At 66.0% G+C, this 55,770-nt stretch carries 51 protein-coding genes, 2 pseudogenes and 1 riboswitch; of the genes and pseudogenes, 31 read left to right on the forward strand and 22 right to left on the reverse strand.

Annotated elements, in window-relative coordinates:
* Nucleotides 1-205, reverse strand: a pseudogene (locus DQ353_RS04430) (formaldehyde dehydrogenase, glutathione-independent); the annotation flags it as partial.
* 274 nt (nucleotides 206-479) lie between these two features.
* On the opposite strand from DQ353_RS04430, the gene DQ353_RS04435 reads away from it, so the two are divergent.
* A complete protein-coding gene (locus tag DQ353_RS04435; protein WP_113761595.1) occupies nucleotides 480-1,469 on the forward strand; it encodes a ribonuclease HI family protein in 990 nt (329 codons plus the stop codon).
* Between the two features lie 53 nt (nucleotides 1,470-1,522).
* Nucleotides 1,523-2,680 carry a serine hydrolase domain-containing protein gene (locus tag DQ353_RS04440; RefSeq protein ID WP_113761596.1) on the forward strand — a complete coding sequence of 386 codons (1,158 nt, stop codon included), beginning with the start codon at nucleotides 1,523-1,525 and terminating at the stop codon, nucleotides 2,678-2,680.
* Here DQ353_RS04440 and DQ353_RS04445 read toward each other — a convergent pair.
* Nucleotides 2,677-2,949 carry a hypothetical protein gene (locus tag DQ353_RS04445; RefSeq protein ID WP_113761597.1) on the reverse strand — a complete coding sequence of 91 codons (273 nt, stop codon included), beginning with the start codon at nucleotides 2,947-2,949 and terminating at the stop codon, nucleotides 2,677-2,679. The genes DQ353_RS04440 and DQ353_RS04445 overlap by 4 nt on opposite strands.
* A 150-nt stretch (nucleotides 2,950-3,099) precedes the next feature.
* Between DQ353_RS04445 and DQ353_RS04450 the strand changes: the two genes are divergently transcribed.
* From DQ353_RS04450 to DQ353_RS04495, 10 genes and pseudogenes are all read left to right on the forward strand, one after another.
* Complete coding sequence (locus DQ353_RS04450) at nucleotides 3,100-3,876, forward strand: SGNH/GDSL hydrolase family protein (RefSeq protein WP_113761598.1); 777 nt, start codon at nucleotides 3,100-3,102, stop codon at nucleotides 3,874-3,876.
* A 26-nt stretch (nucleotides 3,877-3,902) separates the two neighbouring features.
* Nucleotides 3,903-4,115: pseudogene (locus tag DQ353_RS04455) on the forward strand (VIT1/CCC1 transporter family protein); the annotation flags it as partial.
* Between the two features lie 308 nt (nucleotides 4,116-4,423).
* Nucleotides 4,424-4,524, forward strand: a riboswitch (glycine riboswitch).
* 180 nt (nucleotides 4,525-4,704) lie between these two features.
* Nucleotides 4,705-7,542: an aminomethyl-transferring glycine dehydrogenase gene (gene gcvP, locus DQ353_RS04460; protein WP_113761599.1), complete on the forward strand. Its 2,838-nt coding sequence runs from the start codon at nucleotides 4,705-4,707 to the stop codon at nucleotides 7,540-7,542.
* 40 nt (nucleotides 7,543-7,582) lie between these two features.
* On the forward strand, nucleotides 7,583-8,695 hold the full coding sequence (gene gcvT / locus DQ353_RS04465) for a glycine cleavage system aminomethyltransferase GcvT (RefSeq protein WP_113761600.1): 1,113 nt from the start codon (nucleotides 7,583-7,585) through the stop codon (nucleotides 8,693-8,695).
* An 89-nt stretch (nucleotides 8,696-8,784) separates the two neighbouring features.
* Entirely contained in the window at nucleotides 8,785-9,165 is a 381-nt protein-coding gene (gcvH, locus tag DQ353_RS04470) for a glycine cleavage system protein GcvH (RefSeq protein ID WP_113761601.1), read from the forward strand.
* Nucleotides 9,162-10,481 carry a serine hydroxymethyltransferase gene (gene glyA, locus DQ353_RS04475; protein ID WP_113761602.1) on the forward strand — a complete coding sequence of 440 codons (1,320 nt, stop codon included), beginning with the start codon at nucleotides 9,162-9,164 and terminating at the stop codon, nucleotides 10,479-10,481. Before gcvH ends, glyA begins: the two co-directional genes overlap by 4 nt.
* Nucleotides 10,482-10,624: 143 nt before the next feature.
* Entirely contained in the window at nucleotides 10,625-12,040 is a 1,416-nt protein-coding gene (locus DQ353_RS04480) for an L-serine ammonia-lyase (protein ID WP_113761603.1), read from the forward strand.
* Between the two features lie 123 nt (nucleotides 12,041-12,163).
* Nucleotides 12,164-12,685: a GNAT family N-acetyltransferase gene (locus tag DQ353_RS04485; protein ID WP_113761604.1), complete on the forward strand. Its 522-nt coding sequence runs from the start codon at nucleotides 12,164-12,166 to the stop codon at nucleotides 12,683-12,685.
* Between the two features lie 493 nt (nucleotides 12,686-13,178).
* The gene (gene mgtE / locus DQ353_RS04490; protein ID WP_113761605.1) at nucleotides 13,179-14,537 is read left to right on the forward strand and encodes a magnesium transporter; all 1,359 of its coding nucleotides are present in this window, start codon (nucleotides 13,179-13,181) and stop codon (nucleotides 14,535-14,537) included.
* 197 nt (nucleotides 14,538-14,734) lie between these two features.
* On the forward strand, nucleotides 14,735-15,880 hold the full coding sequence (locus DQ353_RS04495) for a baeRF2 domain-containing protein (protein WP_113761606.1): 1,146 nt from the start codon (nucleotides 14,735-14,737) through the stop codon (nucleotides 15,878-15,880).
* A 93-nt stretch (nucleotides 15,881-15,973) separates the two neighbouring features.
* On the opposite strand, the gene DQ353_RS04500 is transcribed toward DQ353_RS04495, so the two are convergent.
* The 3 genes from DQ353_RS04500 to DQ353_RS22145 form a co-directional block, all read right to left on the reverse strand.
* Nucleotides 15,974-16,981, reverse strand: coding sequence for a metal ABC transporter solute-binding protein, Zn/Mn family (locus DQ353_RS04500; RefSeq protein WP_113761607.1), 1,008 nt, complete (start codon nucleotides 16,979-16,981; stop codon nucleotides 15,974-15,976).
* A gap of 79 nt (nucleotides 16,982-17,060) precedes the next feature.
* Complete coding sequence (locus tag DQ353_RS04505) at nucleotides 17,061-18,392, reverse strand: YibE/F family protein (RefSeq protein WP_113761608.1); 1,332 nt, start codon at nucleotides 18,390-18,392, stop codon at nucleotides 17,061-17,063.
* A gap of 74 nt (nucleotides 18,393-18,466) precedes the next feature.
* A complete protein-coding gene (locus DQ353_RS22145; protein WP_286166603.1) occupies nucleotides 18,467-18,829 on the reverse strand; it encodes a hypothetical protein in 363 nt (120 codons plus the stop codon).
* Between DQ353_RS22145 and DQ353_RS22525 the strand changes: the two genes are divergently transcribed.
* On the forward strand, nucleotides 18,716-19,198 hold the full coding sequence (locus DQ353_RS22525; RefSeq protein WP_353616662.1) for a class I SAM-dependent methyltransferase: 483 nt from the start codon (nucleotides 18,716-18,718) through the stop codon (nucleotides 19,196-19,198). The two genes, DQ353_RS22145 and DQ353_RS22525, sit on opposite strands and share 114 nt — an antisense overlap.
* On the opposite strand, the gene DQ353_RS04515 is transcribed toward DQ353_RS22525, so the two are convergent.
* The 5 genes from DQ353_RS04515 to DQ353_RS04535 all read right to left on the reverse strand — a co-directional run bounded on the left by DQ353_RS04515 (nucleotide 19,104) and on the right by DQ353_RS04535 (nucleotide 24,653).
* Nucleotides 19,104-19,520: a hypothetical protein gene (locus DQ353_RS04515; protein WP_113761610.1), complete on the reverse strand. Its 417-nt coding sequence runs from the start codon at nucleotides 19,518-19,520 to the stop codon at nucleotides 19,104-19,106. The two genes, DQ353_RS22525 and DQ353_RS04515, sit on opposite strands and share 95 nt — an antisense overlap.
* Nucleotides 19,521-19,560: 40 nt before the next feature.
* Nucleotides 19,561-21,045, reverse strand: coding sequence for a gamma-aminobutyraldehyde dehydrogenase (locus DQ353_RS04520; RefSeq protein WP_113761611.1), 1,485 nt, complete (start codon nucleotides 21,043-21,045; stop codon nucleotides 19,561-19,563).
* The gene (locus DQ353_RS04525) at nucleotides 21,042-21,440 is read right to left on the reverse strand and encodes a cupin domain-containing protein (protein WP_220093969.1); all 399 of its coding nucleotides are present in this window, start codon (nucleotides 21,438-21,440) and stop codon (nucleotides 21,042-21,044) included. Before DQ353_RS04525 ends, DQ353_RS04520 begins: the two co-directional genes overlap by 4 nt.
* A complete protein-coding gene (locus tag DQ353_RS04530; RefSeq protein ID WP_113761612.1) occupies nucleotides 21,437-22,903 on the reverse strand; it encodes an NAD(P)/FAD-dependent oxidoreductase in 1,467 nt (488 codons plus the stop codon). Before DQ353_RS04530 ends, DQ353_RS04525 begins: the two co-directional genes overlap by 4 nt.
* Nucleotides 22,904-22,985: 82 nt before the next feature.
* On the reverse strand, nucleotides 22,986-24,653 hold the full coding sequence (locus tag DQ353_RS04535) for an amidohydrolase (protein WP_113761613.1): 1,668 nt from the start codon (nucleotides 24,651-24,653) through the stop codon (nucleotides 22,986-22,988).
* Nucleotides 24,654-24,792: 139 nt separating this feature from the next.
* Here DQ353_RS04535 and DQ353_RS04540 point away from each other — a divergent pair, with 139 nt between their 5' ends.
* Nucleotides 24,793-25,479 carry a TetR/AcrR family transcriptional regulator C-terminal domain-containing protein gene (locus tag DQ353_RS04540; protein WP_113761614.1) on the forward strand — a complete coding sequence of 229 codons (687 nt, stop codon included), beginning with the start codon at nucleotides 24,793-24,795 and terminating at the stop codon, nucleotides 25,477-25,479.
* A 74-nt stretch (nucleotides 25,480-25,553) separates the two neighbouring features.
* Here the strand turns inward: DQ353_RS04540 and DQ353_RS04545 are convergent, their stop codons facing one another.
* Together DQ353_RS04545 and DQ353_RS04550 are read right to left on the reverse strand one after the other, a co-directional pair.
* Nucleotides 25,554-26,045: a hypothetical protein gene (locus DQ353_RS04545; RefSeq protein ID WP_146755198.1), complete on the reverse strand. Its 492-nt coding sequence runs from the start codon at nucleotides 26,043-26,045 to the stop codon at nucleotides 25,554-25,556.
* A gap of 10 nt (nucleotides 26,046-26,055) precedes the next feature.
* Complete coding sequence (locus DQ353_RS04550; protein ID WP_113761616.1) at nucleotides 26,056-27,972, reverse strand: primary-amine oxidase; 1,917 nt, start codon at nucleotides 27,970-27,972, stop codon at nucleotides 26,056-26,058.
* Between the two features lie 174 nt (nucleotides 27,973-28,146).
* Here DQ353_RS04550 and DQ353_RS04555 point away from each other — a divergent pair, with 174 nt between their 5' ends.
* The 4 genes from DQ353_RS04555 (at nucleotide 28,147) to DQ353_RS04570 (ending at nucleotide 32,971) form a co-directional block, all read left to right on the forward strand.
* A complete protein-coding gene (locus DQ353_RS04555; RefSeq protein ID WP_113761617.1) occupies nucleotides 28,147-28,740 on the forward strand; it encodes a TetR/AcrR family transcriptional regulator in 594 nt (197 codons plus the stop codon).
* A gap of 152 nt (nucleotides 28,741-28,892) precedes the next feature.
* Nucleotides 28,893-29,822 carry an AraC-like ligand-binding domain-containing protein gene (locus tag DQ353_RS04560; protein ID WP_113761819.1) on the forward strand — a complete coding sequence of 310 codons (930 nt, stop codon included), beginning with the start codon at nucleotides 28,893-28,895 and terminating at the stop codon, nucleotides 29,820-29,822.
* A 134-nt stretch (nucleotides 29,823-29,956) separates the two neighbouring features.
* The gene (locus DQ353_RS04565) at nucleotides 29,957-31,459 is read left to right on the forward strand and encodes an APC family permease (protein WP_113761618.1); all 1,503 of its coding nucleotides are present in this window, start codon (nucleotides 29,957-29,959) and stop codon (nucleotides 31,457-31,459) included.
* A 75-nt stretch (nucleotides 31,460-31,534) separates the two neighbouring features.
* A complete protein-coding gene (locus tag DQ353_RS04570; protein WP_113761619.1) occupies nucleotides 31,535-32,971 on the forward strand; it encodes an aldehyde dehydrogenase family protein in 1,437 nt (478 codons plus the stop codon).
* Nucleotides 32,972-33,082: 111 nt separating this feature from the next.
* Here DQ353_RS04570 and DQ353_RS04575 read toward each other — a convergent pair whose 3' ends face one another.
* From DQ353_RS04575 to DQ353_RS04595, 5 genes are all read right to left on the reverse strand, one after another.
* A complete protein-coding gene (locus DQ353_RS04575; RefSeq protein WP_113761620.1) occupies nucleotides 33,083-33,676 on the reverse strand; it encodes a hypothetical protein in 594 nt (197 codons plus the stop codon).
* A gap of 123 nt (nucleotides 33,677-33,799) precedes the next feature.
* On the reverse strand, nucleotides 33,800-34,276 hold the full coding sequence (locus DQ353_RS04580) for a hypothetical protein (protein ID WP_146755199.1): 477 nt from the start codon (nucleotides 34,274-34,276) through the stop codon (nucleotides 33,800-33,802).
* A 97-nt stretch (nucleotides 34,277-34,373) separates the two neighbouring features.
* A complete protein-coding gene (locus DQ353_RS04585; protein ID WP_146755200.1) occupies nucleotides 34,374-34,790 on the reverse strand; it encodes a hypothetical protein in 417 nt (138 codons plus the stop codon).
* A gap of 164 nt (nucleotides 34,791-34,954) precedes the next feature.
* On the reverse strand, nucleotides 34,955-36,325 hold the full coding sequence (locus tag DQ353_RS04590) for an aspartate aminotransferase family protein (RefSeq protein WP_113761623.1): 1,371 nt from the start codon (nucleotides 36,323-36,325) through the stop codon (nucleotides 34,955-34,957).
* Nucleotides 36,326-36,360: 35 nt separating this feature from the next.
* Nucleotides 36,361-37,854, reverse strand: a complete 1,494-nt coding sequence (locus DQ353_RS04595; RefSeq protein ID WP_113761624.1) for a CoA-acylating methylmalonate-semialdehyde dehydrogenase — start codon at nucleotides 37,852-37,854, stop codon at nucleotides 36,361-36,363.
* Nucleotides 37,855-37,969: 115 nt separating this feature from the next.
* On the opposite strand from DQ353_RS04595, the gene DQ353_RS04600 reads away from it, so the two are divergent.
* Entirely contained in the window at nucleotides 37,970-39,619 is a 1,650-nt protein-coding gene (locus tag DQ353_RS04600; RefSeq protein ID WP_113761625.1) for a PucR family transcriptional regulator, read from the forward strand.
* 208 nt (nucleotides 39,620-39,827) lie between these two features.
* Here the strand turns inward: DQ353_RS04600 and DQ353_RS04605 are convergent, their stop codons facing one another.
* The 3 genes from DQ353_RS04605 to DQ353_RS04615 all read right to left on the reverse strand — a co-directional run bounded on the left by DQ353_RS04605 (nucleotide 39,828) and on the right by DQ353_RS04615 (nucleotide 44,169).
* Nucleotides 39,828-41,114 (reverse strand): dicarboxylate/amino acid:cation symporter, encoded by a 1,287-nt coding sequence (locus DQ353_RS04605; protein WP_113761626.1) that lies wholly within the window; start codon nucleotides 41,112-41,114, stop codon nucleotides 39,828-39,830.
* A 237-nt stretch (nucleotides 41,115-41,351) separates the two neighbouring features.
* The gene (locus DQ353_RS04610) at nucleotides 41,352-43,301 is read right to left on the reverse strand and encodes an acyl-CoA dehydrogenase family protein (RefSeq protein ID WP_113761627.1); all 1,950 of its coding nucleotides are present in this window, start codon (nucleotides 43,299-43,301) and stop codon (nucleotides 41,352-41,354) included.
* A gap of 196 nt (nucleotides 43,302-43,497) precedes the next feature.
* Nucleotides 43,498-44,169, reverse strand: a complete 672-nt coding sequence (locus tag DQ353_RS04615; protein WP_113761628.1) for a helix-turn-helix transcriptional regulator — start codon at nucleotides 44,167-44,169, stop codon at nucleotides 43,498-43,500.
* Between the two features lie 96 nt (nucleotides 44,170-44,265).
* On the opposite strand from DQ353_RS04615, the gene DQ353_RS04620 reads away from it, so the two are divergent.
* From DQ353_RS04620 to DQ353_RS04635, 3 genes are all read left to right on the forward strand, one after another.
* Nucleotides 44,266-44,673, forward strand: a complete 408-nt coding sequence (locus tag DQ353_RS04620; RefSeq protein WP_113761629.1) for a DoxX family membrane protein — start codon at nucleotides 44,266-44,268, stop codon at nucleotides 44,671-44,673.
* Nucleotides 44,674-44,940: 267 nt separating this feature from the next.
* The gene (locus tag DQ353_RS04625; protein ID WP_113761630.1) at nucleotides 44,941-45,225 is read left to right on the forward strand and encodes a cupin domain-containing protein; all 285 of its coding nucleotides are present in this window, start codon (nucleotides 44,941-44,943) and stop codon (nucleotides 45,223-45,225) included.
* Nucleotides 45,226-45,434: 209 nt separating this feature from the next.
* Nucleotides 45,435-46,328: an MFS transporter gene (locus tag DQ353_RS04635; protein ID WP_286166605.1), complete on the forward strand. Its 894-nt coding sequence runs from the start codon at nucleotides 45,435-45,437 to the stop codon at nucleotides 46,326-46,328.
* 110 nt (nucleotides 46,329-46,438) lie between these two features.
* Here the strand turns inward: DQ353_RS04635 and DQ353_RS04640 are convergent, their stop codons facing one another.
* Together DQ353_RS04640 and DQ353_RS04645 are read right to left on the reverse strand one after the other, a co-directional pair.
* On the reverse strand, nucleotides 46,439-47,854 hold the full coding sequence (locus DQ353_RS04640) for an aspartate aminotransferase family protein (protein WP_113761632.1): 1,416 nt from the start codon (nucleotides 47,852-47,854) through the stop codon (nucleotides 46,439-46,441).
* Entirely contained in the window at nucleotides 47,851-48,288 is a 438-nt protein-coding gene (locus DQ353_RS04645; RefSeq protein WP_071213195.1) for an Lrp/AsnC family transcriptional regulator, read from the reverse strand. The genes DQ353_RS04640 and DQ353_RS04645 overlap by 4 nt, the downstream gene beginning before the upstream one ends.
* Nucleotides 48,289-48,605: 317 nt before the next feature.
* Here DQ353_RS04645 and DQ353_RS04650 point away from each other — a divergent pair, with 317 nt between their 5' ends.
* The 9 genes from DQ353_RS04650 to rpsN all read left to right on the forward strand — a co-directional run bounded on the left by DQ353_RS04650 (nucleotide 48,606) and on the right by rpsN (nucleotide 55,667).
* Nucleotides 48,606-49,844: a polyamine ABC transporter substrate-binding protein gene (locus DQ353_RS04650; RefSeq protein ID WP_286166606.1), complete on the forward strand. Its 1,239-nt coding sequence runs from the start codon at nucleotides 48,606-48,608 to the stop codon at nucleotides 49,842-49,844.
* 80 nt (nucleotides 49,845-49,924) lie between these two features.
* A complete protein-coding gene (locus DQ353_RS04655) occupies nucleotides 49,925-51,061 on the forward strand; it encodes an ABC transporter substrate-binding protein (RefSeq protein WP_286166607.1) in 1,137 nt (378 codons plus the stop codon).
* A gap of 2 nt (nucleotides 51,062-51,063) precedes the next feature.
* Complete coding sequence (locus tag DQ353_RS04660) at nucleotides 51,064-52,218, forward strand: ABC transporter ATP-binding protein (protein ID WP_113761634.1); 1,155 nt, start codon at nucleotides 51,064-51,066, stop codon at nucleotides 52,216-52,218.
* Entirely contained in the window at nucleotides 52,215-53,159 is a 945-nt protein-coding gene (locus DQ353_RS04665; RefSeq protein WP_113761635.1) for an ABC transporter permease, read from the forward strand. Before DQ353_RS04660 ends, DQ353_RS04665 begins: the two co-directional genes overlap by 4 nt.
* Nucleotides 53,160-53,170: 11 nt before the next feature.
* Entirely contained in the window at nucleotides 53,171-53,968 is a 798-nt protein-coding gene (locus DQ353_RS04670; RefSeq protein WP_113761636.1) for an ABC transporter permease, read from the forward strand.
* A 104-nt stretch (nucleotides 53,969-54,072) separates the two neighbouring features.
* Entirely contained in the window at nucleotides 54,073-54,546 is a 474-nt protein-coding gene (locus DQ353_RS04675) for a MarR family winged helix-turn-helix transcriptional regulator (RefSeq protein WP_113761637.1), read from the forward strand.
* Nucleotides 54,547-54,955: 409 nt separating this feature from the next.
* Nucleotides 54,956-55,192 carry a 50S ribosomal protein L28 gene (gene rpmB / locus DQ353_RS04680; RefSeq protein WP_071212671.1) on the forward strand — a complete coding sequence of 79 codons (237 nt, stop codon included), beginning with the start codon at nucleotides 54,956-54,958 and terminating at the stop codon, nucleotides 55,190-55,192.
* Nucleotides 55,192-55,359, forward strand: a complete 168-nt coding sequence (gene rpmG / locus DQ353_RS04685; protein ID WP_007270730.1) for a 50S ribosomal protein L33 — start codon at nucleotides 55,192-55,194, stop codon at nucleotides 55,357-55,359. Before rpmB ends, rpmG begins: the two co-directional genes overlap by 1 nt.
* 2 nt (nucleotides 55,360-55,361) lie before the next feature.
* A complete protein-coding gene (gene rpsN / locus DQ353_RS04690) occupies nucleotides 55,362-55,667 on the forward strand; it encodes a 30S ribosomal protein S14 (protein ID WP_113761638.1) in 306 nt (101 codons plus the stop codon).
* Nucleotides 55,668-55,770 lie beyond the last annotated feature (103 nt).

Consider the following 55,770-nt stretch of genomic DNA (forward strand, 5'->3'; position numbering starts at 1 on the left):
CGGTGGTGCGGCCGCGGACCATGTGCTGGTCGGAGCCGCAGATGTTGGTGCTCACGGTGCGCAGGATGGCCCCGTGCGGGACCTTGCGCCCCACGTTGGCGGGGTTGACCCCGGGTCCGTCCCTGAGTTCAAGGGTGGGATACGGGGTATCGATGACCTCGACGACCCCGGGTTTCACGTAGGCTACGGCCTTGTTTCCAGGCACGGGCACCACTACCTTCCGCAGTTCTGTTTCTTTCCGTCGGACGGGAACCGGGAAGCGAAAGCCTGTACGGGCGTTGCGGTGTGCGGGGAAAAGCAGATCCCCGGGCGCGATGACGGCACCAAGCCTTCGATGGCGGTGTTGCATGGTGCCGCGGTCTCCGGCCCCCATCCCCTATGGCCCCAGCGTACGACTTGGACGCGGACAAGGCCATGGGTGGGCCCCGCCGAACTGCACCGATGTGAAAGCGTCGGTGGTGCCGTGGCAGGATTGAAATATGACGATCACCGCAGCCGCAGACGGATCAGCCCTTGGAAACCCGGGACCGGCAGGATGGGCCTGGTACATCGACGACGACCGCTGGGCCGCCGGCGGCTGGGCCCACGGCACCAACAACATGGGCGAGCTCATGGCCGTGCTTGACCTTTTCCGCGCCACCGCGCACCTGCCCGAGGAGGAACTGCACATCCTGTGCGATTCCCAATACGTGATCAACTCGGTGACCAAGTGGATGCCGGGCTGGAAGAAAAAGGGCTGGAAGAAGTCCGACGGCAAGCCGGTGCTGAATCTGGAGTTGCTCAAGGACATCGACGCCGCCATCAAGGGCCGCAAGTACACCTTCGAATGGGTCAAGGGGCACGCCGGGCACGAGCTCAATGAGGCCGCAGACGACCGTGCCCGCGCCGCGGCCACCGCCTACCAGGCCGGCCAGGAACCAGATGCCGGACCGGGGCTCGATGGTGTTCAGGGTGCGGCCGAAGGCACCGCCAACCACGCGGTTCCGGCGCCCGACGGCCACGACTCGATGATCTTCGAGGACCTGGAAGCGCCGGTGCCGTCCGAACCGGTGCCGTCCGAACCGGTGCCGTCCGAACCTGTGCCTGCCGAACAGGTGCCGTCCGAACCGGCGGCCCGACTCGCCGCGGACGTGCAGATGGTCTTCGAACTGGAAACCGAGCTTCTCTCCCCGGCGGTGCGCGGGGACCTGACAGAGGTCATGGCCTTCCTGCACCCGGAATTCCAGGAGATCAGCCGTGACGGTTCGCTGACAGACCGCTCCACCATCATCGCCGCGTTCAACGCCGCCGAGCCGCTGCCCACGGGCGGTGCGTTACAGGTTCTGGCCGCCACGCCATGGGGAATGGACAAGGTGCAACTGGCCTACCGGCTGCTGGCCGGTGACCAAGCGGTGCTGTGCTCGTCGTTCTGGCAGCGGGTCGACGGACGCTGGCTGCTGCGCTACCGCCAGGAAACGCCGACCGCCTAAGCAGGTCGGCGGCCGTCGGGTGCGGGTGGGTCGGTAATGTGGGGGCCGTGACTATGCAGAGAAACCACACCAATGTCATTGACCAGCGCTTCGCCCAGGTGGCCGAGCTGATGGATTCCTTCGCCGCCAACGATTCGGACTACTCCGGGCAGCTGGCCATCTACCAGGACGGGAACCTGGTGCTGGACATGAGCGTCGGTGAGCACTGCACCCCTGACTCGATGACCGGGGTCTTCTCCTGCTCCAAGGGGGCCGGGGCCATCGTCATGGCACTACTGGTGCAGCAGGGCCTACTGGACCTGGATGCACCGGTGGCCGTGTACTGGCCCGAGTTCGCCGCCGCCGGCAAGGCATCGATCACCGTGGCGCAGTTGCTCAGCCACCAGGCGGGCCTGCCCGGGGTCGCCGGCGGGTTCACCCAGGAGGAACTGATTGATTCGCGGCTGGCCGCCGGCATCATCGGGGCGACCGCACCGCTGTGGATCCCGGGCAGCACGCACAGCTACCATGCGCTGACCATGGGCGTGTTCATGGAGGAACTCGCCCGCCGCTGCGCACAGGAAACCCTGCAGGAGATCTTCGAACGCCGCATCAGAGCCCCGCACGACATCGACTTCCACCTGGGCCTGCCCGAGGAACTTGAACCGCGCTTCCGCCCGGTGCTCAAGGGCGCCAACAGCGAGCCGGCTCCCTTCATCGACCCGTTCTCCCCGATGGGGCTGGCCATGAACTCGACCGGCGGGTTCGAGGGACCCAAGGGGCCCAGCTTCGAGATCATGGACGTGCCCAATGTGCGGGCCATCCGCGAGGCCGGCCTGGCCGCGATCGGCGGGGTGGCGAACGCACGCGGGCTGGCCAAGCTCTATGCGCTGGTCAGCACCGGTTTCGTCGACGAATCCGGGGACGAGCACGCGCCGCTGCTGACCGCGGAAACCATTGCGGCGGTCAGCCAGGACCGGGTGTTCGGGCTGGACCGGGCCGGTGGCTATCCCGGGGCCTTCGGGATCGGGTTCATGAAGGCCCATGCGAACAACGACTTCGGGTCCGCACGGGCCTTCGGCCACGACGGGGCCAACGCCTCGCTGGGCTACGCGGATCCGGCCTACGGATTGGCGCTGGGCTATGTCCCGGCACGGGCCGAGGCCAACGGGACCGGGTCGCGCGGCGGGCAGCTGAGCGTGCTGGCCCGCCAGGTGCTGCTGGCCGGCTAGATGACCCCGGAGTAGGAGTCGTTCAGGTGCTGGTCGCCGCGGATTTCCTCGAGCCAGGGGATCTGCGCGGGGTCGGTGCCCTGGTGGGTGGGCACGACGTCGCAGCGCACCTCGTAGGTGTCCGGGCCCACGGAAACCGGGCCGCTGCCGTCCGCCCCGGGGTCGTGCGCGTGCTCCGGCATGCTGAGGGGATCGGCACCGTGGCCAATGACGTTCCGGGCCCGCTGCCCGTTGGTGCGGTGGGTCTTGCGCCGGTTTGTGGTCTTCATGTTTTCCAGCGTGCGCGCGTTGGCTAGGTGCCCGCTGTGTGCCGGCACGGTGCAGCCGGTGAGTGATGTCAACGAGGCCGGGCCCCGGGTGGTGCGCAGCGTGTCACCTCGGTGCCGGAACAAGGGTGGTGGCGGCGATACGCTGGGGGCGTGGAATTTTCGAAACGATATCTGGCCCTGGGCGACTCGTTCACCGAGGGCATGGGCGATGTGGACGGGGACCGGCCGAACCAGGTGCGCGGCTGGGCCGACCGGGTTGCCGAGCAACTCTGTGCGGACCCGGAGTGGGGATATGCCAACCTGGCGATCCGCGGCAAGAAGGTCGGGCAGGTGATCGCCGAACAGCTGCCCGTGGCCTTGTCCATGCGCCCGACGCTGGTCAGCCTGTACATGGGCGGTAACGACATCCTGCGTCCCAGCGTCGACATCGACGCCATGATGTCCAGGTACGAGGAGACGGTTGGCCGGCTGGCCGCAACCGGCGCCTCGCTGCTGCTGTTCACCGGGTTTGATTCCAACGGCTCGGCGATCTTCGAAAAGACCCGCGGCCGCACCGCCATCTACAACGAGGCCGTACGGGAGATCGCCGAGCGACACGGGGCAGTGATCGCCGACTACTGGCGCTGGCGCGAATTCCAGGACTGGCGCTACTGGGCCCCCGACCGACTGCACATGGGCACCGCCGGACACACCCTGATGTCCAGGAAGGTGCTCGAGGTCCTGGAACAGGACAGCGACATCCAGATACCCGAGCTCCCGCCGCTGGTTGAGCAGTCGTGGGCCGCAAAGCTGCGAGCGGACGCGGTCTGGGCCAAGGAATTCCTGGCCCCGTGGGTCAAGCGCCGGCTGACCGGGACCTCGTCGGGGGACAGCCTGTCCGCCCGGTACCCGCGCTACGTCTCGCTTCAGGCACCGGCGGCCCGGTAGCCAAAGGTCGTACCGCTGGCCAGGAAATGTTCGAGGGTGCTTTGCTGGCGGGCATGGACGGGCAACAGGCACCGCCGGGACAACACGAGGATGAACCGCACAACCCGGGTGCGGCCGAAAGGCTGAACTGGCTGTGCGCCGGGGTACTCGGAGCCAACGACGGGATCGTCTCTGTCGCCGCCGTGGTCGTCGGCGTTGCCGGTGCCACAACGGCCCACGGGCCGATCCTGGCGGCCGGGGCCGTCGACCCGAACACCGGGTCCTCGCTGCGCGCCGTGCGCGTGCGCTACAGCAACCAGTGGGGCCCGCCGTATTCCGTGGACGTCGGCCCGCGCTTCGAGGCCAAGCCGAATTGCCTGCTCGACGACGCAGAAGACGACTAGCGGGGATCCGCGTCCCCGCGGGGAGGGCCAGACGGGCCCGAAGCCTGACAATTCCCGAGCGGGCACCCAAAAACCATCGCTGGCTTGGGCAGGGGGTGCCCGTGTTGTTTGGCTCACGCTTCGCCGGTAGGATGGGAGCCGTGCCTCGAAAGAGGCGCAGCCACTGACATGCGGCGGGAGAGTCCCGTTCAGCGAAAGTTGGTCGGGCGCCGTAGGAGCAATTCCTCCCCGGGAAACTCTCAGGCCCCCGTACCGCCGCGAAGAGGCAACTCTGGAAAGTAGCAACATCGCCGTTCGGCGGTGCGGCTCACCGAAGGTGCAAGCACGTGAATCCGGCCTGATGTCGGATACGTCGCGGAAACTCTCAGGTCACAGCAACAGGGTCGGGGAGGAACTTGCAGCTCGTTCGGCGTGCGCGCACGCCGATGACCCAATGGAGTTCCCCATGACCGTGACCCCGTCCGCTGAGTTCGTCGCCCGCCACATTGGCCCGCAGGGCAGCGACATCGACACCATGCTTTCGCAGCTTGGCTATTCCTCCATCGACGAACTCGTCGACACGGCCGTCCCGGCCGATATCCGCCAGTCCGAGCCATTGGATCTGCCCGCCCCCCGCACCGAAGCCGAAGTTCTGGCCGACCTGCGCGTGCTGGCGAACAAGAACGTGATGAAGACCCAGATGATCGGCCAGGGATTCTCCGACACCTACACTCCTCCGGTCATCCTGCGCAACGTGCTCGAAGATCCGGCCTGGTACACCGCGTACACGCCGTACCAGCCGGAAATCTCCCAGGGCCGCCTCGAGGCCCTCATCAACTTCCAGACCATGGTCATGGATCTGACCGCGATGCCGATCGCCAACGCCTCGATGCTTGACGAAGCCTCGGCCGTCGCCGAGTCCGTGCTGCTGATGCGCCGCGCCAACAAGGCCAAGGGCACCGCCAAGACCGTGCTGGATGCCAACCTCTTCCCGCAGTCCATCGCCGTGGTCCAGGGCCGCGCCGAGGCCCTGGGCTTCGAGGTCGAAATCGCCGACTTGTCCCAGGGCCTGCCCGACGGCGACATCTCCGGCATCGTGCTGCAGCAGCCGGGCAACAACGGAGCCGTGGTTGACCACGGCTCCGTCATTGCCGCCGCCAAGGAACGCGGCGCGATGGTCACCATTGCCGCCGACATCCTGGCCCTGACCATGATCACCGCACCGGGCGAGCAGGGTGCCGACATCGCCGTGGGCAACACCCAGCGCTTTGGCGTGCCGCTGTTCTTCGGTGGCCCGCACGCCGCCTACCTGGCCGTGCGCACCGGCCTGGAGCGTCAGCTGCCCGGCCGCCTGGTCGGCGTGTCCAAGGACGACGCCGGATACCCGGCCTACCGCCTGGCATTGCAGACCCGCGAGCAGCACATCCGCCGCGAAAAGGCCACCTCCAACATCTGCACCGCCCAGGCGCTGCTGGCCATCACGGCCTCGATGTACGCGGTCTACCACGGCCCGGCGGGCCTCAAGCGCATCGCCCAGCGCGCCCACAACCACGCCCGCACCATCGCCACCGTGCTCGCCGGCGCCGGGCTTCAGCTGGTAGCCGACTCGTTCTTCGACACCGTGCAGGTGAAGGTCGCCGACGCCGGCGCCATCATCGCCAAGGCCGAGGCCGCGGGCATCAACCTGCGTCGCGTGGATGCCACCACGGTGGGCATCTCCACCGACGAGGCCACCACCTCCGCACACGTGGCCGTTCTCGCGGGAGTCTTCGGCATCGAAGGCGATTCCTTCACGGCCGAGGGCTTCGAACTGCCCGTCGCAGTGCAGCGCACCAGCGACTACCTGACCCACCCGATCTTCAACACCATCAAGTCCGAGACCCAGATGCTGCGCTACCTGCGCAAGCTCTCGGACCGCGACCTGGCCCTGGACCGCACCATGATCCCGCTGGGCTCGTGCACCATGAAGCTGAACTCCACCGCCGAGATGGAATCCATTTCCTGGCCGGAATTCGCTTCCATCCACCCGTTCGCCCCGGCACACCAGACCGAGGGCTGGCGCGAACTGATCACCGACCTCGAGGGGCGCCTGACCGAGATCACCGGCTACGCCGGGGTTTCGATCCAGCCCAACGCCGGTTCGCAGGGTGAATACGCGGGCCTGCTGGCAATCCGCGGCTACCACCTGTCCAACGGCGACACTGCCCGCGAGGTCTGCCTGATCCCGGCCTCCGCACACGGCACCAACGCCGCTTCCGCGGTGCTCGCCGGAATGAAGGTCGTCGTGGTCAAGACAGCGGCCGACGGATCCATCGACGCCGCCGACCTGGATGCCAAGATCGAGGCCAACAAGGATGTCCTGGCCGCCATCATGATCACCTACCCCTCCACGCACGGTGTGTACGACGCCGACGTGCGCGAGGTCTGCGACAAGGTCCACGCGGCCGGTGGCCAGGTCTACATCGACGGCGCCAACATGAACGCCCTGGTGGGCCTGGCCCAGCCGGGCAAGTTCGGCGGAGACGTCTCGCACCTGAACCTGCACAAGACCTTCTGCATCCCGCACGGCGGCGGCGGACCGGGCGTTGGCCCGATCGGCGTTGCCGAGCACCTGATCCCGTTCCTGCCGGGCGACGCCTCGGGCAGCTACTCGATCCGCGACGGCATCCCCGTGGTCGCCACCATGTTCGGCTCCGCCGGCGTGCTGCCGATCTCCTGGGCCTACATCGCGATGATGGGCGGCGAAGGACTCACCGACGCCACCAAGACGGCCATCCTGTCGGCGAACTACATCGCCTCGCGCCTCAACGAGTACTTCCCGATCCTGTTCACCGGCAACAAGGGCCTGGTTGCGCACGAGTGCATCCTGGATCTGCGCGAGCTGACCAACAAGACCGGCGTCACCGCCGAGGACGTGGCCAAGCGCCTGATCGACTTCGGCTTCCACGCCCCGACCCTGTCCTTCCCGGTCGCCGGCACCCTGATGGTGGAGCCGACCGAGTCCGAGGACCTGGGCGAGATCGAGCGCTTCATCGAAGCCATGATCGCCATCCACGCCGAGATGCAGCAGGTGCTCGCCGGGGACTTCTCCATCGAGGAATCCCCGTTGCGCAACGCCCCGCACACCGTGGCAGCAGTGGTCAACACCGCCTGGGACCGCAAGTACACCGTCGAGCAGGCCGCCTTCCCGGTCCATGCCCTGCGCGTGGACAAGTACTTCCCGACCGTGGGACGCATCGACGGCGCGGGCGGAGACCGCAACCTGATCTGCTCCTGCCCGGCTCCCGAAGCCTTCGAAGACTAATCCAAGACCACTCGTTTCTTGCCTCACGAAAGGTAGCTTGATGAGCGACCCGAAGAAAACCTCCCTGCATGCCAAGCATGCGGAACTAGGCGCATCCTTCACCGACTTCGGTGGCTGGGACATGCCGCTGAAGTACGGTTCGGAACTGGCCGAACACAAGGCAGTGCGCGCCACCGCGGGCCTGTTCGACCTCTCCCACATGGGCGAGGTCTGGGTCGAGGGACCCGAGGCGGCGAAGTTCCTGAACTCCGCGCTGGCAGGCAACATGGCCGTGATGAAAGTGGGCCGCGCCAAGTACTCGGTCATCTGCAACGAAGCGGGCGGCATCATTGACGACCTGATCACCTACCGCCGCGGCGAGGAAAAATTCCTCGTGGTGCCCAATGCCGGCAACGCCCCGGTGGTTGCCGCGGCGCTGGCCGAACGCGCAGAGGGCTTCGACGTGGTTGTCACCGACGCCTCGGCGGACACCTCGCTGATCGCCGTGCAGGGCCCGGCCTCCGTGGCCATCCTGCACGAACTGGTCGACGAGGCAACCAAGGGCCTTGTCTCCGACATGAAGTACTACGCGGCGGACGACGCCACCGTGGCAGGCTTTGACGTGCTGTTGGCGCGCACCGGCTACACCGGCGAGGACGGCTTCGAGCTGTACCTGCCCAACGACCAGGCCCCGGCACTCTGGGATGCATTGATGAACGCGGGCGCCAACCACGGGCTGATCCCCGCGGGTCTGGCCTGCCGCGACTCGCTGCGCCTGGAAGCCGGCATGCCGCTGTACGGCAACGAGCTGTCCCTCGCCGGCAACCCGTTCGAGGCAAACCTCGGCCCCATCGTCTCCTTCAAGAAGGAAGAGGACTTCACGGGCCGCAAGGCGCTGGAGGCCATCAAGGCCGAGGGCGCCAAGAAGGTCCTGGTGGGCCTCAGGGGCCTGGGGCGTCGCGCCGGCCGCGGCGGCTACCCGGTTACGGTTGACGGCAGCCAGATCGGTGCTGTCACCTCCGGTCAGCCGTCCCCGACCCTGGGCTACCCGGTGGCCCTGGCCTACGTCGAACCTGCCTTCGCCGAGATCGGCACGAAGGTCGATGTCGACCTTCGCGGCAAGCCGGAGGCCTTTGAGGTCGTCGCGCTGCCGTTCTACACCCGAGCCAAGTAACGTTGTCGGTGGCGGGGGCGCACCGTGCCCCCGCCACCGACAAACAACCAGCATCACCACCAGTCATTCTTCGAGAGGAAACATCCACCATGAGCAAGGTTCTTGCCTCCCTCCGCTACTCCGCCGAGCACGAATGGGTCGATGGATCGACCCCGACCAAGGTCGGCATCACCCAGGTTGCCGCCGATGCACTGGGCGACGTCGTGTACGTCGACCTGCCAGAGGTCGGCGACGCCGTCACCGCCGGTGAGACCTGCGGCGAGGTCGAGTCGACCAAGTCGGTCTCCGACCTCTACGCACCGGTCACCGGCACCATCGTTGCCGTCAACCAGGACGCCATCGACAACCCGGCCATCCTGAACGAGGACCCCTACGGCGCCGGCTGGCTGTTCACCGTCGAGGTCACCGAGGAAGGCCCGCTGCTCTCGGCAGCGGACTACGCCTCCGCAAACGGCGGCGATGTAGCGTGACCGCAGTTTACGAATCCCTTGCCCCCGCGTCGCTGACGCAGGACATCGGAACGCTCGATCCGGAGATTGCGCAGCGCATCGACGCGGAGCTGGCCCGCCAGCAGCGCGGCCTGGAGATGATCGCCTCGGAGAACCACACGGCGCTGGCCGTGATGCAGGCGCAGGGCTCGGTGCTGACCAACAAGTACGCCGAGGGCTACCCGGGACGCCGCTACTACGGCGGCTGCGAGGAGGTCGACGTCGTCGAGACCCTGGCCATCGAGCGGGTCAAGGCGCTGTTCGGCGCGCAGTTCGCCAACGTGCAGCCGCACTCCGGCGCGCAGGCCAACGCCTCGGTGATGCACGCGCTGATCCGTCCGGGCGACACCATCATGGGGTTGAACCTGGCCCACGGCGGCCACCTGACCCACGGCATGAAGATCAACTTCTCCGGGCGCCTGTACAACATCGTCCCGTACGGTGTCGAGGAAGACACCCTGGTCATCGACATGGACAAGGTCGAGGCCCTGGCCCTGGAGCATAAGCCGAAGATGATCGTGGCCGGCTGGTCCGCCTACCCGCGGCAGCTGGACTTCGCCCGCTTCCGGGCGATCGCCGACAAGGTCGGTGCGTACCTGTTCGTGGACATGGCACACTTCGCCGGCCTGGTCGCCGCCGGGCTGCACCCCTCCCCGGTCCCGCACGCCCACGTGGTGTCCTCCACCACGCACAAGACCCTGGCCGGTCCGCGCGGCGGGATCATCCTGACCAATGATGCGGACATCGCCAAGAAGATCAACTCCGCGGTGTTCCCCGGACAGCAGGGCGGGCCGCTGGAGCACGTGATCGCCGGCAAGGCGGTCGCATTCAAGATCGCCGCCACCGCGGAGTTCGCCGAGCGCCAGGCACGCACCATCGCCGGGGCCAAGATCCTGGCCGAGCGCCTGGGCGCCCCGGACGTCGCGGCGGTCGGCATCAGCGTGCTCACCGGCGGCACCGACGTGCACCTGGTGCTGGTGGATTTGCGCAACTCGGAGCTGGACGGGCAGCAGGGCGAGGACCTGCTGGCCAAGGTGGAGATCACGGTGAACCGCAACGCGGTGCCGTTCGACCCGCGCCCGCCGATGGTCACCTCCGGGTTGCGCATCGGCACCCCGGCCCTGGCCACCCGCGGCTTCTCCGAGGCCGCCTTCGTGGAGGTCGCCGACATCATCGCGCAGACCCTCATCGCGGGCACCACGGAAAACAACCAGGACACGCTGTCGGCCCTGAAGGACCGCGTCACCGCCCTGGCCAACGCCCACCCGCTGTACCCGGAATTGGCAAAACTGGCCTAATCCCGGTTCGCCAACAACCTCGCTGCGAGCCCGGGATCCACAAGGTCCCGGGCTCGCGGTCTCTGCACCACCGACAGTGACGCGCCTCACCAACCCGCGTGTCGGCTCCCACCCCAGTAGCGTCTCTTGAAAGAAGTATTCTCGTGGCTATCAGCGTCTTTGATCTTTTCACCGTCGGCATCGGGCCCTCGTCCTCGCATACGGTGGGGCCCATGCGAGCGGCCCACGCCTTCGCCGCCAAGCTGGTGCGCGAGGAGCACCTCGCGAACACCGCCACCCTGCGTGTCGATGTCTACGGGTCGCTGGCCGCCACCGGCCGCGGACACGGAACATTCACAGCGATCATGCTCGGCCTCGAGGGCTACGAGCCCGAGGCCATCCTGCCCGAAGAAGTCGATGTGCGCCTGGAAGACATGGCCGCCACGGGCAAGCTGCAGCTGTGCAAGGCCGTGGGCGAGGGTGCAGGCAAGGAACTGGACTACAAGGTGGAGGACATGATCCAGCACCCGCTGACCATTCTGCCGCGGCACACCAACGGCATGAAGATGGCAGCCCTGGATGCGGACGGCAACGTCCTGGCCGAGGACACCTACTACTCGGTGGGCGGCGGCTTCATCGTGCGCGAGGGCGCCGAGGACAAGCTGGCGGAAAACTTCAAGGAAGCGGTCAACAAGCAGCCCTACCCGTTCACCACCGCCGCCAAGTTGCTCGAGCACTGCGCCACCACCGGGCTGTCAATCGCCGGGGTCATGGCAGCCAACGAGGAAGCGTACCGCTCCAAGGAAGAGATCAGGGAAGGGCTGCTGCACATCTGGCAGGTCATGGAGGACTGCAAGAACTCGGCCCTGGAGCGCGAGGGAGTACTTCCCGGTGGGCTGAAGGTCCGTCGTCGTGCCCCCGAATGGCACAAGCGCCTGGCCAAAGAGGACAAAGACCGCGATCCGGTGTTCTGGCAGGAATGGGTGAACCTTGTGGCGCTGGCCGTCAACGAGGAAAACGCCTCCGGTGGGCGCGTGGTCACCGCCCCGACCAACGGAGCCGCCGGAATCATCCCCGCGGTGATGTTCTACGCGACCCACTACGCACCCGGTGCCAAGTACTGGAACCAGGAGGAGCGCGAGGACGTCATCGTGCGCTTCATGCTCACCGCGGCCGCCATCGGGGTGCTCTACAAAGAACAGGCCTCGATCTCCGGTGCCGAGGTCGGCTGCCAGGGCGAGGTCGGCTCGGCCTCCTCGATGGCGGCCGGCGCGCTGGCCGAGATCCTGGGCGGCACCGTTGACCAGGTGGAAAATGCCGCGGAAATCGCCATGGAGCACAACCTGGGCCTGACCTGTGACCCGATCGGTGGACTCGTGCAGATCCCGTGCATCGAACGCAACGCGATCGCCGCCTCCAAGGCCATCAATGCGGCGAAGATGGCACTGATGGGCGATGGGCAGCACCACGTCACCCTCGACGAGGTCATCATCACCATGCGCGAAACCGGCAAGGACATGAGCTCGAAGTACAAGGAAACCGCGATGGGCGGCCTGGCCGTGAACGTCATCGAATGCTAGCGGCGTAGTTGGTTGCCCGTTGCGGCCCCGCGGGTGCCGTGGACCGGAATCCTCCGGGCCACGGCACCCGCGGGGCCGCCGTGCTTTCCCGGTGAGGGGGGGTGGGCTGATAGCGTTCGAACCATGCTTGAAATTCGACCCTTCACCCCCGCCGACGGCCCCGAAGCGCTTGCCGCGCGCACCGAACTGGACGCCGAGGACTTTGATTTCCTGCTCGGCTACTCCGCCCGGCGAGGCTTTGATTCCTACCTGGAACAATTGCGGGCGCACGAGGACGGAGTGGGCCTGCCTCCGGGCTGGGTCCGCTCGGCCCTGTGGGGCGCCTTCGTCGACGGGCAGCTGGTGGGCCGCACCTCCATCCGGTTCGAGCTCAACGAGAACCTGCGGGCCGTTGGGGGGAACATCGGCTACGCGGTGCGTCCCGCGCACCGGAGGCGCGGCTACGCCACCCAAATCCTGCGCCTGTCCCTGGCGCAACTGGCCCAGCGCAACATCGGCACGGCGCTGGTGACCTGCCGGGAGGACAACCTCGCCTCGGCCCGAACCATCGAGGCCAATGGGGGAGTGCTGGAAAACATCATCGAGGCCTCCGACGGGCCGACCAAGCGGTACTGGGTTCCCACCTCCGCGACGCCCCGGGGCTGAACCCGGGGCCGGGACCCGCATTGGCCGTTCGAAGCAGTGGTGGCCTAGGATGGGAAGGACGCCCCGATCCGGTGCGGCTTGCCCGGAAAACGGCGGCCGCCCAGGGATTTTCGGGCCCCGAGGACGGATGGAGGTGACCGCACGCATGGATGACGGACCTAGTCGATCTACCACGCCGCGCGAGCACCACCCGGGTGCTCGGGAACCCCTGACCCTCCAGCACTGATCCTCACCCCCCTCCGCCGGATGCCACGCACCGGTGCACCGGGGGCAATGGACCCCACGCACCCCTTGCGCGCACCGCGCCGGGGCTGCGGATCCCCGATGAACGGATCACGGCTGGAGGCCACCGCGGGCCGTCCCGAGGATTCCGGCGCTGCTGCGCGGTTGTGTTCTTGCGCAACACCCAGCCCACACCACCCATTCCTGGCACACGTCGCCGGCACGCGCCGGCGCGATGCATGCGTGTGTTTTCACCGGAGGGAACCGGATCATGATCAAGACGCCCACCAGCTCGTTTGATTTCAGCGCCGAACAACTGGCCAAGGCCCTGGCCGCCAACGACATTGCCGCGACCTCAAGGGTGTTCCACCCCCTGGGGACCGCCGAGGCGCTGGAACAGCTTGAACGCCTGAACACCTTTGACCGGGCGCTTGCCTACCGCACGCTGCCCAAGGACCGGGCCATGGAGGTCTTCGAGCGCCTTGACGCCTCGTTGCAAGCCGACCTGGTCGCGGGCCTGCAGGAAGCCGACGTTGCCGAGGTCTTTGCGGCGATGAGCCCCGATGACCGGGTGGCGCTGCTCGACGAGCTGCCGGCGTCGGTGGCGAACAGGTTGATCCTGGGACTGACCGAGAAGGAACGCGCGCTGACCAGCACCGTGCTGGGCTACCCGCAGGGCGCGGTCGGGCGCTACATGAGCCCGGAGTTCGTGATCACCCACCCGGAGATGAGTGCGGGGGAGACCCTGGGGCGGGTGCGTGCCCAGCTTGACGACGCCGAGTCGGTCTACACCATCCTCGTCACGGACGTGGGCCGGCACCTGGTGGGCGTGGTGTCGTTGCGCGATGTGCTGCGCGCCGAACCGACCGAACGCGTGCAGGACATCATGAAGAAGCCGATCAGCGTGGGGGCGACGCTCGACGCGGAGGAGGCTGCCCGATATTGCGCCGACGCCAAGGTCCTGGTGCTGCCGATCGTTGACGCCGAGGAACGCCTCGTGGGCATCCTGACGGTCGATGACGCGCTGCGGATCCTGGAGGACGCCGAATCCGAGGACGCGGCCCGTTCCGGTGGCTCCGAGCCGCTGCGCCGCCCCTACCTCGCGACCCCGGTGCGTGCCATCGTGCGGGCACGGGTGGTGTGGCTGCTGGTGCTGGCGCTCGGTGCGACGCTGACGGTCCAGGTCATCGGCGCGTTCGAGGCGACCCTCGAGGCGCAGGTGGTGCTCTCGCTGTTCATCCCGCTGTTGATCGGCACCGGCGGGAACACCGGCAACCAGGCGGCCACCACCATCACCCGCGCCCTGGCGCTGGGGGACGTGCGCCCGCGCGACGTGTTCAAGGTGTTTGTGCGCGAGGTGCGGGTCGGAGCCATGCTGGGGTTGCTGCTCGGATCCCTGGGCTTTGCGATCGCCGCGCTGGCCTTCACCGTGCCCATCGGGCTGGTCATCGGGCTCACGTTGCTGGGGGTGTGCACCATGGCCGCGAGCATCGGCGGGCTGATGCCGTTGCTGGGCAAGGCGGTGCGTGCTGATCCGGCGGTGTTCTCCAACCCGTTCATCTCCACCTTCGTGGATGCGGCCGGGCTGATCATCTACTTCCTCATCGCCACCAGCGTGCTGGGGCTCTAGGAAAAGCCCGGCAAACGGGCCCCGACGTGCCGGTTCATTCGGGCTCACGGACCGGGGCCGCGGGGCACGGATGAGATGATCGTACCGGCTGGACGCCCTTCCGGGCAGACCCTTTCGGCGGGACCTCCAGCGGTGCTACGGTGAGCAGACGGTTCGAATCGGCACGCGGGCTTCCCCGCGTGGGAAGGAGCTCCCCCATGGCATCACGCGCAGGTTCCACAGGAATCGACGCCTCGCTCTATCGTCGAGAGGGCCAATGGTGTACCGCCCTCGTAGATGTTTCGCTTGGAACAACCGCGGCCCAGGAAGCGGTCGATGCACTTCCCGAGGTCGTGGGCAAGCTGCTCGCTTCGCAGCAGGCCTCGGAGGCAGACATCGCCGCGCTGGCCGAAGCACTGGTGCCGGCGCAGGGCCATGCATCCCCGGTGGCCCGCTTCGTCGCGGTGAACAACGGCGAGGTCGTGGTCGATGAGCTCATCGACGGACTGAAGGTCGAGGCCGCGGACGTCGACTGCGGCCCGTTCCCCAACCTGGTCGCCCTGGCCCGGGCCCGCGGCGGGCAATTCCCCTACCTGGTGGCCGAGGCGAGCAAGGACGGCGGCGAGGTGCGGCTCTACCATTCCTCGGTCCAAGGTGTCGGAGAGAGCCGTGGCGTGACCGGGGACCCCGAGGAGGCACACCATGCCCGGAAGGTTCCGGGACGCTATGACGAACCCAAGAACCGCTCCAACACCGAGGAGATCTGGCGGCGCAACGCCGACGAGCTGGCCAAGCAGATCGACGAGCTGGCCCGCGAGAACTACGTGAAGCTGATCGTGCTGGCCGGGGACATCAAGGCCCGCGAGCTGGTGGCCAGCAAGCTCGGTTCGGCGAACAAGCCGATCACCAGCATCCTCGAGCAGCACACGCGCACCGGAGGCGCGGACCAGGCAGCCTTCGCCGCCGCCGTGCAGGGACAGGTCGACGAGGTCCTGGGCCGGGACGTGGAGGAACTGTCCAAGCGCGTGGCCAACCGCACCGGAAACGACCGGCCGGACTTGGCCCTGGGCTTCGAGGAGGTCGTGGCCGCGTTGCAGCAGGCGCAGGCCGACACGGTGCTGGTGGGCCAGTACCAGGACGACGAGACGCTCATGGCCCTGGATGCCGACCCGTGGCTGTGTGGCGAGGACTCGGAGGAACATTCCGAATCGGTCATCGGGTCCTGGCCGGCCCCCGAGGTGCTCCTGCGCGCCACCGCGTTGACCGATGCCACCATCCGCTATGTGCCCGAGGGCGTGCTGCCCGAGGGAGTGGGCATTGCCGCGCTGCTGCGGTGGCCCAACACCGCCGAACCGACGACCTGACAGCTGGGCGGCACGGACAAGAAATTGGGCCCGGTGGCGGGCGAACCGATCGGTTCGCCCGCCACCGGGCCTCTTTTTGCCGGGGGGTTCCCGCTACTTGGCCAGGGCCTCAAAGGCACGGATGTTGGAATCCATCCAGGACACGTAGTCGGTGTTCGGCGGCAAGGTCTCGGTGAAGTCGATGACCTCGACGTTGGCCGCGTCGGCCAGTGCGCGGATGCGTTCGGTCTGCGGGCTTTCGGTCTGGGTGTTGTAGGCCAGCACGTCGATGGCGCCGTTGTCGAACAACGCGCCCATTTCGTTGAATGCCTGCGGGGAGACCTCGCCGCCGCCCTCGATGGATTCGCTCAGGCCCTCGGGGGTCGCGTCTTCCATTCCCAGGTCCTCGAGCAGATGGAAGGGCACCGGTTCGGTCATCGCGAAATGCTTCCCGTCCAGGGACCCCTGCAGGTTCGCGACCTTGGTTTCCAGGTCCTTCAGGTCGGTCGTCAGCGATGCGGAATTGTCGGTGAAGGTCGTGGCGGCCTCGGGCTTCAGCACGGACAGGCGCTTGGCGATCTCGTCGGTGAGCAGGCGCATCGATTCGAGGTCGTACCAGACATGCTCGTTGTAGGCGGCATGGTCGTGGCCTTCGTGCTCCTCGGCGGCTGTCTCTTCGGCGGCGTGGTCGTGGCCTTCGTGCTCGTCGGTGGCTGCTTCGTGCTCGGCGTGTCCTTCCTCCTTGGCGATTGGCGAGGTGTCAACGGCGTTGATGACCGTGGAGTCGGAAAGCTTGAGGTCCTTGGCCAGCACGTCCATGAAGGCGTCGTATCCGCCGCCGTTGGCAACCACCAGCTGGGCCTTGGACATCGCGAGCTTGTCACGCGAGGTGGCCTCGTAGGAGTGGGGGTCCTGGGACGGGGAGTCGATGAGCGAGGTGGCCTGGACCGCGTCGCCGCCGATCCTTTCGACGAGGTCGGCGTACACGGTGGTGCTGGTGACAACCTGGAGCTTCTCGCTGCCGGGGGCCGGCTCGTCGCCGGAGGCGTTTCCGCCGCAGGCGGCAAGCGCGAGGGTTCCGGCAAGGGCCAGGGGAAACAGGGTGCGGGTGCGGAGATTCATGGGGCGGCAAGGTCCTTGTGTCAGGTGAAGGGATGATGCGTTCGGATTCCCAGCCTAACTTAAACAAGAACGATTCGCATTAAGCGTCGGGGTGCCGGCCCGCATCCACCGGGACTCCGGCCGGCCGGGGCGAATCCGGGGCAGCTGCCGACGGCTGCTGCACCAGGGCCCGCCGTCCGGTTGGCCGGGAGACGGCTTCGGCGGGCCCGGCGCCCGAACCCGTCGCCTTGACCACGGCCACTGCAATGGCGGTGGTGACCGGGATGGCCAGGACCAGGCCGATCGAGCCCACCAGGATCCGGATGACCTCCTCGGCCATCTGCCCGGTGGTGAGGGTGTCGACCAGGGGCCTGTCGTACAGGCTGACCAGCACCAGGATGGGCAGGGCCGCGCCCGCATAGGCGAAGGCGATGGTGTAGACGGTCGAGGCGATGTGGTCCCGGCCGATGCGCATCCCCGAAGCAAAAAGTTGCCCGGCGGTGGAGTGCGGGGCGATCTCCGCCAGCTCCCACACCGCGGAAGACTGGGTGATGGTCACGTCGTTGAGCACGCCCATGCCGGCGATGAGCAGGCCGCACAGCAGCAACCCGGACAGGCTCAGCTGCGGCACCACGGTGCTCAGCGTCAGCGCCGCGTCGTCGGTGGCCCCGGTCAGCGCCGCCGCATCGGTGGCCCAGACGGCAATCGCCGCGGTGACACCCAGCCCGAAAAGTGTCCCGAGCAGGGCCGTGGAGGTCCTGGCCGAGAAACCGTGGGCAAAATACAGGGCGGCAAACATGACGACGGTGGAGGTGGTCAGTCCGACCAGCATCGGGGACCTGCCTTCCAGCAGCGCCGGAATCATGAAGCCGACGATGAAGGCCAGCCCGCCAACGAGCCCGGCCAGCGCACGCAGCCCGCGCCATCGCGCGACCAGGCAGACGACCACCGCGTAGATGATTCCCAGCAGGGCCAGCGGGGTCGAGCGCACGAAGTCAACAAAGACGTAGGGAGCCGAGGAATCGGTGGTGTGCGACAGGTCGAGGTACTTGATCTTGTCCCCTGCCACCAGGGGCCGGGACTGGGTCGTCTCCGGGGGCACCTCCAGCACGAAGGACGCGCCACCGGCTTCGGGCGAAACGTAGGAAACATCGCACAGCAGTTCCTTGCCGCCGACCTCGTCCAGGCCCTGGGTGGAGGGGCAAGTTTCGCTCACGGTCCGGGTGACGGTCCCGATGGAGAGCTCCACGCCGTTCGCGGTGTCAAAGACATCGTTGAGGGGCGTTTTGGTGATGCCGCCGGCCGGCCAGAGCAGGATGGTTGCCACGAAGGCCAGCACCCCGACCGGGGCGAGCAGGATCCACAGGATGAGGTTGGCGCGGCGGCGCCTGGTCGGGTCGACGAGTACGTCGGCGTGGTGGTGTCCACCCATGAAAGTTCAGCTCCAGATCGGTTGGAAGGCCTTGTGTCCCCAAATATTGCCCAAGGGAACAGTGTAGCGATTCGTCAAGAACAACTGGCGCGTGTGCCCGCCGGCGGTGTCCGGGAAACCGGCCCCGGAACGGGACGTCGGATGGCGGCCGGGCCGCGGCATGCCCTGGTGCCGCTGGCTGGAATCGATCCCATGTCGAGAACCCGCGTGCGCGACGCCTGCTCCCGGCGCGCCGATGAAGACATCAGGCCGTGGGCCTTATGGATCATGTCCATCGGGATGACCGCGAATTGATGCTCGAGCTGGCGAAGCTTGCCGACGGGTTGATCCTCGATGCCGGACGCGGTCCCGGCCAATGGACCAATTACCTGCAGGAACACGGTGCCGAGGTCGTGGGCGTGGATCTTGCCCCGGCCTTCGTCGAGCGTTCCCGGCAACGGTTCCCCCGGGTGCCCATCACGGAGGGAAACCTCGAGGACCTCCGGCTGCCGGACGGATCGGTCGCCGGGATCCTGTCCTGGTACTCGATCATCCATGCCGATCCCGCGGACGTGGGCAAGATCCTGCGCGCTCGAGGATGCCGGCTTCGGTGTGAGTGGGATCCACGCCCGGACCGACCCGGGCCGGCGGCCCCATGGCGCGATTCCCGCCCGGAGGAACCTCGGCGACAACCAGCTTGGGCCGGGATCAGGGGCTCGGCCTTCCACCACATCACCCGGCCTCGTGCAGCGGTGCCCGGGATCCGTCCCGGTGCTCCGCGGTGTCCACGGGAACCGCGACGACCTGGACGTCGTCTTCCTGCGTGATCGTCCCCGGGCTGGTTGAACGCAGCTCGATCCACCCGATGCCGTACTTGTCCAGCAGCCGAAGGTACCCCTGGGTCATCTCCAGCAGGTGCGTTGCCGAGGCCTTGAACCATGAACGGGCGCCGGGCGGCGCATAGCAGTCCGGCGAGGCAAGGGTCGGATCCGGGTACAGCGCGTTGGCCGCGGCGTTTGAGGTGCGGTGCCGGGCCGCGTCGGCCGGGTCGAGCCTTCCGGTGGCGGCCAGCCCGTTCGCCAGCGCAAACACACCAGGAAACCGGCCATGCCGGTTCGGGGCGGTGCCCTGGTACCTGATGAATTCCATGCCCCGACACTACGGCAACCGCCCGCCGGCGTGCCGGGACCTACCGCTGCTTGAAGACGGTGTCCTGCCAGGCCTTGTGCACGTCGGTGTCGTGGGAGATCAGCACGTGCTTGACGTTGGTGTATTCCTCGAAGGAGTAGGAACCCATGTCCTTGCCGAAGCCCGAGGCCTTGTACCCGCCGTGCGGCATTTCCGAGACGATCGGGATGTGCTCGTTGATCCACACGCAGCCGGCCTGGATCTGGGCGGCGGCGCGCATGGCCAGGTTCACGTTGCTGGTCCAGGCCGAGGCGGCCAGCCCGTAGGGGGTGTCGTTGGCCAAGGCGATGCCCTGCTCGGCGGTCTCGAAGGGAAGGACTACCAGCACGGGGCCGAAGATCTCGTCCTGGACGATCTCGGAATCCTGCGCGGCACCGGTGATGAGCGTCGGGCGGTAGAACGCCCCGGGCAGCTCCGGGGCCAGCCCGCCGGCCAGCACGCTGGCACCGGATTGCCTGGCCCGCTCGACCATGGAGGCGACCTTGTCGCGGTGGGCGAAGGAGATCAGCGAGCCCATGTCGGTGTCCGGTTCGGTGGGATCGCCCACGACCATCGAGTCCATGAGTTCGGCCACCCGCGCGGTGAACTTCTCGAACAGCGAGGAATGCACATAGGCGCGGGTCGCGGCGGTGCAGTCCTGTCCGGAGTTGATGGTGGAACCGGCCACCGCGCCGTGGGCTGCGGCCTCGACGTCGGCGTCGGCAAAGACGACCAGCGGCGCCTTGCCGCCAAGTTCCAGGTGCACGCGCTTGCCGGTCTCCGCGGCCATTTCCATGACCCGCCGGCCCACGGCCGTGGAACCGGTGAAGGAACTCATGGCCACCTGCGGGTGGCGGACCAGGGCCTCGCCGACCTCGCGTCCGGAGCCCGTGACGATGTTGATGACCCCGTCGGGGATGCCGGCGGCGGTGGCTGCCTCGGCGAAGATGAGCGAGGTCGCCGGGGTCAGCTCGCTGGGCTTGAGCACGATGGTGTTGCCCGCCGCGATCGCCGGGAGGATCTTCCACGCTGCCATCTGCAGCGGGTAGTTCCACGGGGCGATGGAGCCGATCACGCCGATGGCCTCGCGGCGGATCATCGAGGTGGAGTTCCCGGCGTAGTCCCCGGCCGCCGCCCCCTGCAGGTTCCGTGCGGCCCCGGCAAAGAAGTTCACGTTGTCGAGGGTGCCGGGCACGTCGAACTCGGTGGACATCCGCATGGACTTGCCTGTCTGGGCGGTTTCCAGGGCGGCGAGTTGCCCGGCGCGGGAAGCCAGCTCGGTGGCGAATGCCAGCAGGAAGCCGGAACGGGCACCGGGGGTCAGCCTCGACCAGGAGGTGAAGGCGGCTGCGGCCGCTGCCACCGCGTCCTCGACATCCCGGGTGCCTGCATAGTCGATGACCGAATCGACCGCCCCGGTGGCGGGGTTGATGCGCTCGGCGGTGGGGCCGGAACCAACACGGTAGGAGCCGTTGATGTACTGGTTGCCCTGGCTGGTGGTGCTCATGGATTGCTCCCGGTGGTGTCCGTGGGGGTGAAGTAGATCTTGCGAAGCGGCGTGGTGACGGTCCAGGTGGTCTGCATTCCTGCACTCAGGCGCATGATGGTTCCGGGCACCAGGTCGGCGGTGCGGGCGGGGTGGCCCTCGAAGGGGGCAATGACCACGGTGCCGTGCCCGGCGGTGACGACGAAGATTTCCTCGTCCTCCACGTCGTACATGGATCCGGCGGCCATCTCCCAGATCCCGAATTCGGCCCCGGCCAAGGTGCCGAGTTCCACCACCGCGGTGGTGGTGGTTTCGTCGGCCGCCTGCCCGGGCGCCACCGGTTCGTGGTCCATGGGCACGCGGTTCACGCGCAATGCATGGCCGCCCAACAGGTGCGGGAAGTCGGGGATGCTCACGAGTCGAACCCCATTCCGAGGCCGTCCATGACCTTGAGGAACGGGCCGCGCTTGCCCTCGTTCCGGTCGGCCTTGACCAGCCCGTTGGTCATCAACTTGACGCCCATCCAGGCCACCGGTTCCGGGGGGAAGGGCAGCGGCTTCTTCTTCACCATTTCCAGTTCGGTCAGTTCGGTCTTGGAGCCCGAGAGCAGATCGAGCATGACCCGTGCCCCGAAGCGCGTGGCGCCCACGCCCAGACCGGTGTACCCGGCGCAATAGGCGACCCGTCCGTTGTGCGAGGTGTCGAAGAAGGCGAAGAAGCGGCTGCAGGTGTCGATGGCACCGCCCCAGGCGTGGGAGAACTTGATGCCCTCCAGCTGCGGGAAGGTGCCCACGAAGTGCGCGGCGAGCTTCCGGAAGGTCTCGTGGTGGGTGTCGTATTGGTGCTTGACGACCCGCCCGTAGTGGTAGACGGCGTCGTAGCCGCCAAAGAGGATGCGCCAGCCGCCGTTCGCATCCACCGTGGGGCGGGAGTAATGGAAGCGGTTGTTCATGTCGGCCAGGCCCATGCCGTCTTTCCAGCCGATGGCCGCACGCTGTTCGGCGGTCAGCGGCTCGGTCATCAAGGCGTAGTCGTACACCGGGATGGTGTGCATCCGGTGGCGCTTGAGCAGCGAGGGGAACACATTGGTGGCCAGGGCGACCCTGGCGGCGGTGATGTGCCCCGCTCCGGTGCGCACCCTGATCGAGTCGGGGGCGGAAGAAAGCTCCTCGCCCTTGGTGTGCTCGAAGATCTTCACGCCCAGCTCCAGGGCGACCCGGCGCAGGCCCCAGGCAAGCTTGGCCGGGTGCACCAGCACGGTGGTGTGCTTTTCCCAGTTTCCGCCCTCGAAGATCGGCGAGTTGATGTGGCTCCTCACCTCGTCGGCATCCATGAAGGGCACCTCGGGGTTGGCCGCTGCTTCCTCCTTGAGCCAGGACACCTGGTATTTTTCGGTGGCGACGTTCAGCACGCCGGTTGGAGCCAGGTCGCAGTCGATGTTGTACTTCCGGATGGTTTCCACGATGCCGGCGAGGTTTTCGGCACCGAGCTCGGTGAGCCGCTTGTTTTCCTTGGGCAGGTGCTTTTCGCCGTTGGATTCCCCGTGCACCAGCGATGCCTCGCAGAACCCTCCGTTGCGCCCGGAGGCGGCCCAGCCGATGGTCTCGGATTCGATCAGGGTGACATCGCGGGACGGGTCCGATTCCTTGGCCAGCAGCGCGGTCCACAGCCCGGAGTAGCCGCCGCCGACGACCAGCAGGTCGGTGGACATGCTGCCTTCCAACGCCGGAAGCGGGGCCGGGCGGTCGGGGTGCTGCAGCCAGTAGGGGGAGTAGTCGGTGCCGGACAGGGCCGCGTCGATGGTGGACCCGGGAATGGCCGCCTCGATGCGGTCAAAGGATACGGGGATGCCGTTGGAGGTGGCAGGAATGCTGCTCATGGAGGTTCCTTGCATGAATGAAGTGAACGTGGGTTCGTGCAGAAAATGCGTGCGGGGGAGACCTGGAAGGGAACCGGTGGCCCTAGACGCCTGCGGTGGCACGGGTAAAGACCGCGTGCCCGGAGGCCAGGGTGAGTTCCACCCCCACCCGGTGCAGGTCGCGGGACGGGATGGAGAACGGATCGGCATCCAGCAGCACCAGGTCGGCCCGGGCCCCGGGGCGAAGGTTTCCGCCGGCATGGTCCCGGTTCACCCAGGCGCTGCCGGCCGTGTAGCCGCGCATGGCCTCCAGCACCGTGATGGCCTGGTCTTCAACCAGCGGCGCGACCTCCGGGTGGTCGGGGTCGGTGCGGTTGACCGCGACATGGATGGCCGCGAACGGGTCGGGAGTGGAGACCGGCCAATCCGATCCCATGACCAGGTGCGCCCCGGCGTCGATCAGCGAACGGAAGGGGTACTGCCATCCGGTGCGCACCTCGCCCAGGATGGGGTTGGTCAGCTCCACCATTTGTTCATCGTTGCAGGCCCAGAGTGCCTGGGCATTGATGCTCAGGCCCAGGGACCCGAATCGGGGGACGTCGTCGGGGTGGATGACCTGCAGGTGGGCGAAGTGGTGGCGTCCGCCGGTGGTGCCGTTGGCCGCGCGGGCAGCCTCGAGTGCGTCCAGGCCCATCCGAGCGGCCCCGTCGCCGATGACGTGCAGGTGCAGGTCGAACCCGGCGGCGTCCAGCGCCACGGCCACTGCCGTGAGCACCTCGGCGGAGAGGTAGCGCAGCCCGGTGTCGCCCGGGGAGCCGGGGGCGCAATCGCAGGAGCGCAGGTAGGGATCGAGCATGGCGGCAGTCCGGTTCTCCGCGACCCCGTCGACCATGATCTTCGCGGTGGTGGTGCGGAATCCGGCGGCGGCGTTTTCCTTTCGGCGAGCCAGGAAATCCTTGACCAGGCTGGGAACGGAGGCGAGGGTGGTCTCGCGGGGAACCCAGAGCGCGCCGGCCGCCTGACCGGTGAGCAGGCCCTGGTCCTGCAGCTCGCGGTAGATCCCGGAGGCATCGCCGTATCCGGCGTAGTTGCCCAGGATCGCTTCCTGCCATCCGGTGATCCCGAAGGAGTGCAGGTACCGCTGGCCGGCCAGCAGACCCGCGCGCAGTGTCGCTGCCTCGGGGGCGGGGATCAGCGCGTTGACCAGGTCCATGGCGCCCTCGTGCAGGGTCCCGGTGGGGATTCCCTGCGGGTCTCGCTCGATGCGACCGTCGGCCGGGTCTGCAGTTTCCGCGGTGATCCCGGCCCGTTCAAGGGCCGCGGAATTGACCCAGGCGCCATGGTGGTCGCGATTGATCAGGTAGGTGGGAGTCGCGCCGGTGAGGGGGTCCAGCAATTCGGCGGTGGGGGTGCCGCCGGGGAAGTCGCTCATGGTCCAGCCGCCGCCGGTGAGCCAGCCGCCGGGGTGGGTGGCGGCAAAGGAGGCGATGGCTGCCAGGGTTTCGTCCGGGCCGTCGGCACCGGTGAGATCACAGGCCAGGGATTCCACGCCGCCCATCAGGGCATGGACGTGGGCGTCGGTGAAGCCGGGAGTCAGTGCACGGCCGGCCAGGGAAACCTCGTTCTTCGGGGCCGGAAGTGCCCGGCGGACCTGTGCCTCGGGGCCCACGGCCAGGACCCTGCCGTTGCGCACGGCGAGCGCGCTGCCGGCGGCCAAGACGTTGTGGCCATCGAAGATGGTGCCCGAGTGGAATAGCCAGGTCTCGCTCACGGATGCCCTTTCGGTGCGGAGGTTCGCAGGAGTTGCCTGCGACCCTTGAAGGAAGTGTCCCACTTCATAAAATCTCACCCATGGCCTAAAGTCAACACTGTTGACTTTAGTGCGAAACAAGAGGGAGCGACACCCGCCGATGGATAACGACAAGCCGGTGAACCAGGTACCTGCCCCGCGCCGCCGGGCCCAGGGACTCGGACGCGAGGTCATCCTCGAGGCCTGCCTGAAGCTTGCGGCCGGGACCGAACCCGATGCGCTCTCCTTCCGGAAGATCGGCAGGGAGCTCGGGTCCGATCCCACGGCGCTCTACCGCCACTTCGCCGACAAGGACGAGCTGCTGCTGGCGCTCGCCGACCGGGTGATCGCCATGGGCATGGACGGCTATGGCCCGGGCGCGGGCTGGGAGGACTCGGTGCGGGACTTGATGCTGCGGATCCGGGCGGGCTTCCTGCACTACCCCCAGGTCGCCACGCTTGCCGCATTGCGTGTGACGCGCCAGGAGGGCGAACGAGAATTCATCGAGGCGATGCTCGCGGCGCTGCGGCAGGCGGGATTCGGGCGGCAGGAGGCGGCACTGGTGTACCGGGCATGCGGGGACTTCGTGCTGGCCTGGACCGGTTTCAGTGCCGGCCTGCTGCTGTTGGGTGAAAAATCCGCGCAGGACGACGAGGCCTGGGTGCGCAGCTACGCCCGCGTGCCCGAGGGGAAGTATCCGCTGGCGACCGACTCGGTGGAGGTCATGGCCCGGGTCCAGGACGAGGAGAACTACCGGTTCGCGCTGGACCTATTGCTGGGCGGGATCGCCGCGCGGTTGGACGCCTGAGCGGAAACAGCGGCGGGGCTCCGGGGAAACATCCCCGGAGCCCCGCTTTCCGTGGAGGTGAACCCGCCGCTGCCCTACCGGTGCCGCCTTTCGCCGCCCGGGGCGCCGCGTGGGAGTGCCATTCGCATGCCGATCCCGCAAAGCATGACCAGCACCAGCTCGCCCGCTGCGATGCCGAGCATCGCGGCGGCACCTGCACCTGCACCGGCGGCAGCGACCGCGTCTTGGCCACCGTGCCGGTGCTCGTGGATGCCCAGTGCCATGAAGGTGTGCGCCAGTGCCATGAGCGCGGACATTGCCAAAAGCTCGAGAAGGGCAGCCGGATTGTTCCAGGCCCGGTGCGCGCACTTGAGGCACAGCAACACCATGGCACCCAGGATGGATCCCATCCACACCCCGTGGGGGAACGCAGCCACGACCAACACGTGCCCCATGCCCATGCCCACCGCCAGGGCGGCAACGACCCGCGCAAAGAGCTGCGGTCCCGGGGCACCACGGATGCCAGGTTGCACTGTCGCCGCGATCCGCGGTGCGGGCCGGAAGGTGGCGGCTGGATTCGTGGTCATGGCATGCCGACTAGGAGTGGCAGGACTTGCCGGCGGCCGGTGCCGGGACATCGAGCACCGGCGAACGGTCGAAGAAGCCCTCGGGGCGCAGCTTGAAGCCCACGGTGTCCACCGGCATGATGGGCCAGTCCTCCGGGCGCGGGAAGTGCGTGAGTCCGAAGGTGTGCCACAGGACGATGTCCTCGCCGTCGATGTTGCGGTCGGCCTTGACCCATTCTGGAAGCCCCGCGCCACCGGCATGCTGGTTCACGAAGTCGCCGGTCGGGTAGCGCTGGCCCTCGGTGGCCTGGGTGACCCACAGCGACTTGGAGGCAAAGGTGGCGCGGCGATGGATCGAGGATCCCTCGTCGGCCAGCAGGATGGGGTTGCCCTGCGGGTGCAGCTTGTAGCCCACCGGGTGGCCCAGGCGGTTTTTCGATTCCGGGTTGGAGACGACCCAGGTGCGGCCCTTGGAATTGTCGGCGTCGCGGATCGCCTCGGACTCGCGGGTGAAGACCGTGCGCTTGCGCGAGAACGCATTGCCCCGCAGGTTCTCCGGACCTGTCGGGACCCGAACCACGTCCTCCTCCTCGACGCGGCCCGGGCCTCCGTCGAGGGCGAAGTCCAGCCGTGCCCCGAAGAGGTGCTGGTGGTAGGGGGCGCCGAGTCCCGGTGCCAGCTCGGAGGCGTACGGGGTTGCCCCGTCGGGCAGGGCGCTGGTGAACACGATGCCCGTGGCCTTGGCCTCGAACTCGATGGTGCCATCAAGGTAGAGGTACCAGTAGAAGCCGTAGTCGTAGTTGCCGATGGTGGTGAAGAAGGAAATGACCAGGCGGCGGTTGCGTCGGGTGTAGTTGATGCCGCTCCATAGATCCGAGTGCTTGGCCAGGATCGAGTAGTCCTCCTCGTGCATGCAGATGCCGTTGCGGATGGTGCGGGCCTCGCCGCGGGCATTGGAGACCACGGGGGAGATGTAGTGGATTTCGCCCAGGCAGTCGCAGCCCAGCTCGAGCGAGTTCGCGAACTGGCCAACCAGGTATTCGCCGGTGTCGAAGTAGTTCTGCCAGCTGCGCACCGGGGACGGGTCGCCGTAGGGGACGACCATTTCGGCGATGGAGGCGCGGTTCAGAATGCGGCGTGGGGCACCCTTGTCTTCGAAGGAAATGTTGTGCAGCACCAGGCCCTCGCGCACGTCGAAGCCCACGTCCAGGCTCCATTTTTCCCATTCGACGTGGTTGCCGCCGGTGACGGTGAAGCTGGGGCCCTCGGGCTGGGTGATGGAGATCGGCTTCTGCGTGGTGCGCAGCTCTCCGGTGAGTTCCGGGTCGGTGTAGTTGCCGTGCTCGGTCGGGATCGGGACGACTCCCAGGTCGATGACCTGATCCACGCTTCGGTTTCCCACGTCCACGTAGCCGACCAATCCGTCGACGGGGTGGGCCCAGGCCGAGTCCTCGGGGTGGTCCTGCACGAATGCCAGTCCGCGCAGGATGCGGCGGCCGGATTCCTCCGGGTACTCGAACACGCCGGCCGACAGCGGGGCGACGCGCACCTTCTCCACGTCGAGGTTTCGCTTGGCCAGGGCCTCGAGCCAACGGGGGTCCCGCGCGAGCAGCTGCTCGACGACTTCGAACTCCTCCTCCAGCACCGGCAGCTCACCGCTGGTGGCGGTGTCCAGCTCGATGGCGCTTTCCACCTTGGCGTGGGTCACGGAGACCACAACGTCCTTGGGCGCGGCGCCGGCGACGTCGAGGATGAAGGCGCGGAAGCGGCGATCGACATCCTTGGTGTCGCGTCGGGGATCCTCGAGCCCCAAGTAGGCCACGCGGGCGGAGTCCGGGAAGTGGCCATTCTCGGCGAGTACGGTGCGCACCGTCGCGAATTCCTCTTCGGTGGCAAGCGCATAGGCGCCGAGGACGGTGTGTTGGTCGATGGCGTTGCTGAGGGTCATGGCGTTGCCCTTTCAATGGATTCGGGGAGAAAAGGCCTGGGGTGCCGGTGATATGCACCACGTTTTTATTCTCTAGCTGTAGAGAATAGCCATGTTTCACACCCGTGGCAAGGGGTTGCGGCGGATGCGGGGCGCGGCACCCTGGACTGCCGGGTGATCCGTAGGATGGGAGGCATGCCAAAGATTGTTGATCATGATGCACGTCGTCTCGAGTTGGTCGAGGTTACCTGGAGGGTCATTGCCCACCGCGGCTTTGACGGGGTGACATTGCGCGATGTTGCTGCCGAGGCCGGGTTTGCCAACGGGGCGTTGAAGCCGTATTTTCCCACGAGGGCGAGCCTGATTCGGGCGACATTCACCCACGTCTTTGGCCGCACCAATGCCCGGATCGAGGTCTCCGTTCGGGGGCTGGCCGGCTTGGCGGCCCTGCGCGCCTTCGCCATGGAGGTCTTGCCCCTGGACGGGAATCGGCTCGATGAAGCCAAAGTCGTGATCCCCTTCTGGCAGATTGCCATCCATGACTCCGAATTCGCTGCTCTCAACGATGAAGCCATGCTCCAGTGGCGCAACTGGATCAGGGGATGGATCGAGCAGGCGCGAAGCGAAGGCTTGCTGCGCGGGGATGTTCTCGATGAGATTGCAGCGGAATCGCTGCTGACCTTCCTGTTGGGAGCCCAAGTGGTGGCGGTGTTGGACCGGGGTTTCAACGATCCGGTACAACTGTGCGCCCAGTTGGACCAGCACCTCGGGTTGTTGAAGGCGGCCTGAGTGGGCATCCGGATTTAAAACCTACATTCAGAGAAAAAACGTGACTTTGGGTTTCTTTGCGCGTACATTGACTTGAATGTGACGCCGTTCACCTCTCATGGAACAGCTCGTGCCGAGGGACGCCGCCGAAATTGGGGAAAGGTCTCTCGCTCATGTACCAAGTGCAACACGTTGATTCCTTCGGAGCTTGGAAAGCGCTGGTCTCCAGTGCCTTTGTACCATTGCATTCCGAACCGGTGCGGGCAGGATCCTTTGCCGGCAGCATTGCCGGCAGCCAATTCGGTTCCGTGGGTGTGATGGAGGTTGAGGCCACGGCCCACGTGGTGCGCCGCACTGAGAACTTGCTGGCAGCCGGTGACCAACCCCAATTCAAGCTCAACTTGCAGATCAGCGGGCATGGAATCCTGCTGCAGGACGGGCGGGAAACCTTGCTTCGGCCCGGAGAATTGGCGATCTACGATACCCAACGCCCCTACACCTTGTTGTTTGAGGAGGAATTCAAGACCCTTGTCCTCATGTTTCCCCAGCAGCAGCTGGGGCTGCCCGCGACCCAAGTCCGGGAGATGACAGCCACGACCATCGGAACGGAGCATCCCTTGGGCCGGGCCATCACGCCCTTCCTGGGGCAACTGGCGGGCCTATTGCCGCACATGCAGGGCCCCGTCGGTCATCGACTGGCGACCAATGCCGTGGACTTGTTGAGCACATTGCTCGCGGCCGAACTTCACGAACATGACGGATCGGCCGTCGATGGGCACCACCGCCAGATCCGTTCGATACAGGCATACATCGATGAACACCTCTCCGATCCCGAGCTGTGCCCGGGATCCATTGCGGAAGCCCAATACGTGTCGTTGCGCAGCCTGCACAAGATTTTCGCCGAGTCGGGCCACACCGTCGCCGAATGGATCCGTACCCGAAGGTTGGAGCAGTGCAGGCGTGATTTGAGTGATCCCATACAGCACCATGTGCCTGTGGGAGCCGTCGGGGCGCGCTGGGGCTTGCCTGATGCAGCGCATTTCAGCAGGGTCTTCCGCGCCGCGTATGGCAATTCCCCTTCGGCATTCAGGGCCCAAAGCTAGTCTCGCGAGGCCACCCGGGTGGCGCGCAGCGGCAACCCTGCACGGTTTGCCAACCTGTGCACACGCAAAGCCAAGCGCCAAGCACGGGACGGCGGGCAAGCTGGTAGGAACGACGCTTCAAGGAGGAACTTCCCATGGCAGCATCCACCGATTCACACATAGCCGCGGCCCCTGGCCTCGGTAAACGCACCCTCGGGGTGCCCGCGCTGGTCTTCATGATCATCGCCGCCTCGGCACCACTGACGGTGGTCGCCGGGGGAGTCACCAGCAACTATGCGGTCACCGGCGTCCTGGGCATCCCGCTCTCGTTCATCGTGCTCGGCATCGTCCTGCTGGTCTTCGCCGTGGGGTACACGGCCATGAGCCAGCACGTGAGCAACGCCGGCGCGTTCTACGCCTACGTGGCCCGCGGCTTGGGCAAGCCCGCCGGCATCGGTGCCGCGTGGGTGGCGCTGGTCAGCTACAACGCGATGCAGATCGGCATTTACGGGATGTTCGGGTTCGCGCTCGCCGATTTCCTCGCCACCACGTTCGGGCTTTCAATCCCGTGGTGGGTGTGCGCCCTGGCCGGATGGGCAGTTGTGGGCCTCCTGGGCGTGAACAAGGTCGACCTCTCCGCCAAGGTGCTGGGCATCGTGGTGGCCTGCGAATTCCTCATCGTCATCGTCTATGACGTGCTGGCCTTCAAGATCGCTCCCGAAGGCATCTCCACCGAGTCGCTGGAATCCGCAAGCCTGTTCACCGCCGGTGCGGGAGCTGCCTTGGCCTTCAGCATCGCCGCGTTCATGGGCTTCGAATCAGGTGCCATCTACGGCGAGGAGGTCAAGGACCCCAAGAACACCCCGCGGCGGGCCACGTTGATCGCAATCGGCATCATCGCCGTCTTCTACGCCCTCTCCGCGTGGGCCATGGCCGTAGGCGAGGGGCACAGCGCGGTCATCGAAAATTCGGCCGCCGGTCCGGGTCTGGTCTTCGGCTTCCTCGCCGCCCACACCCCGGGGTGGTTCGTCACCCTCGGGAACATGCTCTTCATCACCAGCCTGCTCGCTGCGTTGGTTGCCTTCCACAACGTGGTGGCCCGCTACCTCTTCTCGTTGGGCCGCGAGGGCGTGCTGCCCGCGGCCATGGCCAAGACCAGCCCGCGCACCCACGCCCCCGTGGTCGGGTCGCTGACCCAGTCGGTGCTTGCGCTGCTGGTCCTGGTGGTCTTCGCCATCGCCGGAGCGGGAGCGGACATCATGTTCCCGGTGTTCACGCTGTTCACGTGGCTCACCAACACCGGTGCCTTCGGGCTGGTCATGCTCATGGCACTGACCAGCTTCGCGGTGATCGGCTACTTCCGCAGCGAACCGCACGGGCTGGGCAAGTGGACCACCCAGGTGGCGCCGCTGAGCGCCGGGATCGCGCTCGTTGTGCTCTTCGGGGCGATCGTGGCGAACTTCGACGTGCTGATCGGCCTGGATGGCGCCAGCGTCCTGGGTTGGCTGCTTCCGGCACTCGTGGTGGTTCCGGGCGTCCTCGGCCTGCTCTGGGCGTTCAGGTTGCGCTCCACCCAACCGGCGATCTACGCGGGCGTTGGGCACGGCGGCGACCTGGCCGAAGTCGAAACCGAAGCAGGCGTGACAACGCAGCGCTGAACCGAAAACCCTTCAACGACCACTTCCACAAGCCAGACTTCCGGCAATCCAAGAGACAAGAAAAGGGAACGATCCATGAGCATCGAAACCAACACCGTCGCCACCTACGCCACCGCGGACGAACTGCTTGCCGCCATCCAGCCGGCCAGCGGGGGCCGCGAAATCCTCGACCCCGCCACCGGCGAACTGGTGGGCCGCGCCCCGGAACACGAAATTGCGGACCTCGAGGCGGCCATCGCCATCGCCCATGAGGCGCAGCCGGCATGGGACGCGCTGGGCCACACCGCGCGCCGCGCCCTCATGAACCAGGCTGCCGACGCCATCGAGTCAAACGCCGAGGCGCTGGCGCACCTGCTCTCGCGCGAACAAGGCAAGCCGCTGAACGGGCCGAACGCCCGCTTCGAGGTCGGCGGCTCCGTGGCGTGGCTGCGCGCCGCCGCCGCCTTCGACCTTGAGGCAGAGGTCATCGTGGACGACGGAACCACCTACGCCGAGATGCACTACCGCCCCTTCGGCGTCGTCGGTGCGATCGGTCCGTGGAACTGGCCGATGATGATCTCGGTCTGGCAGCTGGCCCCGGCCCTGCGCATGGGCAACACCGTGGTGATGAAGCCCAGCGAATACACCCCGTTGAGCGTGCTGGCACTGGTCCACGTCATCAACCAGGTGCTGCCCGAGGGCGTCCTGCATGTCGTCGCCGGCGGCCGCGACGTGGGCCAGCTGCTGAGCACCCACAAGGACATCGACAAGATCATGTTCACCGGCTCGACGGCCACGGGCAAGGCCATCATCCGGTCCTCCGCGGACACCGTGAAGCGCCTGACCCTGGAGCTGGGCGGCAACGACGCGGGCATCGTGCTGCCCGATGTGGACCCGGGAAAAATCGCCGAGGACCTGTTCTGGGGAGCGTTCATCAACACGGGCCAGACCTGCGCCGCGCTCAAGCGGCTCTATGTGCACAAGGACATCTACGAAGAGGTCTGCGCGGCGTTGACCGAGGTCGCCAAGAACATGCCGATGGGCGTGGGACTGGACGAGAACAACGTGCTTGGCCCGCTGCAGAACAAGGCCCAGTACGACATCGTCGATTCCCTGGTCCGCAAGGCCACCGACTCCGGTGCCCGCGTGCTGATCGGTGCCGACCCGAGGACAGAGCAGCCGGGTTACTTCTACCCGAGCACGCTGATCGCCGACATCGCCACCGACAACGCGCTGGTGGTCCAGGAACAGTTCGGCCCGGTCCTGCCGATCGTCAAGGTCGATTCGATCGAGCAGGCGGTCCGGTTGGCCAACTCCCTGGACGTAGGGTTGGGTGCCTCGGTGTGGTCCGCGGACCGCGATGCGGCGCGCGAGGTTGCGGCACGGCTGCAGGCCGGCACCGTGTGGATCAACAGCCACGGCGGGGTGGATCCGCGGATTCCGTTCGGCGGTGCCAAGTCCTCGGGCTACGGGGTGGAATTCGGCGTTGACGGGCTCAAGGCCCTGGGCCAGCCGCAGGTGATCAACGGCTAGCTCGGTCCACCGAAGGGGTCGGGGCAGGTAGGCGCTTCAGCTGGCGGGAGCACTATTCCCCGACCCCTCTTGCGCGCGCACCACTACGATCGAGGCGGCGTTTGCCGGTGGCTAATCGACCTTGGCGCGCTGGGCCTTGGCCTGCTCGGCGATCACGTTTTCGGCGATGCCCTTGAGCTCCGGCGTGTAGGCGGTGAGGTGCCCGGCCTCCTGGGAGACCCACCACTTCCCGCACAGATGCGTGGACTTTCCCTCCTGACCGGTGGGCCACCAGTCCGCGGCCAGCAACGGCGTCTGGTACTGGGATTCCACGCGTTCGGCGATCTCCTGGGCGGCTGCCGGATCCTCGGTGTCCAGCCCCGCCGACAGCTCGGCCGGGCTGGGCTTGCCCGTTTCGGCGATCGCCGTGCAGCTTGCCGGCAGCGCCCCGCCGAACTCCATGCGCAGGATGCGTTCGTTGCCCGTGGTGCGCACAACCTCCTTGAGGTTCGTCGCCTCATCGGGAACCCATGAGGGAACGACCTTCTTTTCCTTGCCCGCGGCCCCGGTGGCGAATTCATGGCCGGCGCTCTTGTCGTACTTGGACTCGATGCCCAGGGCGCTGCACCCTGTGAGCGCCAAGGCCGCCAGGGCGGCAGCGGAGGCCAGGAAGATGGCCTTGGGGCGTGCGGACGTTGAGGGACGGGATGGCGCTGTCTGTGTCATGCCTTGAGCCTATGAAGCCGAAGGGCTGCCGCGCATCGGAGTCCGGGCGCAGGTTTCGGGCATCCGGCTAGGCCCTGGGGTGGAGAGGCCCAACCCCCTGAATGGACCAAGGTACCGATTCTCTCAGCCCTGGCGCAGGTCCAGGGCGTGTTCCTCGGCATGCTTCGGATCCAGCGCGAACGCCGCATCGCGCAGGACCGGTGCACCCGCGGCGTCGAAGGACACCTCGATCCCCGTGGCCGCAACGCCGTTGGCGTCCACCAGGTCGGCCAGGGCAGCGGAGCCGTTCCAACTGGTCATCACCACGTCGGACGCGACGTAGCGGGTTTCGATGTTGGCCACGAGATTCCTTTCGGATTGCTTCCACCCGCTGCCGAACATTCCGGTGAACACCAAGGCAGCGATGATCCCGAGGGCGGCAACACCGGATTCGATGCCCACATCCCTGCGCCGCGCGTAGGTCTGCTGCTGGGCCGGGTCCTTGCGGAACTTGCGCCAGCGAACCAGTGCGTGGATGCCCATGGGTATGGCAAACACGGCGATGATTCCGGCCACGGCGAGGTGGATCTGCGGGGTGGCGAAATCCACTGGCTGGTACATACCACCAGACCAACAAGGCATTTGCGCGTGCCGCATCGACCTTTAGGCGTATTACCGAGTCGTGGTGTGACTGGTCAACCAGCCTAAACCAGGGGAGCTAGGCACTGGGCTCGATGCTTGGGCGGAACCGTACCTGCCACATGGTGCTTGGATCGCCGCCCACGGCAGTGGCGGAGACTGATCCGGCCGGCAATTCCATGGTCGTTGTTGTGAACCCCGAAACGCCGCATGGGATCGTTCCTTCACCCAAGGCTGAATCTTCCTGGGAGATGGTGAAAGTTGCTTCCTTCTTGCCATTGCAGGCAAGGTCCACCGAATACCAGCCAGCGGGGATCTCGTTGGCCGTGTAGGCAGTTCCCAGAATTCCTCCGCCCCGTGGGAACTGGTTGATATCGGTCTTGCCATCGTCAAAGACCGCATCAAACCATTGTTGGTCCAGGCCGTGGACCGGTGGATCTTGCGCGGCGGAACATCCGGTCAGGGCCAAGCCGGTTATGCAGAAGGTAACTGTCATTGCATGCCTCGAAACTATTCGCATGGCCCAATCTAAGCAGGTGGGCGGTGCTTTACGGGGGTCTTGACGCTGATTCACCAATGCGGCAAAGGCCGGATGCGAAGAAAATGAGTTTCTTGCGCATCCGGCCTTTGCGGATTCTGCTGTTTGGTTCTGCTCAGTGCTCAGGCGTCGACGAATCCGTCGGCGACCGTGAGTGCCTCGTCCAAAACCGCAAGACCTGCACGCAGGTCCTCATCCGGGATGTTCAGCGGCGGAACCACATGGACGCGGTTGAAGTTCACGAACGGCAGCACGCCGCCGGACTTCAGCGCAGCTGTCACAGCTGCCATGGCCGGGGAGGACCCGCCGTAGGGTGCCATGGGTTCACGGGTTTCGCGGTTGGTGACCAGCTCGACGGCCCAGAAGCAGCCGGTGCCGCGCACATCGCCCACCGAGGGGTGCTTGGCCTTGAGCTCTTCCAAGGCGGGGCCGATGATGTCGGCGCCCAGGCGTGCGGCGTTTTCCACCATCGCCTCCTCCTTCATGGCGTTGATGGTTGCCACGACGGCGGCTGAGGCCAGCGGGTGGCCGGAGTAGGTCAGGCCGCCCGGGTAGACGCGGTCGCGGAAGGTCTCGAAGATCGCGTCACTGATGGCCACCCCGCCCAGCGGAACGTAACCGGAGTTCACGCCCTTTGCGAAGGTGAGCAGGTCCGGGGTCACGTCCCAGTGATTGATCGCGAACCACTTGCCGGCGCGGCCGAAGCCGGCCATGACCTCGTCGGCGATGAAGACGATGCCGTACCTGCGGGTCAGTTCGCGCACGCCTTCCATGTAGCCGGCCGGCGGCACGTAGATGCCGCAGCTGCCCGGGATCGATTCGAGGATCAACGCAGCGATGTTGCTTGGGCCCTCCAGGACGATGGTGTCTTCCAGGTGGCGCAGCGCGCGCTGGGTCTCTTCGGCCTGGGTGGTGGAGTTGAAGTAGGAGCGGTACGGGTAGGCCGGGAAGAAGTGCACGACCCCGTCGGTGGCGTTGTCCGAGGCCACGCGGCGCGGGTCGCCGGTGATGTTTACCGCCAGGTGCGTGCCGCCGTGGTAGCTGCGGTACGCCGAGAGGACCTTGTGCCTGCCGGTGTGCACGCGGGCCATGCGGATGGCATGCTCGTTGGCGTCCGCCCCGCCGTTGGTGAAGAAGATCCTGTTCAGGTCCCCCGGGGTCAGCTCCGCGATCAGGCGGGCGGCCTCGGAGCGGGCGTCGTTGACGTATTGCGGTGCAATGGTGCAGATGTCCGCCGCCTGCGCCTGGATGGCCGCGACGACCTTGGGATGCTGGTGGCCGATGTTGGTGTTGACCAGCTGGGAGGAGAGGTCAAGGAGCTTGTTGCCCTCCCCGTCCCAGATCCAGGAGCCCTCGGTCTTGATGATGGTCATCGGATCGAAGGGGCCCTGGGCCTGCCAGGAATGGAAGACATGCTTGCGGTCCAGGTCGTGGGCCACCTTGCCGGCGGCAATCTGCTCCGCGGTGATCTCGGTGTTCACGGAAGTGCTCATGGGAGTAGTCCCTTTCTGGATTCTGGGCTGGATGCTTAGGCGTTCTGCGGGAAGCCGAGGTTCAGGCCGCCGTGGCTCGGGTCGAGCCAGCGGGAGGTGACGACCTTGCCGCGCGTGAAGAAGTTGATGCCCTCGGCACCGTAGGCGTGGGTGTCGCCGAAGAGCGAGTTCTTCCAGCCGCCGAAGGAGTAGTAGGCCATCGGCACCGGGATGGGCACGTTGATGCCGACCATGCCGACCTGGATCTCGTTCTCGAAGCGGCGGGCGGCGCCGCCGTCGTTGGTGAAGATTGCGGTGCCGTTGCCGTACGGGTTGGCGTTGATGGTCTCGATGCCCTCGTCGAAGGATTCGACGCGGAGCACGGAAAGCACCGGGCCGAAGATTTCGTCGGTGTAGATGGACATGTCGGTGGTGACGTTGTCGAAGAGCGTCGGGTTCAGGAAGAAGCCCGCACCGTCGGCATCCGGGTTGACCAAGCGGCCGTCGAGCACCATCGTGGCGCCCGCCGCTTCGCCGGCGTCGATGTAGCCGGCGACCTTGTCGCGGTGTGCGGCGGTGACCAGCGGGCCCATGTCGCAGCCGCGGGTTCCGTCGCCCACGCGCAGGGTCTGGGTGCGCTCGGCGATCTTGGCGACGAGCTCGTCGGCGATCGAATCGATGGCGACGATCGCGGAGATGGCCATGCAGCGCTCGCCGGCGGCGCCGAATCCGGCGTTCACTGCCGCGTCGGCTGCCAGATCGAGGTCCGCATCCGGGAGGACCAGCATGTGGTTCTTGGCCCCGCCCAGGGCCTGGACGCGCTTGCCGTGTGCGGTGCCGGTGGCGTAGACGTACTGGGCGATCGGGGTGGATCCCACGAAGGAAACCGAGGAGACCCGCGGGTCGGTCAGCAGGACATCGACCGATTCCTTGTCGCCGTTGACCACGTTGAAGACGCCGTCCGGAAGTCCTGCTTCCTTCCAGAGTTCGGCCATCCAGATGGCGGCGGTCGGGTCCTTCTCGCTGGGCTTGAGCACCACGGTGTTGCCGGCGGCGATGGCGATGGGGAAGAACCACATCGGGACCATGGCCGGGAAGTTGAAGGGGGAGATGATGGCCGTCACGCCCAGCGGCTGGCGGATCGAGTGGACATCGATCTTGGTGGAGGCGTTCTCCGTGTAGCCGCCCTTGACCAGATGCGGGATGCCGCAGGCGTATTCGACGACTTCCTGGCCGCGGGAGATCTCGCCCATGGCGTCGTCCAGGACCTTGCCGTGCTCGGCGGTGATGATTGCGGCCAGTTCGCCCTTGCGCTTGTTCAGCAGCTCGCGGTAGTTGAACAGGATGTTGGCGCGGCGGGTCAGCGAGGTGTCGCGCCAGGCCGGGAACGCGGCGTGGGCCGCGGCGATGACCTCGGCGGTGGTGTCGGCACTGGCCAGGGCCACGCGGGAGGAGACCTCGCCGGTGGCGGGATTCATGACGTCTGCGTGGCGGGAGTCGGCGGGGGCTTCGAGGGTGGTGCCGTTGGACCAGTGTGCGAGGGTTTCCACGGAGGTGGGTGTCCTTTCAAGACGGGGGTTCTGTTGCCTCCATTGTGTCGTCCGGGACGCACCGGCAACACCGGCAACATGTAACCTCTTGACGCAAAGGCAATACACTCTGTTCATGAGTCCCTTGAACACCCGCCCGCAGCCGGCCGTGGCCGGGACGCTGAGCATCGCCCGGATCCTCGAGTTGCCTGCGGTTGCCGCGGGGGAGCCGGAGGTCTTGGGTGGCTCCGCATTGCTTCAGAGCCCGGTGCGCTGGGTGCACGTGGCAGAGACCCCCCAGCTGGCGGACCTGCTTTCCGGAGGGGAACTGGTGCTGACCACCGGCATGACCTTCGGGGAGACCGGCAGCGGGGTCGCCGATTTCCTGGAGCAGGTGCGCCGAGCAGGGGCCGCGGGGATCGTCGTCGAACTGGTTGCCTCGCCGGCCGTGGAACGTTCCCCGGCCATCGAGGCCTTGCGCCAGGTGGCAGCCCGCAACGACTTCCCGGTGGTGCTGCTGCACCGGAGGGTCAGGTTCGTTGAGATCACCGAGGTGGTGCACCGGATGCTGGTCTCGGACCAGCTTGCCGCCCTGGAACGCTCGCGGATGATCCACGAGGTCTTCACGGCACTGAGCCTGCAAAACGCCACCGAGGAGGGGATCGTGGCGCGCGCGGCGGAACTCATCGGCGCCCCCGTCGTCCTGGAGGATGTCGCCCACCTGGTTTTGGGCTTCGACCCCGGGCCGCAGCCGGATGCCGGGTTGCTGGCGCACTGGCCCGAGCGTTCGCGCCGGGTCGGCTACCTGGAATCCACCGGACGCGGCACGGGGGAGGAAAACTGGCTGCAGACACCGGTGGGGATCCAAGGCCAACGCTGGGGCCGGCTGGTGGTCCCCGGGGAACCGGGCAACGACTCGGACGCGGCCATGGTGCTCGAACGCGCCGGGCAGACCCTGTCCATCGCCCGGCTGGCCGGGCGGGACCAAAAGGAATTGCTGCACCAGGCCCGGGCCGGGCTGCTGCACGAATTGCGCCAGCCCCACGCCCTGGACGCCGAGCAGGTGCTGATCCGGGCGCAGGCGCTGGGGCTGGTCGAGTCCCCGCACTACGTCCCGGTGGTGTTCCGGCTCGATGACCGGCGCGGGCAGACGCCCACCGGAGTGCAGTTGCGCGAGCGTGCCCTGCTCGATGCCCTCAACGCCGTGGTGGATGCCACCAGGTCCACCGCGCTGGCCGCCAGCCTGCAAAGCGGGCAGGTCGGCATGGTGCTGGGCGTCGGGGCCAAGCAGCTCGAGGAACCGCTGCTGGAGCGGCTCTGCCGGCAACTGGCCCACAGCCAGCCCGCCGTTGACTGGTCGGTGGGCGTGGGCCGGGGGCGTCGCAGCGTGAAGGAGGCCGCGCACGGGCTGGAGGAAGCAATCCAGGTCGCCGAGACGGTGGCGACCTTCGACGCCCGGGCCAGGCCCTTCTACCGCTTCGCCGACGTGCGCCTGCGTGGCTTGCTGGCATTGATGCGCGAGGACGTGCGGCTCAAATCCTTCGCCGAGGCCGAGCTGGCCGGGATCCTCGACCCGCGCGACGAGCCCGCGCTCGAGCTGCTCGGCCTGTACCTGAAGCACGGTGGAAACAAGTCGGCGCTGGCCCGCACCGGGTTCCTGAGCCGGCCGGCGCTCTATGCGCGGCTGGAGAAGCTCGAGCACAAGCTCGGGGTCGGCCTGGATGATGCCGAGTCACGCACCTCCCTGCACGTGGCACTGCTCTGGCTCGGCCTGGGCGCGAAGTAGCCTGCCCGCCACGGACCACCGCCGGGTGCGTTCTCCCGTTCCGCCCGGGTGGTGTGGCGGGAAAAAGATCGGAGTGGTCCCTTCCTTGTGGAACGAGCGAGGCCGCCCGGGCCGCGACTTGCGCGGCGGCCCGGGCGGCCTTCTTCGCATCACCTACAGCGGGGATGCCTTTGGCCGGCGTCGTTGGAGGACGCCGGCCGGGTGGGTCCTAGTTGCTCGGCAGGGCGTGCTCTTCGACCTTGCTGCCCTCGGCGGCCTCGACGTTTTCGTCCGTCGGGTCCTGCGCCTGCGTGCCCAGGTGGCCGCGGGTGAGCTTGTTCATGATCAGCGCGATGGCGCCATCGCCGGTCACGTTGGTGGCCGTGCCGAAGCTGTCCAGCGCGATGTAAGCGGCGAACATGAGGCCGACCTCGACCTCTCCGAAGCCGAGCATCTGTGCCAGCAGGCCCGCGGCCGCGGCGATCGCGCCGCCGGGAACGCCCGGGGCGGCGATCATCATGACGCCGAGCATCAGGATGAAGGGCAGGTACGCGCCGAAGGAGACGTCCCCGCCGGTGAGCAGCAGCACCGCGATGGAGAAGCAGGTGATCTTGACCATCGAACCGGAGAGGTGGATGGTGGCGCACAGCGGCACCACGAAGCCGGCCACCGAGTTGGAGACGCCGTTCTTCTTGGTCGATTCGAGGGTCACCGGGATGGTGGCTGCCGAGGAGGAGGTGCCCAGGGCCGTGAAGTAGGCATCGCGCATGTTCCACAACGCCTTCAGCGGGTTCTGGCCCGACATGGCACCCGCCACCGAGTACTGGATGAGCAACACGACAAGGCACAGCGCGAACGAAACCACGGCAACGAGCAGGAACTTGGTGACAATGGTGACCGCCGAGCCGCTGGCCGAGAGATCCATGAAGATCCCGAAGATGAACAGCGGCAGCGCCGGAACGATGATGCGGCGGATAACCGACTCGATGATGGTGCGGAATTCGACCGCGCCGCGGAAGAGCACCTTGGAGTGGAACGCGGTCAGGCCCACACCGATCACGAAGGCGAGCACCAGTGCACTCATCACGCCGATGACCGGGGGAAGCACGATCTCCGTGGCCGAATCACCGGCGCTGCCAACCACCGTGAGGTACGGTTCGAAACCGGAACCCGATTCGTCGCCCAGTTCCTCCAGCCCGCCGCCGGACAGCGAGGAAGTGAACAGCCAGCGGCTCACGAAGTACGCGAGCAGCCCGGCGAAGATGGTCGATCCGTAGGCAATGGCCGCGGTGGCGCCAAGCCACTTTCCGGCACCCTTGCCCAGCTCGGCGATGGCCGGCATGACCAGGCCCAGGATGATCAGCGGCACGATGAAGCCGAGGAACCCGGAGAAGACCGAGTTGTAGGTCAGGAACGCCCCGCCGAGCCACTCGGGCATGATCGGGCCGGTCAGGATGCCCAGGACGATGGCTATGACAATCCAGCCGAGCAGGGGGATCGATTTCAGGAAATTCATGGGGTCCTCAAGGTGACGGAAACGAGTGCCGCGGGTATGCGAAACATGGTGGTGGCGCAGGTCACGCCTCAGTAATCGTAGGCGGTGCGGGCCATTACTCGAAATCCACGGGCCATGCCCGTCCCTCCCACGGAGGCGGGCCCCGCGGTGTCCGCCTGCAGTGGGCTACGGCGCGGGGCTCCCGCGGAGGCCTTTGCCGGGGAAGCCGCGCCGTACCCCAGGGGCGCAGCCGCCGCGCTAGGACCCGTAGGGGCGCCGACGATCGGGCAACGTCTCGGCCGACCAGGGAGCGATCCATTCCCCGGTGCCCTCGGAGGGGTCGATGATCCCGGACTCCAGCCAGGTGAAGTCCCCGGCAAGGACCTTGGTGGAGAGCTTCCTGTCGGTCTTGTCGCTGTTGGCCCACAGGTCGCGGAACAGGGTTTCGCAGCGGTGCTCGGATTGCTCGCAGAAGGCCAGGGCCAGCAGCTCGGCCGAGGCCGCGTTCGCCGGGTCCTGGGTGCGCATGAGTTCGACCCGGGATATGCAGGCAGCCATGGCGAAGAGCTCGGCGCCGAGGTCCACGATCCGGCCCAGGAATGCCTGGTGGCTTTCCATGCCGGCCTGCCAGGTGGCCATTCCGGCGAAGGTGTGCCGCGCCAGGCGCCGCGAGGCCCGCTCGATGAAGCGCAGGTACTTGGCCAGCCTCCCGTGGTCCGAATAGGAATTGGGCAGCAGCCCGGAACCGATCGCCAGGGTAGGCAGCCACTTGGCATAGAAACCGGAGGCTCCCATGGCTGCCTTGGCCTTCGCCTGCAGGTCCGCGTCCTTGTTGGCCAGGTCCCCGGCGGCCTTCAGATGGGCATCGACTGCCTCGCGGGCAATGAGCAGGTGCATGATTTCGGTGGAGCCCTCAAAGATCCGGTTGATGCGCAAGTCACGCAGCAGTTGTTCAACGGGGACCGAGCGTTCACCGCGGGCGTGCTGCGAGGCCGCGGTTTCGTAGCCACGCCCGCCACGGATCTGCAGCAGCTCGTCGGCAATCTTGTAGGAGACCTCGGAGGAGAAGAGCTTGGCCAGGGCGGCCTCGATGCGCACGTCCTTCATCCCGGCATCCGCCAGGGCTGCCGAGAGCTCGAAGACGGCTTCGAGGGCAAAGGTGCTGGCGGCGATGTAGGCGATCTTCTTGCCGACCGCCTCGTGTTCCCCGACCGGCTTGCCCCACTGGATGCGGGCGTTGGACCATTCGCGGGCGATCTTCAGGGACCATTTCCCGGCTCCGGCGCACATGGCCGGGATGGATAGGCGCCCGGTGTTTAGGGTGCTCAGGGCGATCTTGAGCCCGGCGCCTTCCTTGCCCAGGCGGTTTTCGACCGGGACCACCACGTCGTGGAAGCGGGTCACGCCGTTTTCGATGCCGCGCAGCCCCATGAAGGCATTGCGGTTCTCCACGATGATTCCGGGGGAGTCGGCCTCCACGACGAAGGCGCTGATTCCGCCACGGGACTTGCTGCCGTCGGGCAGCTGGTGGGGCGGGACCGCCGCCATGACCACGAGCAACTCGGCCACCACCCCGTTGGTGGTCCAGAGCTTGGCCCCGTTAAGGGTGTAGCTCGTGCCGTCCGCCGCAAGGGTCGCCGTGGTGCCCAGGCGTGCAGGGTCCGAGCCGACATCGTTTTCGGTCAGCAGGAATGCCGAGATGGACCCCGCCGCGCAGCGGGGAAGGAAGGCCCGCTTTTGCTCCTCGGTGCCGAACATCTTCACGGGCTCGGGAACGCCAATGGATTGGTGGGCCGAGAGCAGCGCACCGAGGCTGGGGTTCAGCGTGCCCACCAGCATCAGGGCCCTTCCGTAGTCGGCCAGGTCCAGGCCGAGTCCGCCGTATTCCACCGGGATCTTCATGCCGAATGCGCCGACCTCGCGCAGGGCCCTGATGATCTCGTCGGGGATCCGGGACTCGCGCTCGATGGCACCGGTGTCGAGGTCCTTGATGGCCTCGCGCAGCCGTGCCATGAATGCCGTGCCGCGCGCTGCGGCCTCCGGGTCGGGTTGCGGATGCGGGTGGATCAGGCCCCAGTCGAAGTCGCCCATGTATAGGCCCTTGGCGAAGCTGGGTCGCTCCCACCTTTGCTCGCGGGCGGCTTCGGCCACCTGGCGCGCAACCTTCTCATCGACGCGTTCACCGGAATGCTGTTCATCAATGCTCATGGCGCTTCCTTTGTCCAAAACAAAGGGCCTGACACGGGGACTTACAGGCCCTGGCGTATTGATGCCAGCCTAGCCGCGGCGCCGGGTTGCCGATAGGGGGTCTTGGCGCGGTGCGACGCGGGCCGCCAAGGAGCATGGGATCGCGGGCAGGTCGCGGGGGCAACGGAAGGGATTGGCGCACCGGCCCGCTCTGTGGCTAGCCCTCGTGCGGGTCGAGCCGTACGCAGCAGTGGTGCTCGTTCGTGGGTGGGTCGAAGCAGGCGCGGTACGGTGCGTTGGCGCCGTCGACCGCGGCCGTAAGCAGCTCGAAGTTCATGGTGCAAACGGTGGTGCGGTGGCTGTCCGAGAGCTGGTGGAACGGGCAGTCCAGGAGGCCGACGGAGCCGTCCCCGCGTACTTCGGGTCGGTATCCGTGGTCTGCCAGTGCCTGCGTCAGCGAGCTTGCATGTGCGCCAATAGACTGACCGGCTTCGCGTGCCACCTCGGCCAACACGGGTGCGACGGGCCGGTTCTGGGTGCTCGCCCGTTCGATGGCGCTGGCCATGATCATCGCAGCCAGCGCATATTCCCGGTGCGGAATGCTTGCGGATACGTCGATCCGAGTGGTCGCATACAGCTTTGCCGGCCGCCCCGACCCTGGCCCGCCCTTTCCGTTGAGCCGCCGAAACTCCACGGAAAGGAGACCTTGGTCTGCGAGCTTGTCCAGTTGGAAGGCCACGGTGTTGCGCGGGAGATCGAGAGCCGAAGCGCATTCGTCGCGGCCGACGGCAGCTTCACTGGTGCGCACGAATTCATAGACGGCCTTGCGTACCGGATCGGCCAAAGCCGCCACGGCATTGAGCCCTTGATCCTCTGCTTGAAACTTCATGATTCCACTCTAAATCTAAAGTTAGCAACTGTTGACTTAGAGCGGGCAGTGTTTCTAAAGTTAGACATCATCACTTTAGAAGAGAGGGTCGAGATCATGGCCACCCACACCGTGAACACCGCGGCTGAGAAAAGCGCCCAGCTTCATCACCAGGCGTTCCTCGTTTTGCGCACTGTCTTCACCGTCGCACCCATCGTCTTTGGACTCGACAAGTTCACCAATCTGCTCACCGACTGGACGCACTACCTGGCTCCCTTGGCCACCGACATCATCCCGGTCAGCCCTCAGGTCTTCATGTATGCGGTCGGCGTCGTCGAGATCATCGCCGGCATCCTCGTGGCGCTGCGCCCCAAGATCGGCTCCTTGGTCGTTTGCCTCTGGTTGCTGGGAATCATCGTGAACCTGATCATCCTGCCGGGGTTCTTCGACGTTGCCCTTCGTGACTTCGGCCTGCTGGTGGCCGCATTTGCCCTTAATCGTCTGGCCTTGGCGCGAGACGTTTAGGCAGATGGGCTCCCGGCGGCACTGCGACACCGGCTTGTGGCTGCCCGATGGACGAAGAAGACTCGTTCACCGGACAGCCACTTCTTTCTTTCCGCGGGGCGACAGTGCGGTTCACCGAAGCAAGCTGCAAGGCAGCCGTTGGCCGACCTGTTGCCCGATGCCGGGGTGAAATGCGACGATGGGCCAGGACACGTCAGCAGGAAGCCACCGGCACCCCAAGCAACATCAATCAGGCTTGCACCGTCAACGAAAAGGGCAAGAACCTTCATGAAGCGAATCGCGGCCACCGCCACCGTGCAAATCGACAACGAGCGGGTCCGCGTGACCGAGTGGCGATTCGCGCCCGGCACCGAAACCGGATGGCACATCCACCCGACCGACTACGTCGTCGTGCCCATGTGCACCGGCGGGCTGCTCCTTGAGACCCGCGACGGCACGGCCCGGAACCAGCTCACGGCCGGGGTGTCCTACACGCGCGTGGCCGGCAGCGAGCACAATGTCATCAACGATGCGGATACCGAATTCGTGTTCGTGGAAATCGAGCTCAAGTGAACTATGTCGAGATCGAGGATCCCGGCGCTTCGTGTTTCAATGGGCGCCGGTCGGCCCGGATGAATCCGAAGTCCATCTGTGCCTCCCGGTGTGTATCGGTCTGCGCACGCGTTGATTCCCTGCGTTCCACAGGTGGTGTTGCGTCCATCCGGATCATGTTCGCTGAGGCGTGGGTGTCGCGGTCCGCGGTGTAGCCGAAGAACCGGCACATGAAGGTCCGCCGGTCGACCGGGGTCTTGGTCTTGCGCCCGCACATGCACGTGGCCGGGGTGGCCATGTTCGGGGCGCTGGCCTACCTGCCGACATTCCTGCCGATGGTCACCGGGGCCAACGCCACCCAGGCGGGTTTGCTGATGATCCCGATGATGGGCGGGCTGCTGGTGACATCCATTGGTTCCGGTGCCTTTGTCAGCAAGACCGGGCGCTACAAGTGGTTCCCCGTGGTGGGAACGCTCGTGGTCGCCGGGGCGCTCGCCCTGCTCTCGACCATGGATGCAGACCTCCAGGTATGGATCATCTGTTGCTATCTCGCGCTGATGGGCGTCGGGCTCGGGCTGGGGATGCAGATCCTGGTGTTGATCGTGCAAAACACCTTTCCCAACTCGCAGGTGGGCATGGCCACGGCGGCCAACAACTACTTCCGGCAGATCGGTGCCTCGATCGGCACGGCCGTCGTTGGCAGCGTCTTTGTCACCAATCTGGGCAACCTGCTGACCGAACGGATGCCGGCCGCAGTTGCCGGGCCGCAGGGCGATTCCAACTCGTTCACCCCTGAGCTGGTGCGGTCCCTTCCCGAGGGGATTCGCCACATCATTGTCGGTGCCTACAGTGATGCGCTGACTCCGGTGTTCCTCTATATGGTGCCGTTGGTGATTGCCGCGGCCGTCGTGCTGGTGTTCCTGAGGGAAAAGCCGTTGGCCACCTCCATCGAGCGTGACGGGCACAAGAAGCCGGTCCCGGTTGCGGCCTCCGGGCCCGACCCCGGAAACGGTGAACCGGGAACCGCAACGGTTCCCGGTTCACCATCGAGCGGCGACGCCGCCACGGCACCGCCGCAAAACCCGGCACCTCGCCACCGGGCGACGGACCCTGGCGGCGGGTAGGCACGGCCCGCCGATGGAATCGGCCATCGGCGCCGGCGGACAACGCGAGGGAGGCCGGGTCGGTGAATAGCTCACCGGCCCGGCCTCCCTGTTGCCTTTCCGCGGTATCCCTAGAGGTGGTTTTCCGCCTCGGAGAGCACCGAGCGCAGGATCGACTCCATCGCATCGAATTCCGGAGGGCCCACGGTCAGCGGCGGGGCCAGCTGGATCACCGGGTCCCCGCGGTCATCGGCGCGGCAGTACAGCCCGGCGTCATAGAGCGCGGTGGACAGGAAGCCGCGCAGCAGGCGCTCGGATTCGTCGTCGTTGAACGTCTCCTTGGTCTTCTTGTCCTTGACCAGCTCGATGCCGTAGAAGTAGCCCGCCCCGCGCACGTCCCCGACAATCGGCAGGTCCTTGAGCTTCTCCAGGGTGGACTTGAAGATCGGGGCGTTGTCCTTGACCCGCTGGTTCAGGCCCTCGCGCTCGAAGATGTCCAGGTTCGCCATGGCCACCGCGGTGGACACCGGGTGTCCACCGAAGGTGTAGCCGTGGTAGAACGTGGTGTCCCCGTGCTTGAAGGGTTCGAAGAGCTTTTCGGAGGCGATCATGGCGCCCAGCGGCGAGTAGCCGCTGGTGATGCCCTTGGCGCAGGTGATGATGTCCGGGACGTAGCCGAAGTCGTCGCAGGCAAACATCGAGCCGATGCGGCCGAAGGCGCAGATGACCTCGTCCGAGACCAGCAGCACGTCGTACTCGTCGCAGATCTCCCGGACCCGCTGGAAGTAGCCCGGGGGTGGCGGGAAGCAGCCGCCGGAGTTTTGCACCGGTTCCAGGAAGACCGCGGCGACCGAGTCGGCGCCCTCGAACTCGATGGCCTCGCGGATGCGCTCGGCAGCCCAGAATCCGAAGTCCTTCTCGTTGTCCGCGAACTGCTCCGGCGCACGGTAGAAGTTGGTGTTCGGGACCCGGAACGTGCCCGGCACCAACGGCTCGAAGGGTGTCTTCATGCCCGGCAGGGAGGTGATGGCCAGGGCGCCCTGCGGAGTGCCGTGGTAGGCGAGCGCCCGGGAAATCACCTTGTACTTTCCGGGTTTGCCCTGCAGCTTGAAGTACTGCTTGGCGAGCTTGAATGCCGACTCGACCGCCTCGCCGCCGCCGGTCGTGAAGAAGACGCGGTTCAGGTCGCCCGGTGCGTAGTTGGCCAGGCGCTCGGCCAGGTCGATGGCCGGTTCGTGCGCGTAGGACCACAGCGGCATGAAGGCAAGCTTTTCGGCCTGCTTGGCTGCGGCCTCGGCCAGTTCGGCCCTGCCATGGCCCGCATTGACCACAAAGAGGCCCGCAAGCCCGTCAATGTAGCTGTTGCCCTTGTCGTCCCAGAGTGTGTGGCCCTTGCCGCGGGTGATGATCGGAACGCGGCCGCCCTCCTGCAGGACGGAGTGGCGTGCCATGTGCATCCACAAGTGGTCCCTGGCAGCGACCTGGCGGTCGGTGCCCAGGGGCGTGGTGCTTGCGGCGGTGCTGGCTGTGGTGCTGGAAATGCTCATCGGGTACCCCAGTTGTATTCCTGTTTGCGTAGCGAGAGATACATGAACGTTTCGGTTTCACGTACCCCCTCCACGGATCGAATTTCTGTGATGATACGAAGCAGGTCCTCATCATTGGCGCAGATGACTTCCGCAATGATGTCCGACGGCCCGGCCACCACAACGCAGTAGTCGACCTCGGGCAGGGCCGCGATCCTGTCGGCGGTGGCAATGATGTCGCCGGTGGATCGGATACCCAGAAGGGCCTGGCGCTTGAAGCCAAGCTGCAGCGGGTCGGTGACCGCCACTACCTGCATGACTTTGCTGTCGACGAGTTTTTGGACCCGCTGCCGCACGGCTGCCTCGCTGAGGCCCACGGCCTTGCCAATGGCAGCGTATGAACGCCGCCCGTCTTGCTGCAATTGCTCAATGATCGCCTTGGACGTTTCATCCATGACGAAGCCATTGGATGTGCCGTTGGGTGCGGATTGGGTCACTTCCTATCGACCTCCTGATCGAACGAATTGGGTGGCCAAGCTCGCGGATGAGGCTTCGGCCCCACCACGTGGGAATGAGCATAGCCCGAAGGAATCAGTTGTGGAAGGGGTGTTTTACGGCAGATTTCCGCGGTGCCTGAAATGCTACTCAACGAAAACTATTGTCAGCTCGGAAGATTCCTGACATGATCCATGTCAGGAGTTGAGCGTGACGAACGTCACGATTGCCCAGTGTTCATCAAGGGAAGATGCAACGCCAGTTGAAGGGGAACCAGATGATGTCCAACCAGAACCAACGTGAAATGCCTCGGGATCCGGCGGTACGGGCCCTGATCGGACAGGCGCAGCGCATGCAGCTGTCGCGCCGCAAGTTGTTGGCGGGAGCCGGCGGCCTGGGGTTGGCAGCCTTCCTGGCGGCCTGCGGCACCGGAGGCGGAGGAGGCAGCGCCACCAGCGCAGCCGCGGCCGTAACGGACATCTCCGAAAGCGACAAGAACGTCTTCTGGGCCAACTGGACCCTGTACCTGGACTACGACGACAAGACCAAGAAGTACCCAACGCTCGAGGAATTCACCAAGCGCACCGGGATCAAGGCGCATTACGCCGAGGACATCGACGGCAACGATTCCTACTACGGAAAGGTTCAGGCGCAACTGGCCGCTGGCCAGGACATCGGCCAGGACATCATGACGCTGACCGACTGGATGGCCGGCCGGGTCATCCGCCAGGGCTTCACCCAGGAACTGGACCACGCCAATATCCCGAACATGAAGAACCTGCTGCCGACCTTGAAAGACGTTGACTTCGATCCGGGCCGGAAGAACTCGCTGACCTGGCAAAGCGGTTACGCGGGCATCGCGTACAACAAGGCCAAGTACCCCAAGGGACTGCGCAATGTCTCCGACCTGTGGAACCCGGATCTCAAGGGCCGGATCACGGTGCTTGATGAAATGCGGGACACCATGGGCCTGTTGCTGCTCGACAACGGCGTGGAAATCTCCGGCAAATGGGGAGACACCGAATTCGCCGCGGCCACCGATGTGCTTTCCAAGCAAATCTCCAACGGCCAGATCCGCCAGGTGAAGGGCAACTCCTACAAGGAGGACTTCATCTCCGGGGACGCCATCGCCGGGATCGTCTGGAGCGGTGACATCACCCAGATGAACTTCGAGAACGACAACCAGTGGGAGTTTGTGCTTCCCGACGCGGGTGGAACCCTGTGGAGCGACAACCTCATGGTCCCGGTCGCCTCCCCGCGCAAGGCCAACGCCGAGAAGCTCATGGACTACTACTACGAACCGGAGGTCGCCGCCCAGGTGGCCGCCTACGTGAACTTCATTTCCCCGGTCCAGGGCGCCAAGGAAGCCATGGAAAAGATCGACCCGGAACTGATGAACAATCCGCTGATCTTCCCGTCCGAATCCGACCTGGCCAAGGCACACGTCTTCAGGTCGCTGACCGCCGAGGAAGAAACCAACTTCAACAGCCAGTTCCAAACCGCGATCGGAGCCTAATGTCCCGCCACGACCATCAGTTCTCTTCCCGTCGACGCATCGCGCGCGGGATTGCGGAAGCCCAGGCTTCACGCAGGGGCATGTTGGCCGGTGCCGGCGGGCTGGCATTGGCCGGCCTGCTGGCAGCCTGCGGGACCTCCGGTCCCAAGTCCTCCGCCGGCCCCAGCGCCGCAGTCGACCTGTCCGGCGGGCAAAAGCTCGTCAACTGGGCCAACTGGACGTTGTACCTGGACTACGACGACAAGACCAAGAAGTACCCGACCCTTGAACGGTTCATGAAGGAAAGCGGCATCAACGCAAAGTACGCGGAGGACATCGACTCCAACGACACCTACTACGGCAAGATCCAGGCCCAGCTGGCCGCCGGAAAGGACATCGGCCAGGACATCATCACCCCGAGCGACTGGATGTCCGAGCGGCTGATCCGCCAGGGCTACGTCCAGGAACTTGACCACGCCAACATCCCCAACATCAAGAACCTGCTGCCGGAACTGCGCGATGTCCGCTTCGATCCCGGACGCACGAAGTCCCTGACCTGGCAGTCCGGGTTCACCGGGCTGGCCTGGAACAAGGAGGCCTTCCCGAAGGGCCTGAAGAACGTCTCGGACCTGTGGGACCCGGCGCTCAAGGGCCGGGTCACGGTGCTGGACGAAATGCGCGACACCATGCCGATGCTGCTACTCGACGACGGCGTGGACATCCAGGGCGACTGGGGAGAGAACGAATACGGGAACTCGCTGGACGTCCTGGAAAAGAACATCGCCAACGGCCAGATCCGCCAGGTGAAGGGCAACTCCTACAAACAGGATTTCATTTCCGGGGATGCGATCGCCGGGCTGGTCTACTCCGGTGACATCACCCAGTTGAACTTCGAAGAGGGCGACAAATGGGAATTCGCGATGCCCGAGGCCAAGGGCCTGATTTGGAGCGACAACTTCATGGTCCCGATCGGTGCCACGCACAAGGCCAACGCCGAGAGGCTCATGGACTTCTACTACGACCCGGATGTCGCAGCCGAGGTAGCGGCCTACGTGAACTACGTCTGCCCCGTGGTCGGCGCACGTGAGGCCATGGAAAAGCTCGACCCTGAACTCGTGGACAACCCGCTGATCTTCCCGACCGAGGAATTCCTGTCCCTTTCCTCCACCGAGCGCGCGATGAGCGTGGAGGAAGAAACCCAGTTCCAGAACATGTTCCAGCAAGTGATTGGTGCCTGACAATGACAACCACGACTTCCCAGAAGGGCAAGGCCCAGCCCCTGACAACCTCCGGGGCGGACCTTCACCTGGGCAACGTCACCAAGCGGTTTGCCGACTTCACCGCGGTTGACGACCTGACCCTGACAGTGCCCAGCGGCACCTTCTTCGCTCTCTTGGGCCCCTCGGGCTGCGGCAAGACCACCACGTTGCGGATGATCGCCGGTCTTGAACAACCCACCAGCGGCAGCATCAGCATCGGCGGGCAGGACGTCACCAAGCTCGCTTCCTACCAACGCCAGGTCAACACGGTTTTCCAGTCCTACGCGCTCTTCCCGCACATGAGCGTGCTGGACAACGTGGCCTTCGGGCTCAAGCGCAAGGGCGTCAAGGACTCGGTGTCCCGGGCCAAGGCCGCACTGGAAATGGTGGAGCTCGAACACCTCGCGTCGCGCAAGCCGGTCCAGCTCTCCGGCGGGCAGCAGCAACGCGTGGCCCTGGCCCGGGCCCTGGTCAACCGCCCCGCGGTCCTGCTGCTCGACGAGCCCCTCGGTGCCCTGGACATGAAGCTGCGCCGGCAGATGCAGGTGGAGCTCAAATCCATCCAGACCGAGGTCGGCCTGACCTTCATCCACGTGACCCACGACCAGGAAGAAGCCATGACCATGGCCGACACCGTCGCGGTCATGAACAAGGGCAAGATTGAGCAGATGGGTGCCCCGCGCGACCTGTACGAACTGCCGAAGACCGCCTTCGTGGCCAACTTCCTGGGCAAGTCCAACCTCATGCACGGAACGGTGACCGAGGACCTCGGGGACGCCGTCGCCGTGAACGCCGCCGGGCACCGCCTGGTCATGCCCAAGGACCGGTCGGTGGCCCACAGGGGTGCCGCCGTCGTGGGGGTGCGCCCGGAAAAGATGCGGGTGCTGAACCTGCCCGACGAGTACTCGCCCAGCGCCAACATGCTCACCGGCACGGTGCTGGACGCCTCGTTCACCGGGGTCAGCACCGAATACCTGGTGGAGGTCCAAGGCATCGGAACCATCGGGACGTTCTCGCAGAACATGGGCCAGCCACCGGCACAACGCGGGGACACCGTGCGCATGACCTGGGAACCGGAATTCTCCTTTGGGCTTGACGGGGCCGAAGAGGCCTCCGCAGGGAGGGACGCGGTATGACCACCACCGGATCCCGCCCCCGGAACAAGAAGAAGCCGGCAACCGTGGACCTGCGCAGCGAGGAGGAACTTGCCGCCGAGCGGCGCAAGGGAAGGGTCGGGCTGTACCTGATCATTCCGGGCATGGCCGTCCTGGCACTGTTTTTCGCGGCCCCGGTGTTGGTCCTTTTGAGCATGTCGCTGTACGCCAAGCCCCCGGGCGCAGAAATCGGCGAGTTCGTCCCGGCCCTGGAATTCGGCAACTACGTCACCGTCATCGGAGCCTACTGGGACGTCTTCTTGCGCTCGTTCTTCTTCGCCCTGATCGCCACGGTCGCGGCCCTGCTCATCGGCTACCCCATGGCCTACCTGGTGGCGGTGCGGCTGCGCGGGCGCCAGCTGATGCAGGGGATCTTGCTGGTGCTGCTGATTGCACCGTTCTTCTCCAGCTTCATCCTGCGCACCCAGGCCTGGAAGCAGATCCTCTCCGACGAGGGCCCGGTGGTCACGGTGCTGCGGGCCATTGCGATCCTTCCTGCGGATGGACACCTCACCGCCACGGCCTTCGCCGTGGTGTGCGGGCTGACCTACAACTTCCTGCCGTTCATGATGCTGCCGATCTACGCCAACCTCGACCGCCTGGACACCAACCTGCTGGAGGCCTCGGGGGACCTGTATGCCAGCCCGTTGACCACCTTCTTCAAGGTGACGCTGCCGCTGTCGATGCCCGGTGTCTTTGCCGGCACGCTGCTCACGTTCATTCCAGCGGCGGGCGACTATGTCAACGCGGCACTGCTGGGCAACAACCGGGACACGGCCATGATCGGGCAGATCATTGATTCGCGCTTCTTCAAGGTGGTCGACTACCCCGGCGCCTCGGCACTGAGCTTCATCCTGATGATCCTGATCCTTGCCTTGGTCATGATCTACATCAAACGCTTTGGCACCAAGGAACTGTTCTAGGAAGGCTTGGAATGCGACAAAAATTTGGGCGCTGGTTCATCCCGGTCGCCGGAGGCCTGGCCTTCATCTATCTCTTGGTACCCATTGCGTACATCTTCGTGTTTTCGTTCAATGACGCCGGACGCACCAACCTCGAATGGCGCGGCTTCACGCTCGAGAACTGGAAGAATCCCTGCGGGGCACCGAATGTGTGCGAGTCGCTGGTCAACTCGCTGCAGATCGGGTTGGTCGCCACGATCTTCGCCACGGTGCTTGGCACCTGCGTGGCCCTGGGCCTGGTGCGCTACAAGTTCAAGTTCCGCAATACCGCGGACCTGTTGATCATCCTGCCGCTGGCCACCCCGGAGGTCGTGCTCGGTGCCTCGCTGCTGGCCCAGTTCCTGAACCTGGGATGGGAGCTTGGCTTCAGCACCATCGTGATTTCCCACGTGATCTTCTGCATGTCGTTTGTGGTGGTCACGGTCAGGGCTCGCGTGTCCTCGCTGGACCCCAGACTGGAAGAGGCGGCATCGGACCTGTATGCCAGCCCGTTCCTCACGTTCTGGAAGGTCACCTTCCCCTTGCTGCTTCCCGGGATCGTGGCCGCGGCGCTGCTGTCCTTCGCGATGAGTTTCGACGACTTCATCATCACGAACTTCAACTCCGGAAACTTCTCGACGTTCCCGAAGTTCATCTACGTCTCGGCCACCCGCGGCATTCCCGCGCAGGCCAACGTGATCGGGTCGGCCATGTTCATCTTGGCTCTGGTGGTCGTAGTCACTTCGCAAGTCATTGCCTACCGCCGTCGCAAGGCACTGGCCGCTCGCTAGAAGCGGCGGGGCCGCGCCGCGCGGTGTGCCCTTCACCAACGGTGAAAGGGCACACCGGAGCACGGAATCCTGAAGCGGGCATGGGCTATGCAAGGATAGTGCCCATGAGCGAACCTAAGTGGCTAAGCCCCGTTGAAAGAGACGCTTGGCTGGCCCTGGTGTCCGTCACGACGCTGCTGCCCGCCGCACTCGACAGCGAGTTGCAGGTCCAGGCCAAGATCACCCTCTTCGACTACAACGTGCTTGCCATGTTGTCGGAGGCCACCGAACGGATCCTGCCGATGAGCGAACTGGCCTCCCGGACCAGCGCCTCGCTCTCGCGGCTTTCGCACGTGGTCAAGAAGCTCGAAAGCCGGGGATGGGTTGAGCGGTCCAGGTCTCCGGAGGATGCCCGCGTGACCATCGCCAGGCTCACGGACGATGGGTGGGACAAGGTTGAGTCCCTTGCCCCCGAACATGTTGGTTCGGTGCGGAAGCTGATTTTCCAGGGTTTGGACGACCACGACGTGGCCGAGCTGGCACGCATCGGCCAGAAGCTCGTGGGTCGGCTGGACCCCGCGCACTGGATTCTGCGCTAGGAACGCCTCGGTTCCGGTGGTCCCGCCTCGGCGCCTATGATTCGGGCGTGAGGCAGATCGCATGCCGGGGACCCGAAAAGCCCTGTTGTCGATTTGGCTGCCGATGTGTTAATCGCCTAGAATGGTGAGGCGTTAAGTCGTGCATGCCCAAACGGGTTTGCACGGTTGCCCGTAAAACCGAATATCATGGTCAGCCGAGTAGGGAAAAGTACTCATTGGCCATGAGGTTCACCGTCTTTCACGCTAAAAAAGGCTCTTCGGTTGGTTCTCACCCAGCCTGGTTACCTTCTGCAGTAATAACGGTGTCACAACTGGTGGCGGGACTCTTATACGCAGATTCAGAGGCAGCAGTTTTCCGCTGTATCTGTCAACGAGTACCGCCAATATTTACTACAACTGAGGAGTGATCATGGCAGCTGTATGCCAGGTGACTGGTGCGGTTCCGAACTTCGGACACAGCATCTCCCACTCGCACCGCCGCAACAAGCGTCGGTTCGACCCGAATATCCAAAAGAAGCGCTACTGGGTTCCGTCCCTGCGTCGCAACGTTACCCTGACCCTTTCGGTCAAGGGCATCAAGCGCATTGACGTCCGCGGCATTGATGCCGTTGTAGCCGACCTGCTTGCGAAGGGTGTGAAGCTCTAGTGGCTAAGGATAAGGACGTACGTCCGATCATTAAGCTCAAGTCGACCGCCGGCACCGGGTTCACCTATGTGACCCGCAAGAACCGTCGTAACAACCCAGACCGCATGGTTCTGAAGAAGTACGACCCGGTAGTCCGCAAGCACGTCGAATTCCGAGAGGAGCGCTAAACATGGCCAAGAAGTCTATGATTGCTAAGAACGAGCAGCGCAAGGTCATTGTTGAGCGTTACGCCGAAAAGCGTGCAGCCCTCAAGAAGACCTTGGTTGATCCGAACGCAACCGATGAGGCACGCGAAGAGGCCCGCTTGGGCCTGCAGAAGCTGCCCCGCAATGCTTCGCCGGTACGCGTTCGTAACCGCGATTCCATTGACGGCCGCCCGCGCGGCACCCTCCAGAAGTTCGGTATCTCCCGTGTTCGCTTCCGCGAAATGGCACACCGTGGCGAGCTTCCGGGCATCACCAAGTCTTCCTGGTAAATTCCAGAAGCAGTCAAAGGCCCCAACCGAATCGGTTGGGGCCTTTGGCCACTTAACCAGCGCTTTCCCGATCCGGTCCCTTAAGGATCCGAACGGGAGTAGG

The sequence above is a fragment of the Arthrobacter sp. AQ5-05 genome, assembly GCF_003287975.1.
Classification (GTDB): Bacteria; Actinomycetota; Actinomycetes; order Actinomycetales; family Micrococcaceae; genus Paeniglutamicibacter.

What these genes read in the sequence shown, in the direction of transcription:
- DQ353_RS04435 (WP_113761595.1), top strand. Translation starts at nt 480, where the DNA reads ATGACGATCACCGCAGCCGCAGACGGATCAGCCCTTGGAAACCCGGGA.
- DQ353_RS04440 (WP_113761596.1), top strand. Translation starts at nt 1,523, where the DNA reads ATGCAGAGAAACCACACCAATGTCATTGACCAGCGCTTCGCCCAGGTG.
- DQ353_RS04445 (WP_113761597.1), bottom strand. Translation starts at nt 2,949, where the DNA reads ATGAAGACCACAAACCGGCGCAAGACCCACCGCACCAACGGGCAGCGG.
- gcvP (WP_113761599.1), top strand. Translation starts at nt 4,705, where the DNA reads ATGACCGTGACCCCGTCCGCTGAGTTCGTCGCCCGCCACATTGGCCCG.
- gcvT (WP_113761600.1), top strand. Translation starts at nt 7,583, where the DNA reads ATGAGCGACCCGAAGAAAACCTCCCTGCATGCCAAGCATGCGGAACTA.
- gcvH (WP_113761601.1), top strand. Translation starts at nt 8,785, where the DNA reads ATGAGCAAGGTTCTTGCCTCCCTCCGCTACTCCGCCGAGCACGAATGG.
- DQ353_RS04485 (WP_113761604.1), top strand. Translation starts at nt 12,164, where the DNA reads ATGCTTGAAATTCGACCCTTCACCCCCGCCGACGGCCCCGAAGCGCTT.
- mgtE (WP_113761605.1), top strand. Translation starts at nt 13,179, where the DNA reads ATGATCAAGACGCCCACCAGCTCGTTTGATTTCAGCGCCGAACAACTG.
- DQ353_RS04495 (WP_113761606.1), top strand. Translation starts at nt 14,735, where the DNA reads ATGGCATCACGCGCAGGTTCCACAGGAATCGACGCCTCGCTCTATCGT.
- DQ353_RS04500 (WP_113761607.1), bottom strand. Translation starts at nt 16,981, where the DNA reads ATGAATCTCCGCACCCGCACCCTGTTTCCCCTGGCCCTTGCCGGAACC.
- DQ353_RS04505 (WP_113761608.1), bottom strand. Translation starts at nt 18,392, where the DNA reads ATGGGTGGACACCACCACGCCGACGTACTCGTCGACCCGACCAGGCGC.
- DQ353_RS04515 (WP_113761610.1), bottom strand. Translation starts at nt 19,520, where the DNA reads ATGGAATTCATCAGGTACCAGGGCACCGCCCCGAACCGGCATGGCCGG.
- DQ353_RS04520 (WP_113761611.1), bottom strand. Translation starts at nt 21,045, where the DNA reads ATGAGCACCACCAGCCAGGGCAACCAGTACATCAACGGCTCCTACCGT.
- DQ353_RS04530 (WP_113761612.1), bottom strand. Translation starts at nt 22,903, where the DNA reads ATGAGCAGCATTCCTGCCACCTCCAACGGCATCCCCGTATCCTTTGAC.
- DQ353_RS04540 (WP_113761614.1), top strand. Translation starts at nt 24,793, where the DNA reads ATGGATAACGACAAGCCGGTGAACCAGGTACCTGCCCCGCGCCGCCGG.
- DQ353_RS04545 (WP_146755198.1), bottom strand. Translation starts at nt 26,045, where the DNA reads ATGACCACGAATCCAGCCGCCACCTTCCGGCCCGCACCGCGGATCGCG.
- DQ353_RS04550 (WP_113761616.1), bottom strand. Translation starts at nt 27,972, where the DNA reads ATGACCCTCAGCAACGCCATCGACCAACACACCGTCCTCGGCGCCTAT.
- DQ353_RS04555 (WP_113761617.1), top strand. Translation starts at nt 28,147, where the DNA reads ATGCCAAAGATTGTTGATCATGATGCACGTCGTCTCGAGTTGGTCGAG.
- DQ353_RS04560 (WP_113761819.1), top strand. Translation starts at nt 28,893, where the DNA reads ATGTACCAAGTGCAACACGTTGATTCCTTCGGAGCTTGGAAAGCGCTG.
- DQ353_RS04565 (WP_113761618.1), top strand. Translation starts at nt 29,957, where the DNA reads ATGGCAGCATCCACCGATTCACACATAGCCGCGGCCCCTGGCCTCGGT.
- DQ353_RS04570 (WP_113761619.1), top strand. Translation starts at nt 31,535, where the DNA reads ATGAGCATCGAAACCAACACCGTCGCCACCTACGCCACCGCGGACGAA.
- DQ353_RS04575 (WP_113761620.1), bottom strand. Translation starts at nt 33,676, where the DNA reads ATGACACAGACAGCGCCATCCCGTCCCTCAACGTCCGCACGCCCCAAG.
- DQ353_RS04580 (WP_146755199.1), bottom strand. Translation starts at nt 34,276, where the DNA reads ATGTACCAGCCAGTGGATTTCGCCACCCCGCAGATCCACCTCGCCGTG.
- DQ353_RS04585 (WP_146755200.1), bottom strand. Translation starts at nt 34,790, where the DNA reads ATGACAGTTACCTTCTGCATAACCGGCTTGGCCCTGACCGGATGTTCC.
- DQ353_RS04590 (WP_113761623.1), bottom strand. Translation starts at nt 36,325, where the DNA reads ATGAGCACTTCCGTGAACACCGAGATCACCGCGGAGCAGATTGCCGCC.
- DQ353_RS04600 (WP_113761625.1), top strand. Translation starts at nt 37,970, where the DNA reads ATGAGTCCCTTGAACACCCGCCCGCAGCCGGCCGTGGCCGGGACGCTG.
- DQ353_RS04605 (WP_113761626.1), bottom strand. Translation starts at nt 41,114, where the DNA reads ATGAATTTCCTGAAATCGATCCCCCTGCTCGGCTGGATTGTCATAGCC.
- DQ353_RS04610 (WP_113761627.1), bottom strand. Translation starts at nt 43,301, where the DNA reads ATGAGCATTGATGAACAGCATTCCGGTGAACGCGTCGATGAGAAGGTT.
- DQ353_RS04615 (WP_113761628.1), bottom strand. Translation starts at nt 44,169, where the DNA reads ATGAAGTTTCAAGCAGAGGATCAAGGGCTCAATGCCGTGGCGGCTTTG.
- DQ353_RS04620 (WP_113761629.1), top strand. Translation starts at nt 44,266, where the DNA reads ATGGCCACCCACACCGTGAACACCGCGGCTGAGAAAAGCGCCCAGCTT.
- DQ353_RS04625 (WP_113761630.1), top strand. Translation starts at nt 44,941, where the DNA reads ATGAAGCGAATCGCGGCCACCGCCACCGTGCAAATCGACAACGAGCGG.
- DQ353_RS04635 (WP_286166605.1), top strand. Translation starts at nt 45,435, where the DNA reads ATGAAGGTCCGCCGGTCGACCGGGGTCTTGGTCTTGCGCCCGCACATG.
- DQ353_RS04640 (WP_113761632.1), bottom strand. Translation starts at nt 47,854, where the DNA reads ATGAGCATTTCCAGCACCACAGCCAGCACCGCCGCAAGCACCACGCCC.
- DQ353_RS04645 (WP_071213195.1), bottom strand. Translation starts at nt 48,288, where the DNA reads ATGGATGAAACGTCCAAGGCGATCATTGAGCAATTGCAGCAAGACGGG.
- DQ353_RS04650 (WP_286166606.1), top strand. Translation starts at nt 48,606, where the DNA reads ATGATGTCCAACCAGAACCAACGTGAAATGCCTCGGGATCCGGCGGTA.
- DQ353_RS04655 (WP_286166607.1), top strand. Translation starts at nt 49,925, where the DNA reads ATGTTGGCCGGTGCCGGCGGGCTGGCATTGGCCGGCCTGCTGGCAGCC.
- DQ353_RS04660 (WP_113761634.1), top strand. Translation starts at nt 51,064, where the DNA reads ATGACAACCACGACTTCCCAGAAGGGCAAGGCCCAGCCCCTGACAACC.
- DQ353_RS04665 (WP_113761635.1), top strand. Translation starts at nt 52,215, where the DNA reads ATGACCACCACCGGATCCCGCCCCCGGAACAAGAAGAAGCCGGCAACC.
- DQ353_RS04670 (WP_113761636.1), top strand. Translation starts at nt 53,171, where the DNA reads ATGCGACAAAAATTTGGGCGCTGGTTCATCCCGGTCGCCGGAGGCCTG.
- DQ353_RS04675 (WP_113761637.1), top strand. Translation starts at nt 54,073, where the DNA reads ATGAGCGAACCTAAGTGGCTAAGCCCCGTTGAAAGAGACGCTTGGCTG.
- rpmB (WP_071212671.1), top strand. Translation starts at nt 54,956, where the DNA reads ATGGCAGCTGTATGCCAGGTGACTGGTGCGGTTCCGAACTTCGGACAC.
- rpsN (WP_113761638.1), top strand. Translation starts at nt 55,362, where the DNA reads ATGGCCAAGAAGTCTATGATTGCTAAGAACGAGCAGCGCAAGGTCATT.